This window comes from Salinisphaera sp. Q1T1-3 (assembly GCF_003602005.1).
In the GTDB taxonomy this organism is placed as follows: domain Bacteria; phylum Pseudomonadota; class Gammaproteobacteria; order Nevskiales; family Salinisphaeraceae; genus Salinisphaera.
Genome location: NZ_QZWD01000006.1, coordinates 57672 through 115342 on the forward strand (window position 1 = coordinate 57672; position 57671 = coordinate 115342).

Below are 57671 nucleotides of genomic sequence, written 5' to 3' on the forward strand. Positions count from 1 at the left end.
GACGCGTTGACCGTCCCACAGGGCCGGCCTACTATCGTTTGGACTTAAACAAATGAATACCGAATGATCATATGTTCACTCGGTGTTCGCGATCAGAACGGCCTTCAGCGCTCGTGCGTGAACAAATGTCCGGGCCAGCCGTTGCCAATGCCAAGGAGCCGCGCCATGTCCGATGTGATCGATCGTCCCGCAGCCGATACCCCCGCCGGTGATATTCCCAAGACCATGCAGGCCGTCGTCTGCTATGCGCCGGGCGACTATCGTCTCGAGGAAGTCGAAGTCCCGACCCCGGGGCCGGGCGAGATTCTGTGCCGCGTGGAGTTGGTCGGCATCTGCATGTCGGATGTGAAGACTTATCACGGCGCGCCGTCCTTCTGGGGTGACGATACCCAGCCGCGTTACGTGAAGCCGCCGATGATTCCCGGCCACGAGTTCATCTGTCGTGTGGTCGCGCTCGGTGAAGGCGCCGGTGAGGCCAAGAATGTGGCGGTCGGCGACCGGGTCATCTCCGAGCAGATCGTGCCCTGCTGGGATTGCCGTTTCTGCAACCGCGGCCAGTACTGGATGTGCGACAAGCACGACCTGTACGGCTTCCAGTCGAACGTCAACGGCGCGTTTGCCCAGTACATGATCTTCACCAAGGAAGGCATCGTGCATCAGGTGCCCGACCACGTGCCGGCCGAGGAGGCGGTGCTGGTCGAGCCGCTGGCCTGTTCGCTGCACGCCGCCGACCGCGCCCAGGTCACGCCCGACGACGTGGTCGTGGTCGCCGGTGCCGGCACGCTGGGGCTTGGCATCATCGGCCAGATCGCGATGCAGAGCCCGAAGAAACTGATCGTGCTCGACATGAAGCCGGACCGCGTGAAGTTCGCCAAGCAGATGGGGGCCCACGAGGTCTGGAACCCGGCCGAGGTGGATGTCTATGAAAAGATCCGCGAGATCACTGACGGCTACGGCTGCGACATCTACGTGGAAGCGACCGGCCATCACGCGGCGGTCAATCAGGGCATCCACATGCTGCGCAAGCTCGGTCGTTTCGTGGAGTTCTCGGTCTTCGGCAGCGAGGTCACCCTGGACTGGTCGATCATCAGCGACCGCAAGGAACTGGACGTGCTGGGCTCGCATCTGGGGCCCTATACCTATCCGCGTGCCATTGAATTCGTCGCCAGCCGCAAGATCGACATGCGCGGCGTGGTCACTCACACCTATCCGATGTCCAAGTTCCATGAAGCACTGGAAGTGATGGAACGGGGCGAGGCGTCCATGAAGGTCGCGATCGACCCGCACAGCTGATGTGGCCGGGCCGGGCGACGAGGGCGCCCGGCCGAACGAATCACCAGACTAGCCAGGGCGTGCTTTCCGGGGTCGAAGCCGGAACGCGCCCCGCCGGGTTCTCGAACCCGGTGCCTTTTTCGAAAGGTTCCGCGACAAGGGCCGGGAGAAACACGCATGACATCGGCAACCCGCAACACTGGATCCCCGGGCATGTCATCGACCACCAAGACCGGCATCTGGGTCGGCGTCGTGGTCGTGCTGCTCGTGGCAATGGGCCTGGATACCAAGGTCGTGCCCGACGGCGCCGATATCGGGGCCGGGGCAGAACAGTTCTCGCCCGAACAATACGGCAAGAGCGAATTCCCGAGAATCCAGGGCAAGATCAGCGGCCGTGCCGCACCGGCGGCCGAGCTGGTCAGTGCCCTGTCCGACGATAAGGATGCCGCGACTGAAAAGTACGGCGTGGCCGGAGCGATCGGACCGGTGCTGTCGGTCAAGTTCCAGGGCCAGGTCGCCTCGTGCGATTCGGGGATCTGCACCGTGGATGTGCCGGATGTCCCGGATTCGCAGACGATCCGGGTCCAGGTCGGCCCGGCGATCAATGGCACCGCGCTGCGTGACGGCGTGGGGGATATCAGCTTCGGCGACTTCAAGAACCAGATCGAGTATCAGAACGCGGCGTCGGGCATCAACAACGCCATGAAGCAGGAAGTGCTCGCCGACGTGAACCGTGATGCGCTCGAAGGCAAGACGGTGGATGTCACCGGTGTCTTCCAGCTGATCATCGACAACAACTGGCTGGTGACGCCGGTCAAGTTCAGCGTGTCGTCATGAGCGATCTCGCCCGGGAACAGAACCAGCCCGTGCCGGTGCTCTCCGCGCGCGATATCGTCAAGAACTACGGCGGCGTGCGAGCGCTCAAGGGCGTGGATTTCGATATCTACCCCGGTACCGTCACCACGCTGTTCGGCGAGAACGGTGCCGGCAAGTCGACGTTGATGAAGATCCTGTCGGGCGTGGAGCGTCCGACCGACGGCCAGCTCATTCTCGACGGCGAGTCGGTTACATTCACCTCGACGGTCGATGCGCGAGACCGCGGTATTTCAATCATCCATCAGGAGTTGTCGCTGTCGCCCAACATGAGCGTGCGCGACAACATCTTCATGGGCCGCGAGATCGTGCGGGCCGGGCGCGTCGATTACGCCGAGGAAGCCCGCCAGGCCGCAGCGCTCATGGCCGAGCTCGAGGAAGACATCGATCCGCTGACGCCGGTCGGTGAACTGCGGGTCGGCCAGCAGCAGATCGTCGAGATCGCTCGGGCGCTGTCGGTCAACTCGCGGATTCTGATCATGGACGAGCCGACCTCGGCGCTGTCGGCGTCCGAGATCGAGGTGCTGTTCAAGGTCATCCATGACCTCACCGATCGCGGCGTGGCCATCGTCTATATCTCGCATCATCTCGAGGAAGCGCTCGAGATCACGGACTATGCGGTGGTGCTGCGTGACGGGGCGATGACCGCCAAGGAGACACGAGATCAGATCGACCTGCCGTGGATCGTCCGTCACATGGTCGGCGATCACTTCGATCTGGGCTCGCCACCGGAAGGCTATACCTTCGGCGAGACCGCGTTGTCGGTCCAGTCGTTGACCGTGCCCGATGCCAGCGCGACCGGCCGGGCCGCGGTCGATGATCTGTCGCTGGAGGTCGCCGCCGGGGAGATCGTGTGTATCTACGGACTCATGGGGGCCGGGCGGACGGAGCTGCTCGAGGCACTGGCCGGCGGCTCGGCCATCGAGCGTGGCCGGATCCTGCTCGACGGGCGGGATATCTCGCGCGACTCGATCGCCCAGCGGATTGCCGCCGGGCTGTGTCTCGTGCCCGAGGACCGACAGCGCGATGGGCTCGTCCAGAGCATGACGGTCGGGCGCAATATGTCGCTGGCCAGTATTTCCGAGTTCGTGCGCAACCTGTTTCTGTCCTCTCGCGACGAGCGTTCGATCGTGGACGATTCGATCCGCGACGTGCACGTCAAGACCGATGGCCCGGACGCCATGATCGGCTCGTTGTCCGGCGGCAACCAGCAGAAGGTCGTCATCGGCAAGATGATGTCGACGCACCCGAAGGTGATTCTGCTGGACGAGCCGTCGCGCGGCATCGACATCGGCGCCAAGGCCGAAGTCTTCAAACTGCTCTCCGAGCGGGCCAAGCAGGGTGTGGCCGTCGTCTATTCGACCTCGGAAGTCAGCGAATGTCTGTCGATCGCGCATCGCATCATCGTGATGGGGCGCGGGCGCATCGTGGCCGAATTCGGGCCCGACGTCTCCAAGGAACAGATCATGGCGGCCTCCGGCGAATCCGCCGACTGACGGCGACGTCCGGCCCCAAGTAACCGACCAGGAATTACCAACAATGAGCGAAACCAGCGCAAGCACGAGGCAGGCGGGCTCGTCCCGCGGCGGTCTGTTGTCCGGCGGGATCGATCCGCTGGCGCTACTGCTGGAAGGCCGGGCGTTCTTCGGCCTCGTGGCTATCATCATCGTGTTCTCCGTGTTGTCGCCGAACTATCTGACGGTCGACAACGTGCTGACCATGACCTCGCATGTGGCGATCTTCGGTCTGCTCGGCATGGGCATGCTGCTGGTCATCCTGACCGGCGGCATCGATCTGTCGGTGGGCTCGACGCTCGGTCTGTGTGGCGTCATGACCGGCTATTTCATTCACGGCATCGATCTCGGGCCGCTGGGCTACACGCTCTATCCCTCGATCTGGGTGGTCTTTCTGCTCGTCTGCGGCGTCGGCGCCCTGGTGGGTCTGATCAACGGCGTGCTCGTGGCCTATTTCCGCGTGCCGTCGTTCGTGGCCACGCTCGGTGCCCTGTATGCCGTGCGCGGCGTGGCCCTGCTGATCACCAACGGGCTGACCTACAACAACCTCAGCGGCAAGCCCGAACTCGGCAATACCGGGCTGGACTGGCTCGGCTTCAATCAGATTCTGGATGTGCCGGTCGGCATCATCATCATGGCCGTCGTGGCCGTGATCCTGGCCGTCACGCTCAATCGCACCGCCTTCGGCCGCTGGCTGTACGCCACCGGTGGCAATGCCCGTGCCGCGCGTCTGTCGGGCGTGCCGACCAAGCGGGTCACCGTGCTGGTCTTCGTGCTGTCGGGCGTCTGTGCAGCGATTGCCGGCATGGTCCTGACCTCGCAGCTGACCTCGGCCGGGCCCACGGCCGGTACGACCTACGAGCTGACCGCGATCGCCACCGTGGTGATCGGCGGCGCGGCGCTGGCCGGCGGTGTCGGCACCGTGCGCGGCACCCTGCTGGGCGCCTTCGTGATCGGTTTCCTGTCCGACGGTCTGGTCATCGTCGGCGTGTCGAACTACTGGCAGATGGTGTTCACGGGTGTGGTGATCGTGCTCGCCGTGCTGTTGAACTCGATCGATTACAAGAGTCGTCGCGGCCAGAAAAACAAGTCCGGCGGCGATAACAACAAGCCGGCCGCATCGACGGCAACCACTGAAAAGTCCTCGTCGGTCGGAGCGTCGACGAGCGCCGGGGCGTAATCCGAACGCGCCGGGCAATACACGCTCTGCAAGAAAAACGCGACTCACGCGACAAGGAGATAAGCATGCTACGCAAGAAACTGGCTACCGCGGCCGCCGCTGCCGTGCTCGGGATGACGGCCTTCGCCGGTATCTCGACTGCATCGGCTGCCGACAACGGCAAGTTGATGACGATCATCGTCAACAACCCGTCGAACCCGTACTGGCAGACCGAAGGCAACGTGGCCGCCAAGCAGGCCAAGAAGCTGGGCTACAAGGCCAACGTGGTCGCCCACAACGGGGACACCAACACCGAACGCAACCAGATCGATACGGCCATCACCAACCACTCGGCGGCCATCATTCTCGATCCGGCCAACGCCGACGGCTCGATCGGTTCGGTCAAGAAGGCGGTTCAGGCTGATATTCCGGTCATCATCGTCAACGCGGAGATCAACCAGCAGGGGCTGGCCAAGGCACAGCTGGTTTCGAACAACGCCCAGGGCGCGGCCCTCGGTGCCCAGCAGTGGATCAAGGCGATGGGCACGACCGATGCCAAGTACGCCGAACTCAAGGGCCCGCCGTCCGACAATAACGCCGCCACGCGTGCCAATGGCTACAAGACGGTGCTGTCGCAGTATCCGGGCCTGAAGCAGGTCGCCTCGCAGGTTGCCAGCTGGGACCGCACGGAAGGCCACAACAAGATGCAGGGCATGCTGCAGGCCAACCCGGGCATCCAGGGCGTGATCTCGGGTAACGACGACATGGCGCTCGGTGCCATCTCGGCGCTCAAGGAAGCCGGCAAGCTCGACCAGATCACGGTCGGCGGCTTCGACGGCTCGCCCGCGGCCATCGACGCCATCAAGAAGGGCGATCTGGCCTACACCGTGCTGCAGCCGGTCGCGGTCTTCGCCAAGAAGGCGGTCCAGGAAGCCGATCACTACATCAAGAACGGCAACACCGGCGTCAAGAACGAAAAGCAGCTGTTCGACTGCATCCTGATCACCAAGGACAACGTCGATCAGTATGTGGCGCCGTTCACGCTGTCCAGCATGACCGACAAGTCGTAAGCGCGACGCATTCGCCACGGACCACGCGGGCCCAGACGGCCCGCGTTTTTTCTGGAGACACCCATGAGTTACCTCGTCAACAACCCCGCCGATTTCGTCGATGAATCGATCGACGGTTTCGTCGCTGCCAACCACGATCTCGTCCGCCGGGTGCCGGGCGGCGTCGTTCGCGCGACGCGCACGCGCCCCGGCGAAGTGGCGGTGGTCATCGGCGGCGGCTCGGGGCACTATCCCGCCTTTGCCGGCCTGGTCGGTCAGGGGCTCGCCCACGGTGCGGCCATGGGCAACGTGTTCGCTTCGCCGTCTGCCCAGCAGATCTATTCCGTGGCCAAGGCCGCGGCCTCGGATGCCGGCGTCATCCTGTCGTTCGGCAACTACGCCGGCGACGTCCTGAACTTCGGCATCGCCGCGGAGCGCCTCAATGCCGAAGGCATCACCTGTCGTTGTCTGGCGGTGACCGACGATATCTGCAGCGGCCCGGCCGAGGATCCGGCGCAGCGTCGTGGCATCGCCGGTGACCTGATGGTCTTCCGGGCGCTTTCGATCGCGGCCGAGCGCGGCGATTCCTTCGACGAGGTCTATGCCTTTGGCGAGCGCGCCAACGATCTGACGCGTTCCTTCGGGGTCGCGTTCTCGGGCTGCACGCTGCCCGGTGCGTCGGAGCCGTTGTTCACGGTCCCGGCCGGGCGCATGGGGGTCGGCATGGGCATCCACGGCGAGCAGGGCATCGAGGAAGTCGACCTGCCGCGTGCCGACGAGCTGGGGATGATGCTTGTCGATCGTCTGCTCGGCGAACGACCCGGCGAGCCGGGCAAGGCTGCCTCGCCGCGCGTCGGTGTGATGCTCAACGGGCTTGGCGCGGTCAAGTACGAGGAACTGTTCGTTCTCTACAAGAGTGTCTCCAAGCGGCTCGAAGCCGCGGGCCTGACCATCGTCAACCCCGAGGTCGGCGAGCTGGTGACCAGTTTCGAGATGGCCGGCGTGTCGCTGACGCTGTTCTGGCTGGACGCCGAGATGGAAGCGGTGTGGACCGCCGCGGCGATCACCCCGGCCTACACGCGTAGCGAGGCGATCGCGACCGGTACGCCGCGCGACGATTCCGATATCGAGGCCGCGGTCGACGACAGCGCGCCCGAGGCCAGCGCCGAGTCCAAGGCTGACGCACAAGGCATGCTGGCCGTCATCGAAGCCATTCACGCCAAGATCGATGTCGAGGCCGACGGGCTCGGCAAGCTGGATGCGATCTCCGGGGACGGTGATCACGGCATCGGCATGCAGACCGGCGCATCGGCGGCTTTGGCCGCGGCGCGCCGCGCGGTTGAAAAAGGCTGCGGCGCCGGCAGTGTCCTGTCGCGAGCCGGTGATGCCTGGGCCAACGAAGCCGGGGGGACCTCGGGCGCCTTGTGGGGCCTCGGCCTGCGGCGCGTCGGTGAGTGCATCGGCGATGCCGAACATGCCAAGGCACCTGTGGTGGCCGACGGTGTGGCCGAAGCCACGGACGCGATCACGCGCCTCGGCGGCGCCAGCCTGGGTGACAAGACTCTGTTCGATGCCATGAAGCCGTTTGCCGATGCCCTGAGCGCGGAAGTCGAGACCGGCAAGCCGCTGCGCGAGGCCTGGCGGCAGGCCGCCGAAGTCTCCGAGCAGTCGGCCGAGGCGACGGCCAAGCTCGAACCGAAGCTGGGCCGGGCCAAAAATCACAGCGACAAGAGCGTCGGCCATCCCGACCCTGGTGCGATTTCGTTCGCCATGATCGTGAACGCGATCGCCGATACCCTGGATTCTCTGCATGAGGACGCATCATGAGCGATAAACTCCGAATCATCATCGGCTCCGACGACGCCGGTTATCAGTACAAGGAAGCCCTCAAGGCCGACATGCAAGCCAGCGAGTACGTGGCTTCCGTTGAAGACATGGGCGTGGACGAAGCTGCCAAGACGCCGTATCCGACCGTGGCCATCGCCGCGGCACAGAAGATCGCTGCCGGTGAAGCCGACCGGGCACTGTTGATCTGCGGCACCGGCCTCGGCGTGGCCATTTCGGCCAACAAGGTCGAAGGCATCCGCGCGGTCACCGCCCACGACGGTTATTCCGTCGAGCGCGGCGTGTTGTCCAACAATGCCCAGGTGCTGTGCTTCGGCCAGCGCGTCGTGGGCCTGGAACTGGCCCGCAAGCTGGCCCGGGAATGGCTGACCTATCGTTTCGACGAGAACTCCTCGTCGGCCTCGAAGGTCGCGGTGATCGAGCAGTACGAGAAGACCGGCGACCACAGCCCGGTCTGATCGCCGCGTTCGCACGACCCGGTCCGGCTGTGTTTCGGCCGGGTCGATGCGCATAATAGGCGCCCGTTTTCATCGTTGGAGACCCGGGTGCTCATCGGCGTATCGTTCAAGCTCTATCTCGACCGGCCCCAGACCCGCGACTGGTGCGCGGCGGCGGCCGAAATCGCGAAACGCCACCCGGCCGTAACAGACGGCGACGTCGATCTCGTCATCTTCCCCACGCTACCGGCGATGAATCCGGCGATGACGGCCTGTGCGGGCACACGTTGCGCCTTTGGCGCCCAGGACCTGTTTTGGGCCGATCGCGGGGCTTACACCGGGGCGGTCTCCGGGGCCGATCTGGCCGACATGGGCCTGGCCTACGCCGAGATCGGCCATGCCGAGCGACGTCGCTTCTTCGGCGAAAACGATGCCGTGATCGCCGCCAAAGTGGCGGCCGCCGTACGCAATGGGCTGACCCCATGGCTGTGCATCGGCGAACCGGAGGCAGGCGATGTCGAGGCCGCCGCGGCCTTCTGTATCAAGCAGCTCGCGGCGTCGTTGTCCGAACTGGCAACCCCGACGCCGCTGGTCGTGGCCTACGAGCCGGTTTGGGCGATCGGCCAGTCCGAGGCGGCCAGTGCCGCGCACGTGGCCGGTGTGGCCCGGGCGCTCAAGGACTGGCTGGCCAGCGCCGGTTATCGCGAGGCGCCGGTGGTTTACGGCGGCAGTGCGGCGCCGGGCACACTCACCGATATCGGCCCGGCGATCGATGGCCTGTTCCTCGGCCGGTTCGCCCATGACGTCGCGGCCTTCGAGCAGATCATCGACGAAGCCGCCGGGCAGCGCTGATCGGGCGGCCCGTGGCACGTTCCCGAAATCGTCGCGGCCGTGGGTTGGGCCGCAAATCACGTCCGGCGGCGTTGCGAGCCTTGCCGGACACGCTGCGGTCTCTCGACGAAAAGGCGCTCGAACGACACATCAACACGCCCTAGCCGAGAAACTCGCGAATCGCGGCCGCGATCTCGTCGGCGTGTGTTTCCAGGGCAAAGTGGCCGGTATCGAAGAACCGGACCTCGGCTTCGGGGACATCCCGCTTGAATGCATCGGCGCCGGGCGGCCGGAAGAATGGATCGTTCTGTCCCCAGACCGCGAGCACACGCGGCTGGTACGTTCTGAAATAATCCTGGAAGGCTGGATACAGCGCGATGTTGTGGCGATAGTCGCCGAACAGATCGAGCTGGACATCGGCCATGCCGTCGCGTTCCAGATAATGCATGTCCAGCGTGTAACCGTCCGGCGAGACGCGCTCGGGCGCGGGCACGCCGTGGGTGTATTGCCAGATCGTGGTGGCCTCGGTCAGCAGTGTGCGCAAGGCCTCGCGGTTGGTCTGCGATGGGTCCTGCCAATAGGCACGCACCGGATGCCAGCTATCACCCAGGCCGTCCTCGTAGGCATTGCCGTTCTGGCTGATGATGGCCGTGACGCGTTCGGGATGATCGAGTGCCAGTCGAAACCCGGTCGGGGCGCCGAAATCGAAGACATAGACGGCGAACCGGTCGAAGCCGACCTGCTCGGTGAAGGCCGCCATCGAGGCCGCCAATGCGGCGAAGCGGTTTTCTTTCGGGAAATCCGATCGACCGAAGCCCGGCAGATCGGGGGCGATCAGATGATAGCGATCGGCCAGCTTCGGAATCAGGTCCCGAAACATATGGCTCGATGTCGGAAAGCCGTGCAGTAACAAAAGCTTCGGGGCGCCGGGTGTGCCGGCTTCACGATAAAAGATGTCAATGCCGTCGATATGGCGGGTGCGATGTCGAATATCGGTCATGGTGATCTCGCGGGGGCGGTTGATGGGGCTTTGCATGTTCGGATCGTTCGAGCCTTTAGAGGTGGCGCGATGCCGGGGCAGGCAGCTCGGAACGCGCGGCGATCTCCGGTGTTCCGGGCGTCTGTCATGCCGGGGCGAGGAGGCGCTGTCCCGAAATCCGTAAACCAGGCATCGCGTTTCCTTGCCGGCGCGATGGGCGCGCCGTCATGGGTGATGGCGACTGACGATACGGTCTTTCGGTTTATCGGATAACCGGGCAATATCGGGAAATACCATCCCGATTATCGGAAAGGCATGGATCGGCTGAGGGCGATGTCGCTGCTGATCGCGGTTGCCGAAGCGGGCAATCTCTCGGCCGCGGCAAGACGACTTGGCATGCCCTTGTCGACCGTGCATCGCCAGATCGGCGATCTGGAGACTCATCTGGGCAGTCGCCTGCTCAATCGCACGACGCGGCATACCGAGCTGACCGAGGCGGGGGCGGCCTATGTCGCGGCGTGTCGGCGCATCCTGGAACAGGTCGATGATGCCGAACGGGCTGTGCGCGGCGAATATGCAGCGCCGCGCGGGTCGCTGGTCATGACCGCGCCGATCGTCTTCGGGCGCGTGCATGTCGTACCGCTGATCACCGATTTCATGAGGGTCTACCCGGAGATCGATATCCGGTTGATGCTGGTCGACCGTCTCGTGCACTTGATGGACGAACACGTCGATATCGCGCTCCGAATCGGCGCGCTGGCCGATAGTGCCATGGTTGCCGTGCCCGTCGGGCGAATCGGCCGCGTCTGCTGTGCCAGCCCGACCTATCTGGCGGCCTCCGGTCGCCCCGGCCATCCACGCGACCTTGCGGAGCATCAGTGCATCGCGATGGGGGCCCCGAATGAGCGCCACGCGTGGGGGTTCAACGACGCGGGGCAGGGCGTGACCGAGGCCATCGCGCCCCGCCTGACAATCACGACCGCTGAAGGCGTGATCGCCGCCGCCGAACAGGGCAGTGGTATCGCCCGGGTGCTGTCTTATCAGATCGCCGACGCCGTCGCGGCCCGGCGGCTGGAAACGGTCCTCGAATCCTTCGAGCCGCCGACCTGGCCTGCCAGCCTGATACACACGGGCCAGACGCCGATACCCCAGAAAACCCGTGCATTGATCGATTTTCTCAAGCCGCGGCTGCGTGAGCGATTGCGTGCCAGTCCAACGTGATGACGGGGCCGATCGGCCAAGGACAGCAAGACGGCCTACGAATGGGGTTGCTTGAGCCGATCAATGACCAAACGCAGTGCCGAGCTGACGCGGCGCCGATCCGGGTAGAACAGGTGGTACCCCTCGAACGGCGGACACCAGTCGGTCAACACGCGCCAGAGCGCGCCGCTTTCGATAGCGTCGATCACTTCCGGTTCGGTGACAAAGGCAATACCGTGCCCGGCCCGGGCGGCTTCGATGCAGATATCGCCCTCGCTGAATATGAACGGGCCGGAAACCGGTTTGACGATTTCCTCGCCGGCGTTTTCAAACTCCCAGGCATAGGTCGTCGCGTGCGGATGAAACCGCAACGCCAGGCAATCATGCGCGTCCAGATCAGACGGGTGCTCGGGGAGGCCGCGAGCTCGAAAATAATCGGGCGTTGCGACGGCGGCCATCCGTAGCGGTGGTCCAACGGGTACGGCAATCATATCCGGACCGACGAATTCGCCGAGCCGGATACCGGCATCGAAACGCTCCTCGGCCAGATTCGAGAGCCTGGCATCCACATTCAGCTCGATCTGTATGTCGGGATAATCGCGCACGACCTGGGATAACACAGGCATCAATACGGTACGCGCGGCCGCTTTACTGGCGGTCAGTCGGACACGGCCGCGCGGTGCATCGCCGAGCGCTCGGAGCTCTTCGATACGGGACTCGATCCGGGCGAGGCCCGGCTGAAGGGTTGCCAACAGCTTGTCGCCCGCGTCGGTGAGGCTGACCCGCCTGGAAGTTCGGTTGAGCAGTTTGAGTCCGACTGACGTCTCCAGTCGCCGGATCGTATGGCTGACGGCCGACTGCGAAATGCCGAGCCGGACGGCCGTCCGCGTGAAGTTCATCTCCTCGGCGACTGCGGCAAACACAGCCAGGTCGCCCCAATCATCGCGTTGCATCGTCGATCTCCGTCTCGCGCCGCGTGAAGCCCAGGGCCTGTTGATGTTTCGTGAGAGTCCGCGTCAAGCGCTGTTCTGCGGCAAGACGAGGCGTAGCAGGCATAGCGTGTCATTCTGCCGTAGCGAGCGACAACGCCGGATTGCGGAAAAATGACCGCCGTCCTGTCGGGTTGCGCCCAAAAACCGGCCATGCGGCGTTGCACGGCTTGACCTTGGCATGACCAAGGTCGGCGCCATGCGCCTTGCCTGGCCGGTTTTTGGGCGGCAACGCGGTCACGTGCGAAGTGTTATTAATCCGGCACCAAAACAGCTGACGACGTCAGCTGTTTTCAACGCCATCGAAAAATAAATGCCGGCACCTGTCCGTCTCTTTATTTTCAATGGCTTCACGGCCGTTGGCCGTGGCGCGCGTGCTTTCGCACACGCGCGTTATCAACCCGAAAAATCATCTATTTTTATGCCGGGTTAATAACAGACCCTAGCTGACGACAAGACGCCGTTCGCCAATCCAGGCATGATTTTCATTCATGGATGTCATCAGAATAGGCGGCTTGCTCGAGTTTTTCGTGTCTCTAGAATGCGCGTATTGAATCAATCGGTGCGACCTGACGACGCGCCACGGCGCGGAGCCGGCCTGCGACGGCGGGTTAGACCGGTCGATGGGTCGTCCAAGCGTGCCGTGTTCGCCCACAAAGGTTTTCCAGAAGGTGCGAATCGGCGATCGCGGCGCCCCGATCCAGACCGGCCATGCTGCCGGGCGACTCGCGGCGATGGCTCTTGGGCGGCCCACGCGTCGCGCCGGCGCCCGGGAATCGACAACACGATGGCAATACCGTGCTCCCGCACACCAGCGCAGAACCACAGCGTGGTGTAGGCGCTGCCTCATCCTGGCGTGAAACACAGGGCTTGGCGCGGACTCGGACGACGTATCACCCGACCTCGAGACGACAAGGCAAAACCGCATGACATCATCACGATCGACGGCCTGGGGCGCCGTGTTTTCCATGACGCTCTGTGTCGCGATGCTGATCGCGTCCGAGTTCATGCCGGTCAGCCTTCTGACACCGATCGCTCACGGGCTCGATGCCACCGAAGGTCAGGCGGGGCAGGCCATTTCGATCAGCGGCTTCTTCGCGGTCGCGGCGAGCCTGCTGATCACCACCGTGGTGGGCCGACTCAACCGGAAATGGGTGCTCGTCGCGCTGACCGGCTGCATGCTGGTCTCGCTGGTTCTGATCGCCATCGCGCCTGATTTCATCGTGTTGATGATCGCGCGGGCGTTGCTCGGCATCTGTATTGGCGGCTTCTGGGCTCTCGCCACGGCCGTCATCATGCGGCTCGCGCCGCCGGACAAGGTTTCGAGCGCGCTGGCAACCATGTATACCGGCCAGGCTGTTGCGGCTGCCTTTGCTGCGCCCATTGGCAGCTATCTCGGCGGGCTGATCGGTTGGCGCGGTGTGTTCTGGGCCCTGGTGCCGCTGGTGGCCATCAATCTGGTCTGGCAGCTAATCAGCCTGCCGTCGCTACCCTCGCACAGTCGCCAGACCATGTCGGCCCTGCTCGGTGTCCTCAAACGTCCGTATTTCACGCGGGGTATCGCGGCCGTGATCTTCACTTTCGCGGGCGCGTTTTCGATGTTCACCTATCTGCGCCCGTTCCTGGAACATGTCACGGATGTGGACGTGACGGTATTGTCGGTGCTGTTTCTGGTGCTGGGCTGCGCCGGTTTCATCGGCACCTGGTTCGGCGGGCGACTGGCCAACGGTCATGTCATCCGGCTATTGCAGCTCTTGCCGACCGTCATGGGCCTGGTGACGCTCGCACTGCTGGGTTTCGGCCAGAGTGTGCTGGTCGCCGCTCTGCTGCTGGCGGTCTGGGGGGCCATGAATACTGCCATGTCGGTCGGCTGGATGGCCTGGATCTCGCAGAACATGGATGACGTGCCGGAGTCGGCCGGCAGCCTTATCGTGGCTGCCATTCAGAGCGCGATCCTTATCGGTGCCGCGCTCGGCGGCACGCTGCTCGACCATTTCGGCATCACGGCAACGTTTGTGGGCAGCGCCGTTCTATCGGCTCTCGCCTTGCTGTTGATCGGTTCCGGCCAGAAGATGCTGAAACCCGAAAGCCGAGGCCGCTGATCCCTGAAATCGCGCGACAGCGGTTTGACCGCTGGTTCGTCGGGGTGTCCCCGTCGGCGATGCCGTGCTGTGCTATGGCTCGATTGCCTATGGCAAGACAGCATCCAGCGCCGCTTGCACCGGCATGCCGGCCCGGGCGCCGGCTGCGCCTACTGACAGCCCGCCGGCCGTCACCGCCCGGCGTACGGCCTCGGCCACGGGCCGCTCTTCGGCCCGAGCCGCGGCGAACACGCCGGCAAAGGTATCGCCGGCACCGGTGGTGTCGACCACGGCCACGGATGTTGCCGGGACGCGGCCTGTCTCGCCGCTCGTCGTATGCCAGAGCGCACCGTTGCCGCCCAGGGTGACGACCACGCCCACGTCGTAGCGTTGCGACAGTCTGGCGGCCAGTGCCGCGGCAGCATCGATATCATCCGGCTCGTCGGTGTCGCCGATCATCGCGGCTTCGCCGGCATTGACCATCAGCCAGTCGAGCGCCTCGGTGGCATAGGTGGCGAGCGGAACGGCCGGGGCGGCATTGAGGATGGTCTCGGCACCGGCGGCGCGGCCGGCCGTCAGCGTGGCGTTGACGAAGGTGGCCGGCGTTTCAAGCTGCGTGAGCACGACACGCGCGTCGGTGAACAGGGTCGTATCGTCGATGGTCTCGAGCGTGGCATTGGCGCCGGGCACGACGACGATGCAGTTCTCGCCGGCGTCGTCGACGTTGATCAGAGCGATGCCGCTGGCCCCGGAGACAGTGGCAAGGCCGCGTGTGTCGATATGCTCGCGGTCGAGCGTCTCGCGGATGCGGGTGCCGAAGTCGTCGCTGCCAACGGCGCCGATGAAGCGAACGTCGCCGCCGACGCGGGCGGCAGCCACGGCCTGATTGGCTCCCTTGCCACCGTCGTGGACGGCGTAATCCGACGCCGTCAGCGTTTCCCCGGGCGCTGGATGATGAGACACGCGGGCGACAAGATCGATATTGGCGCTGCCGGCGACGATGATCATGCGATTCGCCCGAGCGGCGATGGATGACAGAAGAAAGAAGAGCAAACGAACATCAACGAGCGGCCTTTCTGAACGAAGCGGATGAGCTGACTTTCGGGTATTCGATCACAGACGGTCGCCTCGCGCAGCCGGATCGCTGCCGTTCGCACCGGTGATCGCTGCGACGATCCGCTCGCGAGTGATATCGGCGGTCCGCCAGTGGCCCACGGTCCGGCCGCGTCGCATGATCCATACGGTGTCGGCCACACGCATGACCTGTTCCAGATCGTGGCTGATGATCAGCTGGGCAATGTTGTCGGCCCTCAGCCGCGCGATGAGCTGCTCGACGGCGTCCCGTTCGCGCACGCCGAGTGCGGCGGTCGGTTCGTCCATGATCACGAGCGTCGAGCCCCAGCTGGCTGCCCGGCCGATGGCGATCGATTGCCGCTGGCCGCCGGACAACCGCCGCACGCGAGACCGAACCGGGGGCATGTTGACCAGCAGCCGTTCCAGATGGGCCTGGCTCTGGGCGATCATCCGACGCCGGTCGAGCAATCGCAGTGGCCCGAGGCCACGCTTGAGCTCCCGGTTTAAAAACATGTTCTGCCAGACCGTCAGGTCCTCGACGAGTGCAAGATCCTGATAGACCGTTTCGATGCCGCGGCTGCGGGCCTCGGTGGGCGAGGACAGACGCATCGGCTGTCCGTTGAAGTGCACGTCGCCGTCGTCGAAGGGCTGGACGCCGGTCAGGCAACGGATGAGGGTCGATTTACCGGCCCCGTTGTCCCCGACGAGTGCGGTCACCTGGCCGCGCATGCAGCTCAGATCGGCACCCGACAATGCCTGCACGGCGCCAAACGATTTCGTCAGCCCCCGGACTTCGAGGACCGGGCCGGGATACGTGGCCGCACTCATTGCTGGAACCGACTGAGCACCGCGGCGGCGATCACCACGATGCCGACGGCGATCGGCTGGTAGAACGACGACACCTGCAACAGGGTGAAACCGTTGAGCAGGGTGGTCAGCACGAGCGCGCCGGCGACCGTACCGAGCATGGAGGCACGGCCCCCGAACAGGCTCGAGCCGCCGAGCACCACGGCGGCGATGGAACTGAGGAGCTCGTCCGTGGCGATCGCCGGATCGGCGCCCCCGGTGCGGGCGACCAGCAAGACCGCGGCGACGCCGACAAGCGCTCCGTTGATGGCATAGACCGCGATGCGCATGGCGCCCACAGCGATCCCCATGTTGCGCGCCGCATCGCGATTGCCGCCCGTGGCCAGCACGTGCGTGCCGAACGCGGTGTAGCGAAAAATGATGTGGGCGGCCAGAACCACGACGAGCGCGATCAGATAGAAATAGCGGACCGGCCCGAGCGAGCCGAGCGCCAGCGTCTGCAGAAAGGGGCTGAACACCGAGAATGACTGGCCGTTCGAGGCGATCAGGGCGACGCCGCTCATTACGCCCAGCATGCCTAGCGTAGCGATGAAGTCGTTGACCTTCAGTCGTGCGATGATCAGCCCGTTGATCACGCCGACCGCCGCACCCGCGGCGATCGCTGCGCCGATTGCCGCTGCCGTACCCCAGCCGGCGTTGTAGGTCAGCCCGAACACGACCGCCGACCACGGCAGGTTCGCGGCAATCGACAGATCGATTCCGGCGGCCACGATCGTGAACTGCTGGGCGCTGGCCAGCACGATCAGGATCGAGGCCGAGACGAGCAGTGCCGTGATGTTTCCCCAGGTCAGGAAATAGGGCGAGAGCAGGGAGAAAGCGGCCCCGATCAGCACGAGGCCGATCAAGGCCGCGTTGTCACCCCAGAACGTCGGGTCACGCAGACGATCGCCGAAGCGGTTGGCAAGAGCGGTCGAGGCCATGGATTACGGGGTGCCGAACGGGTCTTTGAAATCGAAGAACGGTTTCGGGAAAGCCTTGAGCGCGGCCGCCGCGTTGTCCGAGGTGATCAGTTTGATCGGCGAGGTGATATCGTCCGGCACCGGCTTGCCCTGCACCAGCTTCAGACAGGCCTGAACGGCCATCTGGCCTTCGGCATAGGGATACTGCGAGATCGTGGCGTCCAGCGTGCCGTTCTTGACCGCCTTGATGGCCTCGGTCACGCCGTCGACGCTCACGACCGTGACCTTGCCTTTCTTGCCGGCGTTGAGCACGGCGCGGGCGGCCCCGAGCCCCATCAAGTCGTTCGCCGCGAAGATGCCGGTAATGTCCGGGTGGGCACGCAGCATGGCCTCGGTCTTCGTCAGCGCCTTGTTGCGTTGATAATCGGCCGGCGTGGCCTGGACGATATCGAGCTTGCCCTTGACCGTATTACGAAAGGCGGTCTCACGGTTGATGCCGTTCTGTTCGCCGGGAATGCCTTCCAGAATCGCGACCTGGCCCTTGCCATCGAGCGCATCGAGCATGTGACGGGCGGCGATCCGGCCGGCCTCGCGGTTATCGGAGCCGATGAACGCGGCGAGCTTGAGCCCGGATTGCTTGACGGCCTTTTCGTCCAGCGCGGTATCCAGATTGATGATTGGCGTCCCGCGACGGGAAATGGGCAGAAGCGGTGTGATGACGTTCGTGCCGTTGACCGGGACCACGCCGTAGCAATTGAACGGCTGGTTGGCCATGGTCGAGATCTTGTTGTTCTGACCGACCGTGTCCGTTTCGTTGCTGCCGGCCTGAACGGTCACCGGCACGCCGAGTTTCTTGCCCTCGGCAATGGCACCGTCGCGCAGCGCCTGCCAGTACGGGTTGGAGAAATCGCGTACGACGATGGCGATGTTGGCCTTGTCTGGTGCCGCGCTGGCCGCGCCGGCGGCCAGTACGCCGACCAGGCTCGTTGCCATCGCAAGTGAGCGAAGCAGTGTGGATGGTTTCACGGTGTCTCCTCGTTGGCGCTTGTTTTATTAACCCGGCCTAAAAATAGATGATTTTTCGGGTTGATAACGCGCGTGTGCGAAAGCACGCGCGCCACGGCCAACGGCCGTGAAGCCATTGAAAATAAAAAGACGGACAAGTGCCGGCTTTTATTTTTCGATGGCGTTGAAAACAGCTGACGTCGTCAGCTGTTTTGGTGCCGGATTAATATTTATCGCGCGTCATCGCACGGCCAGCTGGAACCGGCCGCTGCGGCGTGCGTGACGTCATTCGAGCATGCGCCGCGCGCCGGGTCTGTTAGCTATTGGATTGAGCCAGGTCGTGGGCGAGCGATCTGCGACCCGGGACCGCAGGGCAGCCTCGATGCACGTCAGATACAGATTCGCATCGGCAGGCCGATCGCATCGCAGGGCGGCGGGTCCGTCGGCAGCGTGACATGGCGGCCCGCGGCGATGCGTTCGGCACAATGGAGCGCGGCATAGGCATCGGCGATATCGTCATCGGCGACACGTGTGGCCGCATGCGCCTGACGGGCCTGCTCAAACGCCTGGCGGCCGTAGTCGCGAAAGATCAGTCGTAGCCGATCATGGGCGCCCAGGCCGGATTTCTTCCGATGGGCCATGGGTTGCAGATCGTCCGGGGTGCCGCTTTGCCAGCAGGCGAATGCCAGCTCCGGATGAATCTCGTGGACGATCTCGCGCAGCGCGGGTCGCTCGGTGAGCGCCTGTTCGACTTCCCGGATCTTGGGAAACAGGTTGAACGCCTGGGCCGAAACCCGGCCGGCCCCGCGAGCGGCGTTCAGATCGCTGGCGTGATGCTGGGCCGCGCGTGGGGACATGCCCTCGGTATCGGCGTGCACGGCGTCACGGGTCGCGGTCCAGAAGATGCTCGATCCCCGCGTGCCGCCGAGGCTTTGTCGGGCGCGAACATCGCATTCACGGCGGCCGTGGCTGGCCAGCCCGATCGGCATGTCGATGGCCACGACCGGGATGTCGTGTTCGGCGCCGAGTTCATCCAGCAGCGCGAGTAGATCACGCCGTACGACGACGGTGTCGCGTCTCGCGGCCACCCAACCGGCCGGGCAGCCGTCGATACCGATGCAAGTGTTGTCGAGCATCGGGCCAGCCTAAGGAACCTCTGATCTATTCATCCACGGTCGCGTTTGAGTCGCAAAAGGCCACGATACAAGGCGCATGGCGCCGCGTCATAGCCACTCTATGATCCAGCCATGCAACGCCGTAGCGCGGCCTTTTGGGACAAACCGCTTGGCGGCCGGGCTTTTGCGCGCGCCTGAGCGGCGTTGCCGCTCGCTCATTTGCATTCAGCAAACGGCGCTCGCGGCGTCTTGTCAGACGCGCGCAAAAGACACCGGCGCGACCGTAGATGAATAGATCAGAGGTTCCCTAAACGATGACAGGGCCGACCGATGCCCCGCGTTCGGGCTGGATGGATCTTCAGGCCAGACGGCACGGGCCCCATGTCTCGGCCGCCGACGTGTCACCCGCTCACGCCGCGTCTTGGCTGCCGGCCTGGGTCGAGGCATCGTCGCGACAGGCCGCGGGGCCCAGTTGTCGCGAGATCGTGCCCAGGTCGAAGGCAGCGACGTTGCCGTCGTCGTTGACCGTGAACAAGGCACCGTCGGGAAAATGCGGCATGGCCGTCTGGGTGAGGCCGATGCCATCGGTGTTGCGCACGGCCGGGCTTTCGAAGGCGCCGCGATAGGTCAGATCGTTGCGGTCGAACACATAGAACCGATTGCGTGCATCGCCCTGATCGGTGGTGATCCAGTAGCCCGCCTCGTGGCCGCAGTTCACGCGGGCGATGCCTTCCGGGTCCTGCTGGAAACGGCCTTGCCCGATGGTCTGTCCGGTGAATTTCCCGGCCAGGTCGAATATCTTGATATCGCGTTGCGATGCGCCCTCGTCGGAGACGAGCAGGCGGTCGTGGGCGGGATCGCCGGCGATCGATTCGACCTTGCGCAGGACGCCGTCGCCCCGGGTCGGTCCGGCGGCATGCTGCCAGTGCGCGGCGATCGTATCGCCGTCGCGGGCGATACGGTAGGTCTGCAGACGATGATCGAGCGCGGCATCGGCCGGGCGGCTATCGTCGGCGTTGATGTAATCGTCCGTGATCACGACCTGGCGCTGGCCGTCGGCGTTGGCTGGCCCGATCCAGATGCCGTAGGGGCGTACGAGATGATCGGCGCCGAACTGGCCGATGGGCTGGAGCGAGGGCAGGGCCAGTACGCTCACGCGGGCATGGTCGCGTTCGACCACGAAGGCCATGTCGTCGGCCACGGCGATACCATTGGGTCGTGCCAGGTCCACGCCGTCGCCGCGACCGACGCTGGCGATCGGGGCACCATTGTCGGCGTCGTAGACACGGACTTCGTTGGTCGATTTGGCCGTGGCCAGCAGCCAGTGGCGCCCGTGGCCGTCGTGCCAGGCGGCCACGGAATCGATGTTGGCCGGTTCGTCGCGCAGCGTCATGTAACGCGGCACCAGCTGGGTGGGCGTTGTTTCATCGGCGGCGTCGGCCGTTGCTTGTGCTGTGGCCGGGCCGGCGCCGAGCAGCGCAAGCCCTGTGAGCAGGCCGGATAGCATGGTCGTGTGGCGCATTGGAATTCTCCCTGTCGCGAATGGCATGAAATGGATCAGAAACGGGCCTTGAAGCCGAACTGATAGCTGCGCCCGTAGGATTCGTGCTGTGCGTTGTAGCCCGGCGAGTCGAAGTAGGCGTAGAGCGGCTCGTCGTTGAGATTGACGGCGTTGAAATAGACCGAGAGATGGTTGGTTAGCGCATACCGGGATGACAGATCGATCTGGACATGGTCGTCCTGGTATCGATCGAAGCGCGGATCGTCGTAGTCGCCGGCCTCGTCGAAGAAGGCGCTGCGATACTTGGCGGCGACTCGGACATCGAAACCGGACTTCTCGTAGCCGAGCGAGACGTTGGCGCTGTGGTCGGACTGGCCGGGCAGCGGAATGGTCTTGTCGCGCCCGGGCAGGTGGGCCGCGCTGTCTGTGTAGGTGTAGTTGGCATCGAACAACAGGCCGTCGAACGGGCTCGGCAGAAAGGCGAGCGACTGGGTGTATTCCAGCTCCACGCCCACGACGTGGGCGCTATCGCCGTTGACGGTCTGACGGACTTCATCGTAATCGGCGAACGGGGCGCTGCCAGCGGTGTCGGCGGTCACGAAGAAGTTGTCGATATCCTTGTAGAACACGCCGGCCGACAACACGCTCACTCGACCCGGATAGTAGGTCGCGCGCAGATCGAAATTGTTTGAAGTCAGCGGTTCGAGATCCGGGTTGCCGATCTCGGCGTTGCGCTCGAGGCTGTCGTCGGCCTCGCGGGTGATCTCCAGGCTTTGCGTCGGCGCGGCCTCCTCGAGGCTCGGCCGGGCGATCGTACGCGTGGCCGCCGCCAGAATCTCGAGACGATCGGTGACGTGGTATTTCAGATGCAGGCCGGGAAAGACATTCACGTAATCCTTGTCGCGCGAGAGCGTCGACAGGGCGGGCTGGCCGCCGTCGGTTTCGTCCTCGGTCACGCGGGTGCCGTCAGCCGAGAAATCGGTGTACTCGACGCGCACGCCGGCCAGTACATCGAGCTGGCCGAACGTAGTCTGGCCCAGGAAATAGCCGGCATGGATGTCCTCGTGGATATCGTAATCCTCGGCCCGGCTGTCGACATCGGACTCGACCTCGTCGACGCTGAAGGCATCCTTGTTGTCATGATAGAACTCACGAAAATCGCCGGTATCGACCTGTGGGCCGAAGTCACCGCGCTTGGGCCAGTGCACGTGGGTGTCGTCCAGTCCGGCCAGTGAGACATCGTCGAACGCCTCGTAGGCGGTGGCCTCGACGTCATTGGTGGCATGGCGAAGGCGAGTCTTCCAGCCGGCCTTCCAGTGGCCGGCATGTCCGAACAGACGCAGGTTGCGACGGGCGTTGAAGGCCAGGGCGATCTCTTCGGTGGTGTTGTCCACGGCCTCCTCGGCCAGATCATCGAGCACATAGCGGGAGGCGTCGTCGGCCGCCGCATTGCCGAAGAACCGCGGCTGCTCGGCGTCGCCGTGCCGGTCGTAGCCGATATCGAGCCCGTCGGCGACGAACGTGCCGTCGATCTCCGGGTCGCCGGAATCCTCGCCGGTGCGTGTATAGGCGGCGTTGTAGTCGAGATGCCAGGGGCCGAGATCGTTATCGCCGCCGAGGGTGGTAGTGAAGATGTTGAGCCGCTTGTTGCTGTACTCGACCTCGCGTTCGATGTTGGCATCGCGAAACCGGCCAGCATCGCCGGACAGCGCGACGGTCTCGCCCTCGTCGAAGTTGTAGATGTTGACGCGCTTGTTCTCGTGCTCGGCCATGCGGCTGTAGAGGGAGCGCCAGTAGTACTGGCTGGCGTCAGTGGGGTGGAAATCGACGTTGAGCGCGGCCGATGTCCGATCGCGCGAAATCAGATAATCGCGCTGTTCGCCGGATTCCAGCGCGCGCACCGTGTCGCCGCGCGGCGTTTCGGTTTCGAACCAGCCGTCGCCGGTCTCTATGCCATCGGAGGCGAAATCCCGATCGTCCTCGACCACCGCCAGGACCACGCCGAGATTGTCACGGTCGCCGCCGATGGAAAACAGATCGCTGTAGGTCGCCGACAAATCCGGTGCGCCCTTGTCGCGTCGTGCGCTGTAGTTCGCGCCGAGCTTGAGCTTGAGCTGGCGATGGCCGACGTCGAAGGCGCTCAGCGTGTTCACGTCGATGTCCCCGCCGACCGCATCGGCATCCATATCCGGCGTGACGGCCTTGTGAATATCCACCGAGCCGATCAGGTCGGACGGAATCACGTCGAGATTGACGGCGCGCGAGCCGGCCTCGGTGCCAGGGATATGGACGCCGTTGATCCGGGTCGAATTGTATTGCGGGGCGATACCGCGGATGACCGCGAACCGGCCCTCGCCCTGGTCGCGCTCGACGTTGACGCCGGGCGCCCGGGCCACGGCCTCCGCGGCGTTGATATCGGGAAAATCGCCGACGGCGTCGTCGGAGAGCATGTTGACCAGTGTATCGGCCGAGCGGCGGGCGTTGAGCGCGGCCGCGCGATTGGCGGTCTGACCGATCACGAGCAGATCCGACAGATGAGTCGTCGGGGCTTCGGCCTCGGCCGTTCCCGTGGCCGGGGCGGCAGCCGCAGGGCCGGCCGCGGCGGTCGCCGTGGCGCCCCCGGCCGGAGCTGCTGCGGCGACCGGTTGCTCGTCGATGGGCGCGGCCGCGCCGATACGGATGGTAGTCGAACTGGTATGGCGGGCATCGACATCGACGTCGGCCTCGCGTGTCATGCCACCCAGATAACTGACGGTCAGATGATAGTGCCCGGCCGGCAGATCATCGATATAGAAATAGCCCCCGGAGCGCGTGGTGATCTCGCGATCGAGGCTGTCGAGCCGAATGCTGGCGTTGTCGAAGCCGTGCTTGCCGCTGACGTCGGTGACACGTCCGGTGATGGCACCGCGTTGCACATCCTCGGCTTCGCCCGGTGCGGGCAGGGCCGCGGCAAGACAGAACAGGCCGGCCGCCACACGACGATCGGCCAGACAGAGATGGCGCATGATTTCCCCCGAATTGCAGCAACAGGCGCGCGCCCGGCGCACGCCTCGCGCGGTCGGTTCGTCGTCCGACCGGCGGCGGTAAAAGAGGGCAATCTAGGCGAGTTTCTTTGAAGCGCTATGACCCGCGGATGACGAATGCGTTAAGACGACGGATGCGAGAGGCCTCATGTCTGTCGTCTGCAGACATGCGAGGCAGGCCGGGATCTCTATTTGAGAGGATCGCCGAGACGATGGGCGCAGGACGATGGCAGCGCCGTTGAAAGCCGTGGCCTGTTGAGGCGCAGTCCAGTCGCTGCGCCGCCGTTCAGGCATTCGCCAGGCAAGGCGCGAGAAGCGATATCGGCTCGGATGCGCCCAACGATCGACGAGCACCACCGCACGGCGAATTTCAGGACGCAGCCTGTCGGCAAGTGAGCCATCGCCCGGTCATGCGATGTTGTCGTTCACTCACGCATGTCGCACAGCGACACCCGTGCTCGGCACGCCTTGGCTTGGCGTCGCCTGGCCGGTTTTCGCGGCCCAACCCTTCGGGACAAGCGCCCCGAAATCAAAAACATGGCGGCAATACAGCGTTGTAGCCTGCTGGTGCAGAATGACTGCACGGCGCGCACTACGCCTTGTCTTGCCGCCCATCGTCAATTTCAGGGCGCGCTTGGCGCGGACTCGCACGAAACATCAACAGGCCCTAGAAAAGCGATTGCTGCGGGTCGGGCGGGCGCGTGCCGAAGCGGCGCAGCTGGGCACAGGCCTGGGCCAGATAACTGGCGATACTCGACAGCGCGCTGATGTCGGCAAAGGACATCCCGGCGATCAGGGTGCCGGCATCGTCACGACGTTTTTCCGAGCAGTGTTGCAACAACGTCATCAGCTGCTCGGGATCGAGCGGCGACTGGGTTTCGGGATCCTTCCAGCGCATCAACTCGTCGGGTCGGTCGAGCTGGGCGGCGAAGGCCAAGTCATGCAGCAGCGCGGCGGCCACAGCCAGGTCCGCGCCGTGGCCGGTGGCGGCCTGGCGACGGGCGAACTCCTGACAGGCCTCGGCGTCCACGCCGGCCATGCCGGCCAGCACATCACGCATCGGCGTGTCGTCGGCGTAGGTCATTGTGATCGGAGCGGTGAAACAGCAGCGCGCATCATCCGGACAACCGTGGCGCCGCGCAAGCCGCTACATCGAACTCGCCAGGGCCTTGTCGGCGGCGTGCTGCTCGCGGGCCAGATCCACCAGCCGCCCGACCAGCTCGCTGTATTCAATGCCTGAGGCCTGCCAGAGTTTCGGATACATCGATATTCGCGTGAAGCCCGGCAACGTATTGATTTCATTCACGACGACGTCGCCGCTTTCGGTGACGAACACGTCCACGCGCGCCAGGCCGCGACAGTCCAGCGTGCGATAGGTGGCCAGGGCGATCTGCTGAACGGTCTCAAGCGTGGCGGCGTCGAGCTCGGCCGGGATCACCGTGCGGGCCGTATCGTCGACGTATTTGGTGTCGTAGGCATAGAACCCGTCGCCGTCGACGACCACTTCGCCAGCGGTGCTGGCCCGTGCCTGGGCGTTGCCGAGCACGGCACACTCGATTTCCCGGCCGGCCACGGCGGCTTCCACCAGCACCTTGTGATCGAAGCGCAGGGCGGTCGTCAGCGCCGCATCGAAACTGTCGCGGTCCGTGGCACGGGAGACGCCGACCGAAGAGCCCAGATTGGCCGGTTTGACGAACAGCGGGCTGCCCAGCGCGCCGGCCAGCCGGTCGTAGTCGGCATCGGCGGCGTTGGCCCGTGTGATCAGGGCGAAGGGGGCGATGTCGATCCCGGCATCGCGCAGCAGCCGCTTGGTCACGTCCTTGTCCATGGCCGCGGCCGAACCGAGCACGCCGGCCCCCACACAGGCGATGTTGGCCGCTGCGAGCAGCCCCTGGAGGGTGCCGTCCTCGCCTGTGGGGCCGTGGACGATCGGGAAGGCCACATCCACATCCATCGCGACCGTGCCTGTTTCGGCGTAGACGATCTGCCCGGCGGTGCGCCCGGGCACGACCGCCAGCGGGGCGTCCTCGGCCTTGAGTGCAATGCGTTTGGGGTCGTCGGCATGGTGGAGGAAATCGTCCGGGTCGGCGGCATGCCAGACGCCGGCCTTGTCGATGCCGATCACCGCGACCGCGAAACGGTCGCGATCGAGTGCGGCCACGATATTGCGGGCCGAGGCCAGCGAGACCTCGTGTTCTGCCGATGCGCCGCCGCAGATCACGGCGACCCGGATTGTCTGGCTCATAGCCGCTCATCCTTGATTCGTCGATTGAGGCCGGGCCGATGCAGGCATCGGCCAGCCGCGAGGATGCCACGGAAAACGCCTCGCCGCCGATGTCGAACCGGGGGCTGGCCGACCCCGGTGCTTGAAAAATGCCGCGCCGGACCGCATCGAAGCGTTTATCGCGACGATAGCGCGTCGCCATCATTCATTGTCATCCGATCGACGAAAAGGCCATGAGCGAAGAGCAAGAACACGTGCAGGAGACCGCCGCCGGCGCAAACGCCGAGAAACACGGCTTTCAGGCCGAGGTGAAGCAGCTTCTGCAGCTGATGATCCATTCGATGTACTCGAACAAGGAGGTCTTCTCGCGCGAGCTGATCTCCAACGCCTCCGATGCGCTGGACACGCTGCGTTTCGAGGGCCTGAAGGACGATGCCCTGTTCGAAGGCGACGCCGAACTCGCGATCTGGGTCGACCAGGACAAGGATGCGCGCACGGTGTCGATCTCCGACAACGGTGTGGGCATGACCCGCGACCAGGTCATGGAGCGTATCGGCACGATCGCCAAGTCCGGCACGCGGGCCTTCCTGGACAGTCTTTCCGGCGACGAGAAGAAGGACGCCAAGCTGATCGGTCAGTTCGGTGTCGGCTTCTATTCGGCCTTCATCGTGGCCGATCAGGTCGTGGTCGACACACGCCGCGGCGGCGAGGCGACCGGCGTACGCTGGATCTCGGACGGCGGCGGTGAGTACACGCTCGAAGAGATCGACAAGCCCAATCGCGGCACGACAGTGACGCTGCACCTGCGCGAAGGCGAGGAGGAATTCCTCGAGCCGCATCGCATGCGGCATCTGGTCAAGACCTATTCCGACCATATCGCCTTCCCGATCAAGATGCGCGAGCAGCTGTCGGATGAAGACGTCGAGGCCGGCAAGGAAGCCGATTGGGAACAGGTCAACCGTGGTGCGCCGCTGTGGGCCGAGCCCAAGGCCAATCTGTCCGATGAGGACTACGCCGAGTTCTACAAGCACAGCTGCAACGATTTCGAGGACCCGCTGACCTGGACCCACAACAAGGTCGAGGGCAGTCAGGAGTACACGAACCTGCTCTATATTCCGCAGCGCGCGCCGTTCGATCTGTTCGATCCGAACGGCAAGGCGCACGGCGTCAAGCTCTATGTCCAGCGTGTCTTCATCATGGACGACGCCGACAAGCTGATGCCGCGTTATCTGCGCTTCGTGAAGGGCGTGATCGACTCCAACGATCTGCCGCTCAACGTCTCGCGCGAGATCCTTCAGAACAACCGTCTGCTGGACAAGATCCGCGCCGGTTCGGTGAAGAAGGTACTGGGCCTGATCGAATCGATGGCCAAGGACGACGAGGCGCCCGAGAAGTTCAAGACGTTCTCCAACGAGTTCGGCACGGTGCTCAAGGAAGGCATCGTTGAAGACCACGAGAACCAGGCCAAGATCGCCAAGCTCCTGCGCTTCAAGACCACCACGGACGAGTCGGCCGATCCGGGTGTTTCGCTGGATACGTACATCGAGCGCATGCAAGAAGGTCAGGACAAGATCTACTACATCACCGCGGACACGCTGGCCGAAGCCAAGCACAGCCCGCATCTCGAGATCTTCAAGAAGAAGAACATCGAAGTGCTGCTGCTGACCGACCGGGTCGATGAGTGGGTCATGGCCCACATGACCGAGTACGAAGGCAAGGAATTCGCCTCGGTGGCCAAGGGCGCCCTGGATCTGGGCGAGGCCGAGTCCGAGGAAGAGAAAGAGCAGCAGAAGAAGCTCGAGGAAGAATCCTCGGATCTCGTCGGCCGTATCAAGGAAGCACTCGGCGAGCGGGTCAACGAAGTCCGTGTCACGCACCGGCTGACCGACTCCCCGGCCTGCCTGGTCGCCGATGAACACGGCATGTCGGCTCACCTTGAGCGGATCCTCAAGGAAGCCGGCCAGGCCATGCCGAACCAGGCGCCGCATCTCGAGATCAATCCCACGCATCCGCTGGTTGAGAAACTGGCCGCGGAGCAGGGCGAGACCGAGTTCGCCGATTTCTCGCAGATGCTCTTCGAGCAGGCCGTGCTGGCCGAAGGCGGCGAGCTGGAAGACCCGGCTACGTTCGTGCGCCGGATGAACCAGATGCTGCTGGCAGTATCGCGCGGCGCCGCTGCGTGATGTCAGGACGGCACGGCATCCCTCGGGATGCCGTGCCGGTGTCGGCCGGCGGCACGCCAAGGCGTACCGTCGTGCACGGCAGGTCGCGACCCTGTGGAGCAGGAGCCAAGACGATGAATCTCGACCGATTGAAAAAGACGGCCCCCTGGGCCCTGGCCCTGGTGATCGCCCTGGCGACGCCCAGTGCCTTTGCAGAAGACGTGACCATCGGCAATGTATCGCTGACGCTCGGCGCACCGCAGACTCAGGCCATGGGCACGGCGCGTGCGCGCTTCAATGTCTCGCCGAGCCAGCGGGACGGCCAGTATTTTCTGTACCCGAAAACCGCGGCACTCGGTGCCGATGGGCAGTCGAAGACGCCGGACGCCGTGGGCTCGCTCACGTTCGCGCACGGGAAGCTGGTCCGGGTGACCCGCAGTCTGGGCAGTTTTCGCAGCGCCGACGGCCAGGCCGCCATCCAGAATCTGATCGAGGCGTTCTCGCGGGCGCATAATGATGGCGATGCACCAAGCGTGCACACCGACACCCAGATGTCGCGCGAGGCCAGCACCACACGCGTGTATTTCCAGTATCCGGACCGGGTGATTCAGGTGCTCGTTTTCCAGCCGGCGGACCAGTCGCAGCTCGCCACGGTGGATATCAGTGAGCAACACGCGCTGGCCGGCTCGAATACCGGGCCGACCCGGGGCATGCCGAACGGCTGAAATCGCGGCTGCCAAACCGCTGATCGACAAGCCGCGGATCCGACGATTGGCGGCTTTTTTCGTGGCATGGAACTTGATTGAATTTGATTCGGGCCATTCGTCGTTGGCCACGACGCAGAGATCTTCGATCTGCGATGTCATTCGATCATGTGTTTTCCGCCCTATGGCTTCTCAAGAGCGTTGTCCCGATCCGCCCGGCGTGATCGGTGCCGCGGCCCCCATCGCGCTCACATTCGTGGTGTTGGGTCTTCAATTATTCGTCTTCGGTACGTTCGTCCCGCATGTGCCGTTGATCATCGGTATCGCCATCACCGCGACCTTTGGCTGGTACCGCGGGCATGCCTGGTCGGCGATGCAGGATGGCATGCTGCGGGTCGTCGGTGTGGGCCTGCCGGCGGTCGGTATCCTGATGCTCGTCGGCATGATCACCGGCCTGTGGATTGCTTCGGGCACGGTGCCGACGCTGATCTATTACGGGCTCGAGCTGCTCAGCCCGCAGGCGTTTCTCGCCACCGCCGCCGTGCTCTGTGCCGTGGTCTCGGTATCGCTGGGTACCTCCTGGGGCACGCTCGGTACGGTCGGCATCGCGCTGATGGGCATCGGCTACGGTTTCGGGCTGCCCGCCTACTGGACCGCCGGCGCGGTCGTTTCCGGCGCTTTTTTCGGTGACAAGGTCTCGCCGCTGTCGGATACGACCAACCTCGCGCCCGCCGTGACCGGTGTGAATCTGTTCACGCATATCCGCAATCTCACGCCGACCACGGTGCCGGCCATGGTGCTGGCACTGGTTGTCTATCTGGTTGCAGGCTTCTGGCTCGTCGGCCATCAGCCGGCCTCGTTCGAGCGGATCGAGACGATCACATCCGGGCTGGCCGATCATTTCACGATCTCTGTCTGGACGCTGCTGCCCGTGTTGCTCGTCGTCGGTCTGGCCTGTCTGCGAATGCCGGCCATCCCGGTGTTGTTCTTCGGTGTGCTCATCGGCGGCCTGACCGCCTTTGTCGCCCAGGGGGCCTCGGTACAGGCGCTTTTTCAGGAAAGCTTTGCCGGGTACAGCATCCAGACCGGTGTCGAATCGATAGACGGGCTGCTCAACAACGGCGGTCTGCAGTCGATGACCTGGGTGATCACACTGCTGTTGATCGCGCTGGCCTACGGCGGCGCGCTCGAAACGACAAACTGCCTGGGGACGCTGATCAACGCGCTGGCGACGCGGGTCCGGTCGTTCGCCGGCCTGCAGACCTCGGCGATCGGTGCGGCTGCGGCGACCAACGTGGTCGCCGGCGATCCCTATCTGTCGATCGCCCTGACCGGCCGTGCCTTTGGCCCGGCCTATCGCGGTCAGGATTATGCGATGCGCAATCTGTCGCGCGCCACGGAGGAGGGCGGCACCCTCGTATCGCCGCTGGTGCCATGGAACGCCGGCGGGGCGGTGGTGCTGACGTCGCTCGGCCTCGGCATCACCAGCGGGCACGCCATCAATCTGCTCTATATTCCGCTGGCCATCGCCTGCTGGATTTCACCGCTGATCGGTATTGCCTATGCGTGGCTCGGCTGGTTCTCGCCGCGGGCCGATGCAAAAGAGCGCGAACAGTGGCGTACCGAGGGTGAGCCGGTGCTCGCGGTCGGGGATGAGGCGACGTCGCGGTCTTGAGTCGACCGGCGGGCCGGGTACTGAATTATTCGGTGCCCGGCCCGTTGGTCTTCTCGTGCAGTTTGTCGGCGACGATATCGGGGACCAGGCCGCTAATCTGCCCGTCCAGAAACGCGATCTCGCGAACCAGCGTCGACGAGATATGGGCGTATTCAGGTGAGGGGGCCAGAAAGACGGTGTCGATGTTCGGTGCGAGATGGCGATTCATGACCGCCATCTGTTTCTCGTATTCGTAATCGCCGACCCCGCGCACACCGCGCACGAGGACGTCCACGGCCTGTTGCCGGGCAAAATCCACGACCAGTCCTTCGGCGTGCATGACACGCACATTGGGCACATCGGCCAGGACCTGGCTTGCCAGTTCGACGCGTTCGTCGTGATCGAAGATCGATTTCTTCGAGGCGTTGCTCGCCACGGCCACGATCAGCTCGTCGAACATGCGGGCGGCGCGTCGTATCACGTCGGCATGGCCGTTGGTGATCGGGTCGAACGTGCCGGTATAGGCGGCGCGGACCAAGGTTTGTCCGGTCATGTCGTGGATCCTGGTTCGTGGGCGGCCGGTGCGGCAAGACAGAAACCGACGCCGGCCGCGCTCGATTGCCGCAGCAGCGTGTAGTCCGGTGCCAATACGGCACCCAGATCAGTGGCCTGTTCGATGGGATATTCGAGATATACCCGCGCGTCCGGCCGTAGGGCGCCGTACAACCCGGTCAGCGCGGCCCGGTGCAGATTCGCCTCGAAAGGCGGATCGAGGAAGGCGATATCCACCGAGGCCGGCGCCAGCCGGTTCGTTGCCTGGCAGGCATCGCCACTGTGCACGGCATGGGCCGGGCCGGCCTCCAGGGTCTTCAGGGCGCGTGTGATCGCGCGGGCCGCCATCGGATCCGTCTCGAAGAAATCGACCGACGCGGCGCCGCGCGACAGCGCCTCGATACCGAGCGCACCGGTGCCGGCGAACAGATCGCAGCAACGGGCACCCTCGATGCGTGGGGCGAGCCAGTTGAACAGAGTCTCTCGAACCCGGTCAGGGGTGGGACGCAGGCCCGGTCGATCGGCGATCGGCAGCCGTCGGCTGCGCCAGCGGCCACCGATCACGCGCAGGGTGGGCGTTGTATTGGCGCGCGTGGGCGCGCGTGACGGCCGGCGGCGCGCCATCAGTCGGCGTGCTGGGTGCCGCCGACCGTGATCGCGTCGACCCGGATCGTGGGCTGGCCGACGCCGACCGGCACGGTCTGACCGTGCTTGCCGCACATGCCGACGCCGGTATCCAGCGCCCAGTCGTTGCCGACCATCGACACGCGGCCCATGACGTCCGGGCCGTTGCCGATCAGCGTGACGCCTTTCAACGGGGCGCCGATGACACCGTTTTCGATCCGGTAGGCCTCGTCGCAGGTGAACACGAAGTTGCCCGAAGTGATGTCCACCGAGCCACCGCCGAAATGGGCGGCATAGATGCCGTCGTCTACCGAGGCGATGATATCCGCCGGGGCGGCATCGCCGGGCTGGAGATAGGTGTTGGTCATGCGCGGCATGACGGTGTGGGCATAGGACTCGCGCCGCGCGTTGCCGGTCGGGGCTGCCCCCATCAGACGGGCGTTGTGCTTGTCCTGCATGTAGCCGACCAGCACCCCGTTCTCGATGAGCGTGTTCGCCGCTGCCGGGGTGCCTTCGTCATCGACGGCCAGCGAGCCGCGACGGCCTGCCAGGGTGCCGTCGTCGACCACGGTGCACAGATCGGAGGCGACCTTCTGGCCGAGCTTGCCGGCATAGTTCGAGGCGCCGCGGCGATTGAAATCGCCTTCCAGGCCTTGGCCGACTGCTTCGTGCAGCAACACGCCCGACCAGCCGTTGCCGAGCACGACCGGCATGCTCCCGGCCGGGGCCGGCTCGGCGTGCAGACGCACCAGCGCCCGGCGTACCGCCTCGCGTGCATATTCGGCGACCCGGTCATCGGCGCCGGTGTAGATATCGTAGGACAGTCGCCCGCCGCCGCCGGCCGATGCCGATTCCCGCTTGCCGTCGGCCTCGACCTGCACCGAGACATTGCAACGCACCATCGGGCGGACATCGCCGGCCAGCGTGCCGTCCGAGGCAGCCACCAGCATGGTGTCGGAGGCTCCGGCCAGCGAAACAGTCACCCGGACGACCCGCGGATCCGCGGCGCGGGCGATGGCATCGGCGTGATGCAGCAGAGCGACCTTGGCCTCGGCGGCCATCGTTGCCGCAGGGTCGATCGGCTGATAACGGACCGGGCCCGGGGCCTCGCCGCGCGGCGCGAGCGCGTTCAGACGCGCCGTGCGGCCGTCCCGGGCGATGGCGGCGGCCGCTTTCGAGGCCTGGGTCAGGGCCGGCAGGGCCAGCTCGTCGGCATAGGCGAAGCCGGTCTGTTCGCCGGCCAGGGCGCGGACACCCACGCCCTGCGCGGTCGAGGCGCCGGCGCTGCGCACGACGCTGTCCTCCAGCAGCCAGGACTCGCTTTTCTGGATCTGGAAATACAGATCCGCGTAATCCACGCCCGGCATCATGAGCCCCGAAAGCGTGGCCTCGAGCTGGTGCGCGTCGATGTTGGCATGGCCCAGCAACGTGTCGCGGGCAAGATCGAGAGTGTTTTGCATGCGATTAGGTTAACAGTCGTCGTCGACGATGCACGCCGGAGCGGCCATACCGGTCAGGGCCGGCGTCACGGCACCAGAATGGTCGAGCCGACGGTGCGGCGATCGGCCAGTGCCTGGTGCGCCGCGCCGGCCTCGGTGAGCGCGTAGCGCTGGCCGATATGAACCTTCACGTCGCCGGAAATCAGCACATTGAACAGATCGGCACACATCATTTCGAAGCGCTCCGGTGTGTCGGCGTATCCCGCCAACCCGGGCCGGGTGACGAACAACGAACCGCCGCGATTCAGCTCGGCCAGAGCCACGCCCTCGACCGGGCCGGAGGCATTGCCGAACGAGACCATCAGCCCGCGTTTCTTCAGGCATTTCAGCGAATCGGTCCAGGTGTCGCGGCCGACAGAGTCGTAGACGACCGGTACACCGGCGCCGTCTGTGAGTTCGAGCACGCGCTCGACGACCGATTCGCGGGTGTAGTCGATCGCCATCCAGGCGCCGTTGTTCTTCGCGAGATCGGCCTTTTCGGGCGAGGACACCGTGCCGATGACATGAGCACCGAGCGCTCGGGCCCACTGGCAGGCAATGGTGCCCACGCCGCCGGCCGCTGCATGGAACAGGATCGTGTCGTCCTCGGCCACCGCATAGGTCTGGCGCAGCAGATACTGCACCGTCAGCCCCTTGAGCAGGCCGGCCGCTGCGGTTTCGAAATCGATCTCGTCCGGTAGCGCGACGACGGCCGTGGCCGGCTGGATCGTGGCATCGGCATAGGCGCCCTGGGCGCCGAGCACATAGGCCACGCGATCGCCTTCGGCGAATTCGGTCACGCCGTCGCCCACGGCCTCGACGATGCCGGCCCCCTCGGTGCCGAGCGGGCTCGGCAGATCGATCGGATACAGCCCGTTGCGGAAATAGATATCGATGAAATTGAGGCCGATCGCCTTGTTGGCGATCCGGACCTCGCCCGGGCCCGGGGCCGGCAGGTCGACTTCGGCGAGCTCGAGCACCTCGGGTGCGCCGGTACGCTGAAACTGGATCTGACGTGTGGCCATGATGATCTCCTGACGGTCCGTGAGAATCGGGCGTGGCTCAAGCGAGCCGGCGATGCCCGAGGCAGGGAAAGCCCTCGCGCAGGCGTTTGGCCCGGGCGTGGTCGATATCCGCGATGACGACTTCGTTGGCATCCGAGCGGGCCTCGGATGTGACGTGCCCCCAGGCATCGCAGATCAGAGAATGCCCGTAGGTCCGGCGACCGCTGGCGTGGTGCCCGGCCTGGTTCGGCGCAATCACCGTGGCCAGGTTTTCCACCGCGCGTGCTCTCGTGAGCAGATGCCAGTGCGCCGTACCGGTCGTGTAGGTGAACGCCGAAGGCGCCACGATCACGTCCGCGCCGGCCGCGGACAGGCGCCGATAGAGCTCGGGGAAACGCAGGTCGTAGCAGATCGATAGCCCGAGCCGGCCGATCGGGGTGTCGACCACCACCGGCTCGGCGGCCCCTGGCATGAAGGTCGCCGATTCGCGATAGGCCTCGGCCGAGTCGGGCAGGCCGACATCGAACAGGTGCATCTTGTTGTAGCGGCCGACGCGCGTGCCGCTGTCGTCGTAGACACACAGGGCCGCGAACACACGATCGGGCTCGGGGCTTTTCAGCGGCACGGTGCCCGCGGCCACCCAGAGTCCGTAGCGGCGCGCAGCCTCGGCGATGGCATCCTGAATCGGTGTGTGGCCGTTGCCGGCGCCGTCATCCTCGACCGCGCCGAGCTTGTCGGTTTCGCGCGCGCCCATGAGGGCGAAGTTCTCCGGGAGCACGGCGAGCCGGGCACCGCGCCGTGCGGCTTCGCGCAGCAGATCATCGGCCCGCGCGAGATTCGGTGGCACTTCACCGAGCGAGTTCATCTGGATGGCGGCAACACGCGTGACTTCGGAGTCGGTCATGATATTCGGCAGACGTCGTCGGGCATGACATCGGAGCGCGGCGGCAGCGACGCGGTGCCCGCTGTGTTCTGTGTGCGATCGGACAGACTGGCGAGCATACCGCGATCAGGACCCGTCGGGCTTGTCCGATGTCGAGTCGTCGGCCTGATCGGGCTTCGCCCCGGCGTTCGGCTCACCCGGGCCGGTCTCGGCCTGCGGGTCGACGATCTTCGGATCGTCCCAGTTGCCCTTGAGACGGTAGCTGATGGTCGAGAAATGCTCGATCGGCTTTTTCAACAGTTCCTGCACCGCGAAGACCGCTGCCCCGACGATCGGCCCGCCCAGCACCGTACTGGCCAGTGTCACGCCGCTGCCGAGCTTGGGCTGGATGCGCACCCGTTCGTCGTAATCGCGCGTGGCCAGACCGATGCGCCCGGCGATGTCGATGTTCGACGAGGGGGTCTTGATCGTCGCGTTCTCGCTGTAGGCCTGGCCGTTGCGGATGAGGAAATCCGCGCGGACCTTGTCGAAGGCCAGGCCCTTGTCCACGACGTCGCGGAAGTTCAGATCCAGCAGACGACGCGGCAGGACATACAGATTGAACAGGCCCAGCAGCCGCCCGGCCCCCGGTTCGACCGTTGGAAACGAGCCGTCGTCGAGGGCCAGATGCATGTTGCCGTTGAGATGGAGCAGATCGAGGCCGGCGGCGTTGGGCTCGATGGACAGATCGGCATCGACGCGAGCGTTTTTTGCGCGCACGGCCGAGGGGTAGCCGAAGGTACGCAACAGGCGCGACAGGCCGTGCCCCTTCAGATGTGCCTTCGCGGCGGCCGAGGTCAGGCCGCGATCACGCTGCCAGTCGGCACTCATCCGGCCCGTGAGGGCGCCGTCGGCCAGTTCGAATCGATCGAGATGCCAGCCGTTGTCGCTCAGATGCGCATCCACGTGGGTCTGGCCGAAATTGGTGCCGTCGACCTCGAAATTCTGGACATAGACCGCTAGCGCCGGCAGGTTCATGGGCGACAGGCCCGGCCAGATCAGCGACGAGGTGTCGCCGCTGGTCTTGCTTGCCGTGTCGTCCGGGGTGTCTTCGGTCTGGATCGCGATGCGCTTGAGGTTGCCCGCCAGCCGCATGGGGGCGCCGTCCTCGGCTGTCCAGGTGATCTGTCCCTGGCTGTTGGGGCCCTCGAAATCCACGCGCCAGCCGCTGGCCGACTGCATGGGTTGGGCGCGCACATGTGGTTGGGCGACATAGCGATTGTCGAGGTTCAGCCGATCGATGGTCAGATCGCCGCCGAGAAACGACAGGGCGCTCAGCCCCGGGCCGTTGTCGTCGTCTGCGTTCGGGCTCGAAGCCTTGCCTTCGTTTGATGCCGCGACCTCGGCCGAACTGCCGTAGAGCACGTGGCGGACCACGTTGAACCAGCCGATGCCGTCGACCTGATCGGCATGACCGCCGATCCAGAGACCGTCGGTCGACGGCGGGGTGAGACCGCGCTCGCCGAGCTGGACCGCGATCCGTCGCGGTGCGCCGTCGTCGCCGAGCGCCATCGTCATGTGCGTGTTCCGGTCGTAATCGGCGGTGATCGCCCGCTTTTCCGGATCCACGACCACGTGCAGGGGGGCGCTCTGACCGGCCGGCTTGGCCAGCGGCGCAGGCAGGCGCACATCGGTGGGCTGCAGGTCGCTGTCGATCGTGATCGGGCTGATCGCGCCCTGGCCGCCCAGCGAGAAGGACACGGTCAGCGGTATCGGCCCCTGGCCGTAGACGAGCCATTTCGCGGGCACGTAGTGCGCCAGTGCCGCCTGATCGGCGGGCAGCGTAGGCCGCGCATGGGCGACGATGCGTTGTCGGTTGTCGGTGCCCGGCGACAGGTCGGCGGTCAGCGGCACGCCCAGCAGGCGCGCCGATACCGCCTGTGCCGAGAGCCCGTCGCCGCTGAAACGGATCGGCCCGCGAATCGCAGTCAGCGGCCCGGGAAGATGTGCCTCGGTCAGGGTGTCGCCGAGCGCGGTTACGGTGCCGTGGACCGCCGGGTCGCCCAGCGACGACTTGAGCGGCAGTTTCAGATTCACGCTCAGATCGGCCGGGCCGGAGAGCTTGACCGCATCGACCAGCGTGCCGAACTTGTCCTTGAGCGGCGAGGCGCCGAGGAAGGCGAGTAGCCGATCGGCCGGCGCGTGCGCGACCGACCCGGTCAGGCTCAGGATCGGCTCGCGTACGTCAGGCACGTGGATATGGGCTTTGTCGATGGTCACGCCGATCATCGTCGCCCGCGGCACCGACATGTCCATCGTCGCGCCGTCGATTTGCAGCGTACCGCGGGCGTTTTTCAGGGCCGGCCAACCCGGCTTGTAGTCGACGTCCAGATCGTGGCCGCGCAGCGTGGCATGAAACCCCTGTCCCGCACGGGCATTGGCGAACGGGAATCGGTCGAGCGGGCCGCGGACCGTGACCTCGGCCTTGTCGAGCGTCCCTGCCGTGATCGCCTTCGGCAGCCAGTCGCGAAGCCGCGGGTTGGGCAGATCCTCGGCCTGGGGCAGCCGATCCAGCAGGCGCGCGATATTCGGCGCGCTCGCAGTGGCCTGGATATCGGCAACGGGCGCCCGGTCGCCGCCCGGCAGCGCCAGGGTGCCATTCGCCGAGACACGGGCCTCGCGACTGGCCAGCGTCAGCTTGTCCAGATGCACGGCCAGCGTGCCGTCGTCCCGGCGTTGCCAGTCGAGCCCGCCGCTCAGCCCGCTGATGGCCAGCTGGCCGTTGAGATAGCGCTTGGCCGACAGCGTGCCGCCGGCGTCTTCAAAGACCAGCGAATGCCGGCCGCCGGACTGGCGATAGCGGCCGTCGAGCGGGCCGAAGGCCAGCGCCGGATCGTCGACGCGTAGATCGGCAAACGATACGTCGAGCGTGGGCGCGGTATCGGGATGCCAGTTCAGCTCGGCTTTCGGGAGTGTGCCCTGGATATCGGTATCGGCCAGTTGCGGTACACGCCAGCGGGCAAGCCGCAGCACGAGTGCGCTGGGCAGATGGCGGGCATCGGCCGTCAGCGCGTGTGTTTCGGTATCGAAGGTGGCCCGGGCGGCCATGTCGGGCGGTGTCTGCAGGGCCCCGCCGATCTGGCCGAGGCGTGCGGTGATGTGCCGGAAGCCCGGATCGCTGTCGAGGTCGAATACGGCACGGAACGCCGGGATGAGCGGGGCCGCCTGATTGGCGTCGGCGCGCTGGACGGCCGCCGAGGCCAGGGTGAGTCGTGTATCGACCAGGCGCGCGCCGTCAAGCCGGCCGTCGAGCGACAGATCGGCCTTGCCGCCGGCCAGGCGTGCCGGATCGGACCGCCCGGTGCGGGCGACGGCGAGCGGGTCGAGCCCGGTCAGATGCGCCGAGAAGCGGCCGCCCGTGGGGGCGTCCAGGGCCCCTTTGAGTGATGCGTGTGCGCTGACCCGGCCGAGCCAGTCGGGCCCGTCGGCCGCGATCTGGGCCAGCAATTCGTTGCCGTCGCTGTTGGCCAGCGACAGATCGATGTGGTTCCAGGTGCCGTGGCCGCCCGGCAGGCCGGGCGCGTCGACGGCAATCCGGGCATCACGCACCGAGATGCGGGCCAGCGTCCGGCGCAGCGCGGCCAGACGCGCGGGCGTCAGGAATGTGTTGTCACCTTGCGGCCAGTCCGCCAGATGCAGCTGCCCATCGTCGCTTACGAGTCGGGCCGCCGGGTGCGAGACGATGAGGCCGTCGGGCAGGCGCTGGCCGGACAGCAGCGACGAGAGCGAGAACTCGAAGCCCAGTTTGTCGGCGGTCAGCGCGGGTTGCTGGCGGCCGTGATGCACGATGCGCACGTCGGACAGATACAGGATCGGCCCGTGCCACCCCCAGCCGAGGGACAGGCTGTCGACGTGGATGTCGGCATCGATCCGGGCACCGATGCGCTCGACCAGGGCGTTGCGATACTGGGGTGCGAAGTGATCGAGCAGGCGAACGCCGCCGACCAGCAGGCCCGCGGCCACGAGCACGCCGGCCACGATGATGACGACAGTGCGCTTGAACCAACCACGCCGCGGCCGGGGCCGCGTGTCGCTCATGCGGCGGGTCTCGCGGCGAGTGGTGGGTTGTCCGATACCGTGGGGCCGTGCATGCAGAACTCGACAGACGATCGGCGGAGCGCGACGGGCGCGATCATGCGGCGACGCGAGTACGGCCTTTCAGCTTACATGACCACGACATCGAATTGTTCGGGGCCATAGAGGCTCTCGGCCTGGAGCCGGATCCGGCACCCCAGATCGCCGCCGAGCTGGGACAGGGCCTCGGCCTGATTGTCGAGCAGCTCGTCTACGACATCGGGAGCGGCCAGCACGAGCAGTTCGGTCGGTGAATCGAGCCCGCTGCGCTGGCGCATGCGCCGGCCGATCTCGCGAAACAGTTCGAAGACCACGGTGGCCGGGGTCTTGACGTAACCCCGGCCGCTACAGGTCTCGCAGGGGGCGCACAGCATGTGCTCGAGCGACTCGCGGGTGCGCTTGCGCGTGACTTCGACCAGCCCGAGCGCAGAGACGTGGCCGACCGTGGTCTTGGCCGGATCCGCGGCCAGTGCCCCGGCCAGCTGTGTCAGCACCTGCTGCTTGTGGCCGGCATCGACCATGTCGATGAAGTCGATCACGATGATGCCGCCGAGATTGCGCAGGCGCAGCTGTCGGGCGATCGTCTGGGCCGCTTCGAGATTGGTGCGCAGCACGGTCTGTTCCAGACTGCGCGTGCCCACGAACCCGCCGGTGTTCACGTCGACGGTGATCATCGCCTCGGTCTGCTCGATGATCAGAAAGCCGCCCGATTTCAGTGGCACCTTCGGCTGAAGGGCGCGTTCGATCGCCTCCTCGATGCCGTACTGGGCGAACAGCGGCGTGGCTTCATCGTGCAGCTGGACCCGGTCGGCGAATTCCGGTGCGAAGCGTCGGGCGAAGGTCTGCATGTCGGCCCAGGCGCGTGCGTCGTCGATCAGGACCACGCTCACCTCGGGCGTGAGCAGATCCCGCAGCATGCGGATCGGAAGCGGCAGGTTGCCGTAGACCAGCGTCTCCACCGGGACTTGCTTGGCCTGTTCGGTGATATCGGACCAGATCGTGGCCAGAAACCGCATGTCGGCGGCCAATGCGGCGATATTGCAGTCGTCGGCGACCGTTCGCACGATGAAGCCGCCGGTCAGCCCCAGATGTTCGCGCAGTGTCACCACGCCGTCGTGCAGACGGGCACGCTCGGTATCGGACTCGATCCGGGCCGAAACGCCGATGCGCGGCGTATAGGGCATATAAACCAGAAACCGCGAGGGAATCGCCAGATCCGTGGTCAGTCGGGCGCCCTTGCTGCCCATGGCATCGCGCGTGACCTGCACGAGCAGTCGCTGACCGGCGGCGAGCTGGTTCTCGATGCGTGGCGTCGGGGTGTCGGCCGACAGATGCGTGGGGCGCACGATGTCGGACAGCTGCAGGAATGCGGCCCGCTCCAGCCCGATGTCGATGAAGGCAGCCTGCATGCCGGCCAGCACCCGCTGGACGACGCCCAGATAGATGTTGCCGACCGTGCTCGCGGTCGCATCGCGCTGCACGTGAATATCCTGGAGCACGCCGTTCTCGATCTGGGCGGCGCGCGTCTCGCCGTGGCCGGCGTTGACCAGAATCTCGATGCGCGGCGTGCCGGGATCGTCAACGGGGGCAGCGCTACTCACAGGCGCCAAGTCCTTGTGCACTCGGCCGAAAACAGCGGGCAATAATCATGAGCCAATTGTTGTCGAGGCACGCGCCGGTTCGCAACTCAACAAACATCGTAGGGCGTCTCGTCAGCAGATCGGCAGTTGTCCCAGCGGCCCAGGCGGCGGCCGGAGAGGCCGTCGCGAATGCGGCGTGGCATGCGCCACGTGCGCGGGCGACAACGGCGGATGGCTGCCGCTGGGCCGCGGGCGCATCGGGTTATCCCGCCGGCGACGCCATGCCGCGTGGCGGTCGGCGCCTTGCCTGGCCTCATCGGTGAGGCAATACGGCTGTCTATTGCGCGACGACAGGCCCGAGCCATTATCGAGGTTTCGCCCGAGCGCTGTGTTGCCGGCCCTGTCTCGTGTTCGGCCCACCGCGAGCCATCGCATCGCGATCCGGCCACGTCCAAGGCGCCCGATGCCGCCGAGGTCCATCGTCGATGGCTGGCGCGCCGGGCGCGTGCGAGACCGCAACGGGTATCACCGCATCAGGCGCGATGATAAGGGTGACCGATCAGGATGCTGTGGGCGCGGAAGAGTTGTTCGGCCAGGATCACGCGGACCAGCGGATGGGGCAGCGTCAGAGCGGACAGTGCGCGTCGTGTGTGCGCGGCTGCCAGCGATGCCGGGCCCAGCCCGTCCGGGCCACCGACCAGAAGACAGCGATCGCGACCGTCGCCGAGCCAGCCGCGCAGATCCTCGGCCAGGGTTTTTGTCTGCCAGGGCTTGCCGTCGACGGCAAGCGCGATCACATGGTCGTCGCGTCCGATGGCCTTGAGCATGCGCTCGTCCTCGGCCGCGATCGCACGAGCCGTATCGCCGCTCTTGCGATCACCGGGCGCGATCTCGACCAGCTCCAGCCGACATTCGCGTGGCAGGCGCTGGGCATAATCGTCGTAGGCCGTGGTCACCCACTTGGGCATGCGACGGCCGACGGCGATCAGGCGGATACGCACGTCGTGCGTCGTTCAGGAGCGGGCGCTGTCGTTCTCGGGCGCCGCCAGGTCGACGTCCCAGAGTTTCTCGATCTGGTAATAGGCACGGGCGACCGGCTGCATGATGTGTACCAGCACCCCGTTGAGGTCGATGAGCACCCATTCGGCCTGTTCCATGCCTTCGACCCGCGGGGCCAGGCCCTCGGCCTTGGCATTGACGACCAGCGTCTCGCCGAGCCGTTTGACGTGCCGGTTGGAGCGCCCGGTGCAGATCACCATCCAGTCGGCGATCGTGGTCAGGCCGGACACATCCAGCACCTTGACGGACTCGCCCTTGAGCTCATCGACGGCGGCTACGGCCATGCGCAGCAACGGCTGATCGTCGGGAATGCTTGCCAGCAGCGACGCGTCGGTGTGTTGTTCGTCGGCAGTCATCATTCGGCGGATTGCGCAGGCGCGCGGTAGATATCGGTATCCATAATGTCTTCGAGGATCACCTCGGGCAAGAGATAGCGGGGGCTGGCGCCGGTCGCGATCAGCGCGCGGATACGGCTGGCCGAGATCGCCAGTGGCGGCGGGGCGTAGCTGTAGATCGCCCCGGCAAGATGTTCGTGCAGTGCGCGGATATCATCGACGCCGCGTTCGGCAAGCAGCTCGCGGGCTTCCGGTGCCAGTTCGGCATGCAGCCCCGGTCGCTCGATGAGCACGATATGCGCGTGTTCGAAAAGCGCCTCCCAGCGATGCCAGGACGGCAGCTTGGCGAACACGTCGCGCCCCATGATCAGACACAGCGGCCGATCCGGAAAATCGGTGCGCAGCGAGGCCAGGGTATCCACGGTGTAGGAATGGCCACGGCGCAGCAGTTCGCGATCGTCGAGCGCGAGCAGCGGTTCATCGGCGGTCGCGACCCGAATCCACTTGGCCCGCTGGCCGGGTGTGGCACCGGGTTGTTCGCGATGCGGCGGCCGGCCGTTGGGAATCAGGCGCACCTGGGCGAGCTTGAGCTCGGTGGCCAGTTCCATGGCCAGCCGCAGGTGGCCGTTGTGTACCGGGTCGAACGTGCCGCCCAGAATACCAATGGGCGCGCCGGGGGCGCCGGTCGGAGCTTGTTTAGCGGACATGGCCATCGCCGAAGACAACGTATTTCTGGGAAGTCAGCCCTTCCAGGCCGACCGGGCCGCGCGCATGCAGCTTGTCGGTGGAGATGCCGATCTCGGCGCCGAGGCCGTATTCGAAGCCGTCGGCGAAGCGGGTCGAGGCATTGACCATGACCGAGGCCGAATCCACGGCGCGGATGAACGCGCGGGCTCGGGTGACGTTTTCCGTGACGATCGCATCAGTATGGTGCGAGCCCCAGGTTTCGATATGGTCGATGGCGGCGTCCATGTCGGCAACGATGCGCACGGCCAGGGTAGGGGCGAGATATTCCGCTGCCCAGTCTTCATCCCCGGCCGGGGCGATCTCCGGGCCCAGCAGCTTGCGGGTGGCCGCACAGCCGCGCAGCGTCACACCGGCCTGCATCAGGTCCGCGGCCAGCGGCACCAGCACGCGTTCGGCCGCGGCTTCGGCCACGAGCAGCGTTTCCATCGTGTTGCAGGTGCCGTAGCGCTGGGTCTTGGCGTTGACCGCGATGGCCACGGCCTTGTCGCGATCGGCATCGTCGTCGACGTAGACATGACAGACGCCGTCCAGATGCTTGATGACCGGCATGCGCGCATTCTCGGCCACGAACTCGATCAGCGACTTGCCGCCACGCGGGACGATCACGTCGATGTATTCGGGCATGGCGAGCATGGCGGCCACGGCTGCGCGATCGCTGGTCTCGACGATCTGGACCGCATCGCCCGGCAGGCCGGCGTCGGTCAGTCCGCGCGCCACCGCGGCCGCGATCGCCTGATTGGAATGCAGCGATTCCGAGCCGCCGCGCAGGATCGCGGCGTTGCCGGACTTCAGGCAGAGTGCGGCAGCATCGGCGGTCACGTTCGGGCGCGATTCGTAGATGATGCCGATTACCCCGAGCGGCACGCGCATGCGGCCGACCTGGATGCCCGAGGGACGGAAGTTCAGATCGGTGAGGCTGCCGATCGGATCCGGCAGCGCGGCTACCTGACGCAGACCCTCAGCCATGCGTTCGATACGCGCCGCACTCAGTTCCAGACGCTCGATCGCGGCCGCATCCAGACGGGCGCGCGCTTCTTTCACGTCCCGGGCGTTGGCGGCGAGGATCGTGTCGCTGCGCTGGATGAGCGCCTCGGCGATGGCGAACAGGGCAGCGTTCTTCTCGCCCGGTTCGGCCGCGGCCATGCGTCGGGCGGCACGTCGCGCGCGCACGCCCATATCCTGCATCCGGTGGTCTGTCCGTTCCGCGTCGCTGCCGCGGGGTGTTTCGCGAAGGTTCGCGCTCATGGCGATGATCTGTCAGTCAATGGATCGGCGGAAGTCGCTGCCGTGGGCTGTTTGCCCGACAGCGCAATGGTCAATGTTAACAGTTCGTCCCAGGCCCGGCCCGATGCGGCGCCCTTGTTGATCGCATCCAGCCGCGCGGCCTGGACCAGCAGGCGCGCCAGATGGGCCGGATCGGCCTGGCGCGCCACGCGCGTGAGCTGACGTTTCTTGGGCGCCGGCAGAAAGATCTTGCCGAAGAACGCATCCAGCCGGTTGGCCCGCGCAGCCAGCGCGGCCTGGTAGAGCGTGCGCAGGTCGTTGACCAGGGCCCAGGTGATCGGCACCGCATCCACGCCTTCGGCCCGCAGGCGCGACAGACTCTTGAGCGCACCGGCCGTGTCACCGTCCAGGGCCTTGGCCGGCAGGTCGAAGATATCGAAACGGGCATGGTCGGCCGCGGCCTCGGCCGCCGCGGCCCGATCGACGGTCGTGTCCGGATACAGCAGGGCCAGACGATCAATCTCCTGGGCGGCGGCCAGCAGGTTGCCTTCGTTCTGTGTGGCGAGTAGCTGAATAGCGTCGTCCTGCAGGCGCAGGTCGCGCGTCTTGGCACGCGCACCGATCCAGGCGGCCATGCGCGAGGCCGGCATCGGCCAGGCGAAGCTGACCACGCCCGCCTTGGCGACGGCCTTGTACCACGCACTCTTGCGCGCCGAGGCCGCCAGCCCCGGGGCGACGATCAGCAGCAGCGTGTCGGGCGTATCGCGGGCCACGAAATCGCTGATCGCGGCGCTGCCAGCCTTGCCGCCCGGGCCCTTGTCGGGCAGATGCAGCTCGACGATGCGGCGTTCGGCGAACAACGACTGGGTCGCGCCGGCCTCGGCCAGCTGGGACCAGTCGAAGCCGGGTTCGGCGTGCAGGATGTCGCGCTCGTCGAAACCCTCGTCGCGGGCACGTCGCCGGATTGCATCCGCGGCCTCGACGACGTGCAGTGGCTCTGCGCCAGCCACCAGATAACAGCGCGCCAGCGGGTGACGTGCGAACTCGCGCTCGAAGTCGTCGGCGCGAATGTCCATCAGTCGAAGTTGCGTCCGTAGAAGATATCGGTGATCTCGCCGGCGATCCGGGCCGTGAGCCGTTCGGCTTCGGCATCGGTCAGATCGGCGGCGTTCTCGGCGAACAGATATTCATCGAGATCGAACTCGGTCAGGCGCATCTTCGTGTGGAAGATACGCTCCGAGAGGACGTTCACATCCACCATCTGATAACGATCGCGAATGTCGGCCGGGATGTAATCCTGGATCGAGGCGATCTTGTGATCGATGAAATGCTTGTTGCCGTCCACGTCGCGCGTGAAGCCACGCACGCGATAATCCAGCGTCACGACATCGGATTCGAAGCTGCGGATCAGATGATCGAGTGCCTTGAGCGGCGAGATCAGCCCGCAGGTCGAGACATCGATATCGGCACGGAACGTGGAGATGCCGTCGTCCGGATGAAATTCAGGATAGGTGTGCACCGTGATGTGGCTCTTGTCGAGATGGCCCACCACGGCATCCGGCAACGGGGTTTCGTAGGCCGATTCCTCGGCGATCAGAATGGTGACCGAGGCACCTTCCGGCTCGTAGTCCTGACGGGCCACGTTGAGGATCTGGGCACCGATGATGTCGGAGACCTCGGTCAGAATCTGCGTCAGCCGATCGGCGTTGAAGACCTCGTCGAGATACGAGATATAGGCCCGGCGCTGCTCATGCGTACGGGCATAGCAGATGTCGTAGATATTGAACGACAGCGATTTCGTCAGGTTGTTGAACCCGTGCAGCCGAAGCTTGTCCATGGCGAAATCCGCAGGTGGCGAGGTAGCGAGTCCGCAAGTATCCGCGAGAACCGCGGGCGGTCAAGCCGCGGCTTCGATCGCGTAGCTGTGCGTCATGTTGACCGCGGCTGAAAGCATGATCGAGGCCGAGCAGTATTTCTCTGCCGAGAGCTGCACGGCACGGGCGACGTGCTTCTCGTTCAGATCGCGGCCTGTGACGATGAAATGCACGTGGATGTCGGTGAAGACTCTGGGCTCGGTTTCGGCTCGCGTGCCGTCGACCTCGATCCGGCAGTCCGTGACCTGCTGGCGCGATTTTTTCAGGATATGCATCACATCCATGGCACTGCAGCCGCCGACCGACAAGAGCATCATCTCCATGGGCCGGAAGCCGGCGTTCTCGCCGCCCAGATCGGGGGGGCCGTCGATGGTCACGCGATGGCCGGAATCGGCCGCACCGGCAAAACTGAGCCCGTCGTTCCAGTCGAGTGTCGCTTTCATGCCGAGATGGGGTTGTGAAATCCGATCAGCCTACCTTGGGGGCGATATTGCGGTAAAAAAAGCGAGGCGCGGGGCGCGGGCATCAGCGGGCCTGAGCGACGACCCGTCATGCCAATAAAAAAGGCGCGATCCGCTGGATCGCGCCTTGAAGGCTGCCCGGCATGACGCCGGGCGAGCCGCCCTAGTTGTCGTTGCCGGTCAGGACACCGGTCACTCCGTCGAGGATACCGCCGAGCACGCCGAGCAACGTGTCGGTCAGATTATCCAGTGCGCTCACCAGGTCAGTGGCCAGAGCGTTGCCCTGGGCGCTGTCGGCCAGGGCCGACAGATCCAGATCGCCGAGTACGGCCTGCAACGACGACAGGCTGTTGTTGACCTCGTTATCGCTGTTATTGCCGGTCAGGCTGATCTGCGAGAGCGCGCCTGACAGCCGATCCAGTGCCTGGGTCACATCGTTTGGCAGGGCATTGCTGCCGTCGCCTGGGTCGATGGCGCCCAATGTGTTGCTGATATTGGTGAGCAGGCTTTCGAGTACATCGCCATCCAGATCGTTCGTGCCGTCAGCGACGTTGGCACGAAGCCGGGACAGGCTCTGGGTCAACAGGGCCACCGGGTTGGCTGCGTTGTCGCCGAGTGTTGACTGCAGCTGCGTACGCAGGCTCGAGAGAGTCGAGGCCAACGCGTCGCTGTCCAGCGTGTCGAGATCGGCGTTGGTGAGTGAGGCCAGCAGCGACTGCAACGCGTTGTCATCGTCCGAGTTGCCCGCATCCAGGCTCTCGATCGTGGCGCGCAGGTTGTCCAGCAGATTGTTCGTGGCTGCGCTGACCCGGCCATCGCCGCCGTCGAGATTCGAGATGGCACTCCGGAGCTGGCTCAGGCTGCCCGACAGCGCGTCATTGATCTGCCCACTGTCGTCCAGATTGGCGAGCTGGTCGATGACTTGCGTGATGGCCCGCTGTACGGCAGCGGTCGGGCCGTTGGTGCTGGCATCGCCGTCGCCCAGCCCGGCCAGCGTGCCCTGGAGGTCGCTCAGCGCACCGCGCAGCGCGTTGGTGTCGTCGTCATCGCCCGCATTGAAACCCTGGAGACCCGTGGTCAGACCCGTGACGAGACTGTCGAGCGAATAGTCGCCGCCGGCCATGGTCAGTTCGCTGAGCTGACTCTGCAGGCTCGACAGAGCGTTGTTGACGTCGCCGGACAAACCCGCGGTATCGCCCGCGCCCAGCACCTGGGCCAGCAGATCGGTGACGCGATCGACCGTGTCGTTGAGCGCATCGGATATCTCGTTGTCGTTGCCGAGGTTGGTGAGCTGCCCCGTCAGATCATCCAGGGCGTTGGACAATTGCGCGGTGGTATTCGTCTGCCCGTCGTCGTCGTTCGTCGTGCCGTTCTGGACACAAGCCGAATACACGTCGACGTTGGATAGCGCGTTGACGCCGCCGTTGAGCTGCAGCCGAATCGAATCGAAGCGCTGATCGGTATTGACGAGCACCAGCCGTCGGCTGTTGTCGCCAATCAGGCCGAGCAGGTCGAGATTGAGCACATCCGAGTCGTTCGAGTCGGCGACTTCCTGGCCGTCGTTGAACAGCGTGACCTGCAGGCTGCGGATGATATCGGCGGTCAGCACATTGTCCGGACGCGAAACCACGAAACCGACGCGGCGATTGCCGCTATACGGGCTGCCGGAATTGATGCGGATGAAGGCGCTGCCGCCGGCTGCGCCGACGGTCGTGTTCAGACGTGCCGCATTATCGAGATTGGCATCGATCGCATTGTCCGCGTCTGTGACGCCGCAGAGGACACAGACGCCGCTGCTGCCCGAATCGACCGTGAAATCGGTATCGCTGTCATCGGCATTGGCGAGCGGCATGTAGGCCGCGTTCTCGTCAAAGCTGCAGGCCGTTGCCGCGACCGGCGAATCGTTGTCGCAGACATCACCCACGCCATCGTCGTCGTCGTCGGCCTGATCGGGGTTGGGTGTCGTCGGGCAGTTGTCCTGGCCGTTCGGCACACCATCGCCGTCGGCGTCGTTGTTGTCGCCGACGCTGCCGCCGCTGCCGCCGCTGCCGTCGCTGCCGTCGCTGCCGTCGCTGCCGTCGCTGCCGTCGCTGCCGTCGCTGCCGTCGCTGCCGTCGCCGTCGCCGTCGCCGTCGCCGTCGCCGTCGCCGCTGCCGCTGCCGTTGCCGTCGCCGCTGCCGCTGCCGCTGCCGCTGCCGCTGCCGCTGCCGCTGCCGCTGCCGCTGCCGCTGCCGCTGCCGCTGCCGCTGCCGCTGCCGCTGCCGCTGCCGCTGCCGTTGCCGTTGCCGTTGCCGTTACCGTTGTTGCCATCGGCATCGTCATTGCCGTCGCAGGCATCGCCGATCCCGTCGCCGTCGCTGTCCATCTGGTCAGGGTTGGCGGTCAGCGGGCAGTTGTCGGCGTCGTTGGCGACCCCATCGCCGTCGCGGTCGTTGTCGCAGGCATCGCCGACGCCATCGCCGTCGGTATCGGTCTGGTCGGGATTGGCATTCGCCGGGCAATTGTCCTGATCATCAGGGATGCCGTCGTCATCGGTATCGGTCGGGCTGCTGCTGCTGCTGTCGTTGCCGGACGACCCGCCGAGGTCGACGTTCTTGTCATCGCTGCAGCCGGCGATGGCCAGGGCACAGGCCATCATCAGCGCCAGCAGCACGTGCTGGAAGCTACGCATCGCGGATTCTCCCCCGTTTATCGCCGTCCGGATGACGGCGTGTTTATCGGAGAATCGACGGTCGCGAGCGTGTCATTCGGTTGTCAAATATAGTTATCACGCGTATTCAAGCGTTAATAAATATTAACAGCTTTGTTTTTTGGAAATTCTTGTTTTTCAGCTTTTTGGATTTCTGGCATCGGTCCCAGAAAGACCAAGGTCTATTGCGTGCAATTTTTTCGACACGAAACTATTGCGCTATCGCGCGACCCGCCTGTGAGCGAACTGCGGCAGGAAATGCCGGGCTGGTCGATCGGGCCTTCAGGCCATGAGCCGTTGCAGTGCAGCCCCCGGGTCGGGCTGTCGCATGAACGATTCTCCGACCAGGAAAGCGCCGAAATCGATCGCGGTCAGGCGTGCGATATCGTCGGGCGTGAAGATTCCGGATTCGCTGACCAGCAGTCGGCCATCGGGAATCCGGGTCCGCAGTGTGCGGCTCACATCGAGTGTGGTCTCGAACGTCTTGAGATCGCGGTTGTTGATGCCGAGTATGGTGCGCGACGGTAGTGCCAGGACACGGTCGAGCTCGGCCGCGGTATGGACCTCGGCCAGGACGTCCATGCCCAGCTCGACGGCACGGGCGGCGAGTGTCTGCATCAGGTCGTCCGACAGGGCGGCGACGATCAAAAGGATACAATCGGCGCCGAGGGCCCGGGATTGATCGATCTGGATCGGATCGATCATGAAATCCTTGCGCAGGACCGGCAGATCGCAGGCGTTACGTGCCAGCGCCAGAAACGTATCGTCGCCCTGAAAATAATCGCGATCGGTCAGCACCGACAGACAGGCCGCGCCGCCGGCCTCGTAGCGTTCGGCCAGCCAGGCGACGTCGAAATCCTCGCGGATGAGCCCGCGGCTGGGCGATGCCTTCTTGATCTCGGCGATCACCGCTTTCGGGTGCCGCGCGCTCAGGGCGGCCGCGAAGCCGCGCGGCGCGTCGGCCGACTCGATGGCGGCCGCGAGGCGTCCGGTATCCAGCTGTCGCCGATACGCGGCCAGTTCCTCGCGCTTGGTCGCCAGAATGCGATCGAGAACCGTATCGGTGGTCTGAATGCTCATTGTTTTCTCTCTTGCCCGACGCGGGCGGCGCGATGACGAGATCAGCGTTGGGCCCGGCGATGCGTGAAATCGGCGATATCGACGAGCCGCCGGGCGGCAACGCCCGATTCGATCGTCTGTTTCGCGCGGGCCACGCCGGTCGCCAGATCCGGGCATACCCCGCCAACGTAGAGCGCGGCCCCCGCGTTGAAGGCCACGATATCGGCGGCCGGCGACGTCCGACCCGACAATACATCCCGCACGGTCACCAGGCTCTGCTGGGCATCGGCCACGCGCAGTGTGTCGAGTGTGGCTCGCTCCAGTCCGACATCCTCGGGCGCGATCTTGTAGGTACGCACCGTGCCGTCCTTGAGCTCGGCGACGCGCGTCGGCGCGTTGATCGACAGCTCGTCGAGCCCATCTTCGCCGTGGACGACCATGACATGGCGAGAGCCGAGCCGGTGCAGTACATGCGCAAGCGGTTCACACAGATGGCCGTTAAACACACCCATGAGCTGATTGCGCGCACCCGCCGGGTTGGTCAAGGGCCCCAGCAGGTTGAACAACGTGCGGATACCCAGCGCCTTGCGTACCGGTACGGCGTGCTTCATCGCGCCGTGATGGGCCGGGGCGAACATGAAGCCGGCGCCGAGCTCGCGGATACAGGCCCCCACGTCGGCCGGCGAGGTTTCCAGCGCGATGCCGGCCCGCTCCAGTAGATCTGCGCTGCCGGACTTGCTGGAGACCGAGCGGTTGCCGTGCTTGGCCACATGGCCGCCGGCCGCGGCGGCCACGATGGCGGCCGCGGTCGAGACATTGAAGATGCCGGCGCCGTCGCCGCCCGTGCCGCAGGTATCGACGAGGCTGTCGGCCAGGGCGTCATCGACCGGGACCGGGGTGGCCAGCTCGCGCATCACCGCGGCAGCCGCGGCGATCTCCTCGATGGTTTCGCCCTTGATGCGCAGACCCATGAGGAAGGCGCCGATCTGTGAGTCCTCGGCGCCGCCCGTCATCAGCGAGCGCATCGCCGCGGCCATGCGCTCGCCGTCGAGATCGCGCCCGCGGGCGATGTCGTCGAGCAGGGCGGCGTCGATCATGGGGTGGGCCCGGCCGGCAGTTCGCCGCAGCGTTTCAAAAATGTGCGCAGCATCTCGTGGCCGTGATCCGACAGGATCGATTCCGGATGGAACTGCACGCCCTCGGCGCCGGTGGGGGTATGGATCAGCCCCATGATCTCGTCCATCGAGCCGTCATCATGCTCGGTCCAGGCGGTGATCTCGAAATCGTCCGGCAGCCCGTCGCGGCCCACGATCAGCGAGTGATATCGCGTGGCCGTCAACGGATCGGCCAGATTCTCGAACACACCGCGACCGGTGTGATGGATCGCCGAAGTCTTGCCGTGCATGACCTGACGCGCCCGCACGACCTCGGCGCCGAATGCCTGGCCGAGCGCCTGATGACCCAGGCACACGCCGAAGATCGGCAGCCGGCCGGCCAGTCGTGCCATCAGCTCGACAGACACCCCGGCCTCGGTGGGCGTGCACGGCCCGGGCGAGACGACCACGCCGGCCGGGGCCAGGGCCTCGATCTCGTCGACCGTGATCTCGTCGTTGCGTACGACGTGCACTTCGGCCTCGAGCTCGCCCAGATACTGCACCAGGTTGTAGGTGAACGAGTCGTAGTTGTCGAGCATCAGGATCATGACGCCTCCCCGGCACCCTGTGTGGTGCGTCGCGTTGCCAGGCCCTGTTCGGCCAGCGCGGCCGCGCGCATCACCGCACGGGCCTTGTTCATCGTCTCTTCCCACTCGGCAGCGGGCTCGGAATCGGCCACGATGCCACCGCCGGCCTGGACGTGGATCTCGCCGTCCTTGATCACGGCCGTACGGATGGCGATGGCCAGATCCATGCTGCCGTTGCCGGCCATATAGCCGACCGCGCCGCCATAGACGCCGCGCTTGACCGGCTCGATCTCGTCGATGATCTCCATGGCCCGGATCTTCGGCGCGCCCGAGAGCGTGCCGGCCGGAAACGCGGCTCGCAGGGCATCCATCGGGGTCAGATCGGCCCGTAGTCGTCCGGTGACGTTGGAGACGATATGCATGACATGGGAATAACGCTCGATGGCCATGCGTTCGGTCAGCTGGACGCTGCCCGGCTCGCATACGCGGCCCACGTCGTTGCGGCCCAGATCGATGAGCATCAGGTGCTCGGCGATCTCCTTCGGATCGGCCAGCAGATCGTCGGCCAGGGCTTCGTCCTCGGCGGCATCCATACCGCGCTTGCGGGTGCCGGCGATCGGCCGGACCGTGACTTCGCCGTCCATGGCGCGTACCAGAATTTCCGGCGAGGCGCCGACGACGTGATGATCGGCGAAGTTGAAGAAGAACATGTAGGGCGAGGGATTCAGGCTCCGCAGTGCCCGGTACAGCGACATCGGCTCGGCGTTGAACGGCGCCGAGAGCCGCTGGCTGGGCACGACCTGCATCACGTCCCCGGCCTGCGTGTAATCGCGGATTCGGGCGACAGCGTCCTTGTACCCGGCCTCGGTCAGGCCGGAGACGAAGCCGCTGTCGTCCAGCGCCGGCGTGTCGGCATCCGTGCGGGTCGCGGCCTGGGGCAGCGGGGCATCGAGCGCATCCAGTATCGCATCCAGCCGCTTGGCGACCCGCGCACGGTCGGCGTCGTCGCCGGTGATGTGGTGCGCCACGACGTAGAGCTTGCCCGACAGGTTGTCGAAGATCACCAGCTCTTCGGCCACCAACAGCAGGATATCCGGCAGCCCGAGCGGATCGGCCTTGTCAGCGCCGCCCGCGGCCAGGCGCGGCTCGATATAACGAATCGTATCGTAGCCGAAATAACCGACGAGGCCGCCGGTCAGGCGTGGCAGCTCGGGTAGCCGCGGCAGTGGGCGCGCGTCGTTGAACGCCTGGATCCAGGCCAACGGATCGGCTGTCTCGACGGTCTCGGGCGGCGCGCCGTCGCGCTCGTGGACCAGGGTCTGGCCCGTCACCCGGATCCGTTCGGTGGCCGGCAGGCCGATCAGCGAATATCGCCCCCAGCGCTCGCCGCCCTGGACGGACTCGAGCAGGAAGGAATACGGCGCATCGGCGACCTTGAGATAGGTCGAAAGCGGGGTGTCGAGATCGGCCAGCGCCTCGACCACCATGGGCGTACGCGAGACGAGCCGGGAATCAGCGGACTGGGACATAACGCATCGTTCGATTTTCAAGCAACAAGGATAAAGGCGCTCACGTGCGCCGACCGGGCGAGTTCAGCCTCGCCAGCCTGCCTTGCGCCATCGCCAGGCCGCGTCGAATGCGCGGGACACGGCGTGCTTGGAACGATTCGTCGTCATGCGGAAATCCTGCCGTATCTCGCCCGGCTTGCCAAGCCGGACGGCTGCGCGAAGAACGGGGTGATGCATCACCGGGCGTCGGCGCGGTTTCAACCCGCCGCGAGGGCCTGTTTCATGGCCGAGATGGTCTGGCCGTAGTCGTCGGTACCGAAGATCGCCGAGCCGGCGACGAAGGTATCGGCGCCGGCGCTGGCGATATCGGCGATGTTGTCGATCTTCACGCCCCCGTCGACCTCGATACGAATTTCTCGATCAGTGCCGGCGACCACGGTGTCGATGATGTCGCGGGCTTCGGCGATCTTGCCCAGCGACTCGGGGATGAACGACTGGCCGCCGAAACCGGGGTTCACCGACATGATCTGAATGATATCGATCTTGTCGAGAACGTATTTCAGCCATTCCAGCGAGGTTGCCGGGTTGAACACGAGCCCGGTCTTGCAGCCCAGATCCCGCGCCAGGGCCAGACTGCGATCGACGTGGCGCGTGGCCTCCGGGTGGAAGGTGATCGAGGCGGCGCCGGCGTCGGCGAAGCCGCGGATGAGCTCGTCGACCGGCTCACACATCAGGTGCACATCCAGCGGCACATCGGGATGGGTGTCGGCCAGGCGCTTGGCCAGTGCCTTGCAGACCGGCGGGCCGAAGGTCAGGTTCGGCACGTAGTGATTGTCCATGACGTCGAAATGGATCCACTCCGCCCCGGCGGCGATGACGGCATCGCACTCGTCGCCCAGCGCGGCCATGTCGGCCGACAGGATCGAAGGGGCGACGATCGGAGCGAACGGGGAGCGGGCCATGACGCAGTCCAGCGGGGAGAAATATGGACGCTACGCTCGACCAAACCTGCGGACGAGTCAAGCACGCCGCTGCCGAGACGCGCGCCCGGTCTGCCCGAGCCGGCGATGCGGTCCACGTCGGGCGCGATGGGGGCTACCCGTGCGCGGACTCGCACGAAACATCAACAGGCCCTAGAATTTCGCCCTTTGTCGATCCGCTGACAGGACCGCCCGCCATGGCCGATACGCTCTTTCAATCCGAGATCCAGTCGCTGCCGCTCGTGATGCGCGGCAAAGTGCGCGATGTCTATGCGGTGGGTGTCGATCATCTGTTGATCGTCACCACGGATCGGCTGTCGGCCTTCGATGTGATCCTGCCCGACCCCATTCCCGGCAAGGGCCGGGTGCTGACCGAAGTCTCGAACTTCTGGTTCGAGTTCTTTGCCGGCACGGTCGCCGATCAGCGCGCCGATATCCCGCTCTGGCAGGTCTTGAGTGATACCGAACTCGCCCAGGTCGAGGGCCGGGCCGTGGTGGTCAAGCGTCTCGATGCGTTGCCGGTCGAGGCGGTGGTGCGCGGCTATGTTGTCGGCTCCGGCTGGAAGGACTATCAGGCCACGGGGGCGATTTCCGGCATCGAGCTGCCGGCCGGGCTGCGCCAGGCCGAGAAGCTGGCCGAACCGATCTTCACCCCGGCGACCAAGGCCGCGGCGGGCGATCACGACGAGACCATCGCCTTTGCCCGCATGGCCGAGATCGTGGGCGAGGCCCGTGCCGCCGAAATCCGTGATGTCTCGATCGATCTGTACACGCGGGCGGCGGCCTACGCCGCCGAGCGCGGCATCCTGATCGCCGATACCAAGTTCGAGTTCGGTCTCGATCACAACGACCGACTGGTGCTGATCGACGAAGCGCTCACCCCGGACTCGTCGCGGTTCTGGCCGGCGGACAGCTACGAGATCGGCACCAGCCCGGCCAGTTTCGACAAGCAGTACGTGCGCGACTATCTGGAAACGCTGGATTGGGACAAGACCGCCCCCGGCCCGCGCCTGCCGGACGACGTCATCGCCAATACGGCGGCCAAATACGCCGAGGCACGCGATCGGCTGATTCGGGACTGACGCGTCGTGCACGTGCGCGCCATGGCGCCGGCCGACGCGCCCGTCGTGGCGCGGATCCAGCGCGATGCCTGGCGCGCGGCCTATGCGGGTATCGTACCGGCCGATTATCTCGCAGCCATGGATCTCGTCGCGCTGACGCGGACCTGGGCAGCGCGGATCACGCACGATATGCCGGCGTTGATCGGATACGTGGCCTGTGACACCCGCCACCGGGTGATCGGCTATGTGGTCGCGGGGCCGCATCGCGATCCGGCGGGCGATGACGCCGCCGAGATACGGGCGATCTACGTGGCGCCGGACCGTCACGGCGAAGGCGTCGGGCGATCCCTGATGCAGGCCGCCGCTGTCGGTCTGCGGGCCGCGGGCTTCGGTGCGGTTCGGCTTTGGGTGTTCGTCGACAACACGCCGGCTCGGGCGTTCTATGAAACGCTTGGGGGCACGGCCGGTCAGCGCCACACCTTCAAGCTCGGCGGCGCGCTGCTCGAGGAAATCGATTATCGCTGGCCGAAGCTCGCCCGGCTGTGTGTCTGACAGCGGGATCGCCTTGCCGAAACCGCTCCGGTCGTTGTCAGGCGTGATGTGTCGGGCTGCGATATCGATCGGGCCCGGGGCCGCGTCGGGGCCAGTTCGCACCGACGTGACGCCCGGGCGCGGCGCGCTCAGCCGGCCTTCTGGCCAGACGAGGTTTTCTCCAGCGCGCTGTCGAGAATCGAGATGACCTCGTTGTAGTTGGTCGCCTGGTTCTTCAACGCCAGATAGACGGCATAGCCATAGGGCTTGATGTGCTTCGGCCCGCCGCGCGTGCTCGGATCGGCGCCGTGCTCGAGCAGATAACGCACCATCTTCGGATCATTGCGCTGGATTGCGAACAACAGCGGTGTCAGATGATCGGAATCGGCGCGGGGATCGGCCGCATCGATGTCGCCACCGGTCTTGAGATAGGTATCCGCGCAGGCATAGGCGTCGTGCAGGGCGGCTTCGTTGGACAGAATCGCCACGAGGCCACCCTGGGCGGCCAGGGCTTTCGTATCCGCGGCACGCACGTTGCCCTGCGCGGCCTTGTTGTCGCAGTACTGCGCTGTCGGCGACTGCGGGCGGCTCGGCTGGCTCGATGGCTGGCGTTTCTCGTTTTCTTTCGGCGCGGCGCGGTTGGGTTGCGTCGATTCCGGTGCGGGCGTTTCGCTCGGCGCGTTGGACGTCGGTGCGGGGGCTTCGGCCGATGTCGGCGACGCCGACCGGGTCTGCCAGTAAACGAGGCCGATCACGATCGCCAGAATGATGACGACGACGGCCGCAATGCCACCTTTTTTCACCTGATTGCTCCTCCGGTCTGTACGTGCCGCGGGGCCGGGCGGCCGCCGTATTCTGTCTTACGTGTCGTTGCGATGCCCGAACAGCTTGTCGAGCTTGTCCTCGAAGGCGTGATAGCCGAGATGCTCATAGAGCTCGTTGCGGGGCTGCATCCGATCGACGGCGGCCTGCTGTGTGCCGTCGTGCCGAATGGTGGCGTAAACATCGAGTGCGGCGCGGGCCATGGCACGCGAGGCCGATAGCGGATAGAGCACCATCGCCACGCCTTCGTCGGCGAGCTGACCCGTGGTGTAGAGATCGGTCGCCCCGAATTCGGTGATGTTGGCCAGCACCGGCACGCCGAGTTCAGTGAAACGTCGATACATCGACAGATCGGTCATCGCCTCGGCAAAGATATAGTCGGCCCCGGCCTCGACACAGGCGGCCGCCCGCTCGACGGCCGCATCCAGCCCTTCGACCGCCAACGCATCGGTGCGTGCCATGATCTTCATTTCCTGGCGTGCGTCGACGGCGGCCGTCACCCGATCGACCATCTCGGCCTGGGAGACGATGGCCTTGCCGGCGCGGTGCCCGCAGCGCTTGGCTGCGACCTGGTCCTCGATATGCACGGCCGCCGCGCCGGCGCGTTCCATCAGCTGGACCGAGCGCGCGATATTGAAAGCGCTGCCCCAGCCGGTATCGATATCGACCAGCAGTGGCGTATCGGTGGCATACGTGATGCGCGCCACATCGTCGAGGACGTCATTCATCGTCGTCATGCCGAGATCCGGCAGTCCGTACGACCAGTTCGCCACACCGCCGCCCGATAGATAGATCGCACGAAAACCGCTGTGTTCGGCCAGCATGGCCGAATAGGCATTGATGGCGCCGACGATTTGAAGCGGTTGCTCTTCAGCCAGGGCGCTGGCGAAACGCTGCGGGGCGGATAACGGCATGGAACGACTCCGGTTGAAACGATAAGCGCAGACGA

The 57671-nt window shown here is 65.5% G+C and carries 48 protein-coding genes; 15 read left to right on the forward strand and 33 right to left on the reverse strand.

All coding sequences use genetic code 11. From position 1 onward, the window contains the following. The first annotated feature begins 165 nt into the window (after window positions 1–165). The 8 genes from D3260_RS07400 to D3260_RS07435 all read left to right on the forward strand — a co-directional run bounded on the left by D3260_RS07400 (window position 166) and on the right by D3260_RS07435 (window position 9001). Window positions 166–1293 carry an alcohol dehydrogenase catalytic domain-containing protein gene (locus tag D3260_RS07400; protein WP_120097949.1) on the forward strand — a complete coding sequence of 376 codons (1128 nt, stop codon included), beginning with the start codon at window positions 166–168 and terminating at the stop codon, window positions 1291–1293. A 192-nt stretch (window positions 1294–1485) separates the two neighbouring features. After that, window positions 1486–2109 carry a DUF2291 family protein gene (locus tag D3260_RS07405; protein ID WP_120097950.1) on the forward strand — a complete coding sequence of 208 codons (624 nt, stop codon included), beginning with the start codon at window positions 1486–1488 and terminating at the stop codon, window positions 2107–2109. Beyond that, window positions 2106–3641: a sugar ABC transporter ATP-binding protein gene (locus D3260_RS07410; RefSeq protein WP_120097951.1), complete on the forward strand. Its 1536-nt coding sequence runs from the start codon at window positions 2106–2108 to the stop codon at window positions 3639–3641. The genes D3260_RS07405 and D3260_RS07410 overlap by 4 nt, the downstream gene beginning before the upstream one ends. A 43-nt stretch (window positions 3642–3684) precedes the next feature. Then, complete coding sequence (locus D3260_RS07415) at window positions 3685–4839, forward strand: ABC transporter permease (protein ID WP_120097952.1); 1155 nt, start codon at window positions 3685–3687, stop codon at window positions 4837–4839. A gap of 65 nt (window positions 4840–4904) precedes the next feature. Then, a complete protein-coding gene (locus D3260_RS07420; protein ID WP_120097953.1) occupies window positions 4905–5888 on the forward strand; it encodes a D-ribose ABC transporter substrate-binding protein in 984 nt (327 codons plus the stop codon). Window positions 5889–5951: 63 nt separating this feature from the next. After that, a complete protein-coding gene (locus D3260_RS07425; RefSeq protein ID WP_120097954.1) occupies window positions 5952–7694 on the forward strand; it encodes a dihydroxyacetone kinase family protein in 1743 nt (580 codons plus the stop codon). After that, window positions 7691–8170: a ribose-5-phosphate isomerase gene (locus tag D3260_RS07430; protein WP_120097955.1), complete on the forward strand. Its 480-nt coding sequence runs from the start codon at window positions 7691–7693 to the stop codon at window positions 8168–8170. The genes D3260_RS07425 and D3260_RS07430 overlap by 4 nt, the downstream gene beginning before the upstream one ends. Window positions 8171–8257: 87 nt before the next feature. Further along, window positions 8258–9001, forward strand: coding sequence for a triose-phosphate isomerase family protein (locus tag D3260_RS07435; protein ID WP_199671405.1), 744 nt, complete (start codon window positions 8258–8260; stop codon window positions 8999–9001). Between the two features lie 139 nt (window positions 9002–9140). On the opposite strand, the gene D3260_RS07440 is transcribed toward D3260_RS07435, so the two are convergent. Continuing rightward, the gene (locus tag D3260_RS07440; protein WP_120098070.1) at window positions 9141–9980 is read right to left on the reverse strand and encodes an alpha/beta fold hydrolase; all 840 of its coding nucleotides are present in this window, start codon (window positions 9978–9980) and stop codon (window positions 9141–9143) included. 294 nt (window positions 9981–10274) lie between these two features. Here D3260_RS07440 and D3260_RS07445 point away from each other — a divergent pair, with 294 nt between their 5' ends. Next, window positions 10275–11180: a LysR family transcriptional regulator gene (locus tag D3260_RS07445; protein WP_120097957.1), complete on the forward strand. Its 906-nt coding sequence runs from the start codon at window positions 10275–10277 to the stop codon at window positions 11178–11180. A 35-nt stretch (window positions 11181–11215) separates the two neighbouring features. Here the strand turns inward: D3260_RS07445 and D3260_RS07450 are convergent, their stop codons facing one another. Continuing rightward, window positions 11216–12112 (reverse strand): LysR family transcriptional regulator, encoded by an 897-nt coding sequence (locus D3260_RS07450; RefSeq protein ID WP_120097958.1) that lies wholly within the window; start codon window positions 12110–12112, stop codon window positions 11216–11218. A 962-nt stretch (window positions 12113–13074) separates the two neighbouring features. On the opposite strand from D3260_RS07450, the gene D3260_RS07455 reads away from it, so the two are divergent. Then, window positions 13075–14250, forward strand: coding sequence for an MFS transporter (locus tag D3260_RS07455; RefSeq protein ID WP_120097959.1), 1176 nt, complete (start codon window positions 13075–13077; stop codon window positions 14248–14250). An 87-nt stretch (window positions 14251–14337) separates the two neighbouring features. Here D3260_RS07455 and D3260_RS07460 read toward each other — a convergent pair whose 3' ends face one another. The 9 genes from D3260_RS07460 to ddlA all read right to left on the reverse strand — a co-directional run bounded on the left by D3260_RS07460 (window position 14338) and on the right by ddlA (window position 25958). Continuing rightward, entirely contained in the window at window positions 14338–15237 is a 900-nt protein-coding gene (locus D3260_RS07460) for a ribokinase (protein WP_120097960.1), read from the reverse strand. Between the two features lie 105 nt (window positions 15238–15342). After that, window positions 15343–16131 (reverse strand): ATP-binding cassette domain-containing protein, encoded by a 789-nt coding sequence (locus tag D3260_RS07465; RefSeq protein ID WP_120097961.1) that lies wholly within the window; start codon window positions 16129–16131, stop codon window positions 15343–15345. After that, window positions 16128–17090 carry an ABC transporter permease gene (locus tag D3260_RS07470; RefSeq protein ID WP_120097962.1) on the reverse strand — a complete coding sequence of 321 codons (963 nt, stop codon included), beginning with the start codon at window positions 17088–17090 and terminating at the stop codon, window positions 16128–16130. The genes D3260_RS07465 and D3260_RS07470 overlap by 4 nt, the downstream gene beginning before the upstream one ends. A 3-nt stretch (window positions 17091–17093) precedes the next feature. After that, on the reverse strand, window positions 17094–18095 hold the full coding sequence (locus D3260_RS07475) for a substrate-binding domain-containing protein (RefSeq protein WP_199671407.1): 1002 nt from the start codon (window positions 18093–18095) through the stop codon (window positions 17094–17096). A gap of 368 nt (window positions 18096–18463) precedes the next feature. After that, complete coding sequence (locus tag D3260_RS07480; RefSeq protein WP_120097964.1) at window positions 18464–19210, reverse strand: DUF429 domain-containing protein; 747 nt, start codon at window positions 19208–19210, stop codon at window positions 18464–18466. Window positions 19211–19598: 388 nt separating this feature from the next. Continuing rightward, a complete protein-coding gene (locus tag D3260_RS07485; RefSeq protein ID WP_120097965.1) occupies window positions 19599–20711 on the reverse strand; it encodes a phytase in 1113 nt (370 codons plus the stop codon). 35 nt (window positions 20712–20746) lie between these two features. After that, entirely contained in the window at window positions 20747–23695 is a 2949-nt protein-coding gene (locus D3260_RS07490) for a TonB-dependent receptor (RefSeq protein ID WP_120097966.1), read from the reverse strand. A gap of 685 nt (window positions 23696–24380) precedes the next feature. Continuing rightward, window positions 24381–24797, reverse strand: coding sequence for a hypothetical protein (locus tag D3260_RS07495; protein WP_120097967.1), 417 nt, complete (start codon window positions 24795–24797; stop codon window positions 24381–24383). Between the two features lie 63 nt (window positions 24798–24860). Then, the gene (ddlA, locus tag D3260_RS07500; protein WP_120097968.1) at window positions 24861–25958 is read right to left on the reverse strand and encodes a D-alanine--D-alanine ligase; all 1098 of its coding nucleotides are present in this window, start codon (window positions 25956–25958) and stop codon (window positions 24861–24863) included. Between the two features lie 212 nt (window positions 25959–26170). Here ddlA and htpG point away from each other — a divergent pair, with 212 nt between their 5' ends. The 3 genes from htpG to nhaC all read left to right on the forward strand — a co-directional run bounded on the left by htpG (window position 26171) and on the right by nhaC (window position 30478). Then, on the forward strand, window positions 26171–28120 hold the full coding sequence (htpG, locus tag D3260_RS07505) for a molecular chaperone HtpG (protein WP_120097969.1): 1950 nt from the start codon (window positions 26171–26173) through the stop codon (window positions 28118–28120). Window positions 28121–28233: 113 nt separating this feature from the next. Continuing rightward, window positions 28234–28824 carry a hypothetical protein gene (locus tag D3260_RS07510; RefSeq protein WP_120097970.1) on the forward strand — a complete coding sequence of 197 codons (591 nt, stop codon included), beginning with the start codon at window positions 28234–28236 and terminating at the stop codon, window positions 28822–28824. A 163-nt stretch (window positions 28825–28987) separates the two neighbouring features. After that, complete coding sequence (nhaC, locus tag D3260_RS07515; protein ID WP_120097971.1) at window positions 28988–30478, forward strand: Na+/H+ antiporter NhaC; 1491 nt, start codon at window positions 28988–28990, stop codon at window positions 30476–30478. A gap of 25 nt (window positions 30479–30503) precedes the next feature. Here the strand turns inward: nhaC and coaD are convergent, their stop codons facing one another. From coaD to rpe, 20 genes are all read right to left on the reverse strand, one after another. Continuing rightward, on the reverse strand, window positions 30504–31010 hold the full coding sequence (gene coaD / locus D3260_RS07520; RefSeq protein WP_120097972.1) for a pantetheine-phosphate adenylyltransferase: 507 nt from the start codon (window positions 31008–31010) through the stop codon (window positions 30504–30506). Next, window positions 31007–31633 carry a 16S rRNA (guanine(966)-N(2))-methyltransferase RsmD gene (gene rsmD, locus D3260_RS07525; protein WP_120097973.1) on the reverse strand — a complete coding sequence of 209 codons (627 nt, stop codon included), beginning with the start codon at window positions 31631–31633 and terminating at the stop codon, window positions 31007–31009. Before rsmD ends, coaD begins: the two co-directional genes overlap by 4 nt. After that, the gene (tldD, locus tag D3260_RS07530; RefSeq protein ID WP_120097974.1) at window positions 31633–33093 is read right to left on the reverse strand and encodes a metalloprotease TldD; all 1461 of its coding nucleotides are present in this window, start codon (window positions 33091–33093) and stop codon (window positions 31633–31635) included. The genes rsmD and tldD overlap by 1 nt, the downstream gene beginning before the upstream one ends. Before the next feature lie 65 nt (window positions 33094–33158). Next, on the reverse strand, window positions 33159–34136 hold the full coding sequence (locus tag D3260_RS07535; protein WP_120097975.1) for a quinone oxidoreductase: 978 nt from the start codon (window positions 34134–34136) through the stop codon (window positions 33159–33161). Between the two features lie 37 nt (window positions 34137–34173). After that, window positions 34174–35019, reverse strand: a complete 846-nt coding sequence (locus D3260_RS07540) for a carbon-nitrogen hydrolase family protein (protein WP_120097976.1) — start codon at window positions 35017–35019, stop codon at window positions 34174–34176. A gap of 105 nt (window positions 35020–35124) precedes the next feature. Beyond that, the gene (locus tag D3260_RS07545) at window positions 35125–39075 is read right to left on the reverse strand and encodes a YhdP family protein (RefSeq protein ID WP_120097977.1); all 3951 of its coding nucleotides are present in this window, start codon (window positions 39073–39075) and stop codon (window positions 35125–35127) included. Between the two features lie 125 nt (window positions 39076–39200). Further along, the gene (locus D3260_RS07550) at window positions 39201–40712 is read right to left on the reverse strand and encodes an Rne/Rng family ribonuclease (protein WP_120097978.1); all 1512 of its coding nucleotides are present in this window, start codon (window positions 40710–40712) and stop codon (window positions 39201–39203) included. Between the two features lie 512 nt (window positions 40713–41224). Then, window positions 41225–41692 (reverse strand): 23S rRNA (pseudouridine(1915)-N(3))-methyltransferase RlmH, encoded by a 468-nt coding sequence (rlmH, locus tag D3260_RS07555; protein ID WP_120097979.1) that lies wholly within the window; start codon window positions 41690–41692, stop codon window positions 41225–41227. Between the two features lie 12 nt (window positions 41693–41704). After that, a complete protein-coding gene (gene rsfS / locus D3260_RS07560) occupies window positions 41705–42109 on the reverse strand; it encodes a ribosome silencing factor (protein WP_233544001.1) in 405 nt (134 codons plus the stop codon). After that, the gene (gene nadD / locus D3260_RS07565; RefSeq protein ID WP_120098072.1) at window positions 42106–42792 is read right to left on the reverse strand and encodes a nicotinate-nucleotide adenylyltransferase; all 687 of its coding nucleotides are present in this window, start codon (window positions 42790–42792) and stop codon (window positions 42106–42108) included. The genes rsfS and nadD overlap by 4 nt, the downstream gene beginning before the upstream one ends. Continuing rightward, window positions 42782–44077, reverse strand: coding sequence for a glutamate-5-semialdehyde dehydrogenase (locus D3260_RS07570; RefSeq protein WP_120097980.1), 1296 nt, complete (start codon window positions 44075–44077; stop codon window positions 42782–42784). Before D3260_RS07570 ends, nadD begins: the two co-directional genes overlap by 11 nt. Next, window positions 44074–45132: a DNA polymerase III subunit delta gene (gene holA, locus D3260_RS07575; protein ID WP_120097981.1), complete on the reverse strand. Its 1059-nt coding sequence runs from the start codon at window positions 45130–45132 to the stop codon at window positions 44074–44076. Before holA ends, D3260_RS07570 begins: the two co-directional genes overlap by 4 nt. Further along, window positions 45132–45893, reverse strand: a complete 762-nt coding sequence (gene speD, locus D3260_RS07580; RefSeq protein ID WP_120097982.1) for an adenosylmethionine decarboxylase — start codon at window positions 45891–45893, stop codon at window positions 45132–45134. Before speD ends, holA begins: the two co-directional genes overlap by 1 nt. A 60-nt stretch (window positions 45894–45953) precedes the next feature. After that, window positions 45954–46373, reverse strand: coding sequence for an OsmC family protein (locus D3260_RS07585; RefSeq protein ID WP_120097983.1), 420 nt, complete (start codon window positions 46371–46373; stop codon window positions 45954–45956). A 181-nt stretch (window positions 46374–46554) separates the two neighbouring features. Beyond that, window positions 46555–49062, reverse strand: coding sequence for a thrombospondin type 3 repeat-containing protein (locus D3260_RS18070; protein WP_120097984.1), 2508 nt, complete (start codon window positions 49060–49062; stop codon window positions 46555–46557). A 300-nt stretch (window positions 49063–49362) separates the two neighbouring features. Beyond that, the gene (gene trpC, locus D3260_RS07595; protein ID WP_120097985.1) at window positions 49363–50160 is read right to left on the reverse strand and encodes an indole-3-glycerol phosphate synthase TrpC; all 798 of its coding nucleotides are present in this window, start codon (window positions 50158–50160) and stop codon (window positions 49363–49365) included. 41 nt (window positions 50161–50201) lie between these two features. Next, window positions 50202–51236, reverse strand: a complete 1035-nt coding sequence (gene trpD / locus D3260_RS07600) for an anthranilate phosphoribosyltransferase (RefSeq protein WP_120097986.1) — start codon at window positions 51234–51236, stop codon at window positions 50202–50204. After that, window positions 51233–51841: an aminodeoxychorismate/anthranilate synthase component II gene (locus D3260_RS07605; protein WP_120097987.1), complete on the reverse strand. Its 609-nt coding sequence runs from the start codon at window positions 51839–51841 to the stop codon at window positions 51233–51235. The genes trpD and D3260_RS07605 overlap by 4 nt, the downstream gene beginning before the upstream one ends. After that, a complete protein-coding gene (gene trpE / locus D3260_RS07610; RefSeq protein ID WP_120097988.1) occupies window positions 51838–53349 on the reverse strand; it encodes an anthranilate synthase component I in 1512 nt (503 codons plus the stop codon). Before trpE ends, D3260_RS07605 begins: the two co-directional genes overlap by 4 nt. Before the next feature lie 236 nt (window positions 53350–53585). Next, on the reverse strand, window positions 53586–54290 hold the full coding sequence (gene rpe / locus D3260_RS07615; protein WP_120097989.1) for a ribulose-phosphate 3-epimerase: 705 nt from the start codon (window positions 54288–54290) through the stop codon (window positions 53586–53588). Between the two features lie 215 nt (window positions 54291–54505). Between rpe and D3260_RS07620 the strand changes: the two genes are divergently transcribed. Continuing rightward, window positions 54506–55390, forward strand: coding sequence for a phosphoribosylaminoimidazolesuccinocarboxamide synthase (locus D3260_RS07620; protein ID WP_120097990.1), 885 nt, complete (start codon window positions 54506–54508; stop codon window positions 55388–55390). Between the two features lie 6 nt (window positions 55391–55396). Further along, window positions 55397–55921, forward strand: a complete 525-nt coding sequence (locus D3260_RS07625; protein ID WP_147418128.1) for a GNAT family N-acetyltransferase — start codon at window positions 55397–55399, stop codon at window positions 55919–55921. Window positions 55922–56049: 128 nt separating this feature from the next. Here the strand turns inward: D3260_RS07625 and D3260_RS07630 are convergent, their stop codons facing one another. Further along, window positions 56050–56703, reverse strand: a complete 654-nt coding sequence (locus D3260_RS07630; protein ID WP_199671408.1) for an ankyrin repeat domain-containing protein — start codon at window positions 56701–56703, stop codon at window positions 56050–56052. Between the two features lie 57 nt (window positions 56704–56760). Beyond that, window positions 56761–57636 carry a methylisocitrate lyase gene (gene prpB, locus D3260_RS07635; protein ID WP_120097993.1) on the reverse strand — a complete coding sequence of 292 codons (876 nt, stop codon included), beginning with the start codon at window positions 57634–57636 and terminating at the stop codon, window positions 56761–56763. Between the last annotated feature and the right edge of the window lie 35 nt (window positions 57637–57671).

What these genes read in the sequence shown, in the direction of transcription:
- D3260_RS07415 (WP_120097952.1), top strand. Translation starts at nt 3,685, where the DNA reads ATGAGCGAAACCAGCGCAAGCACGAGGCAGGCGGGCTCGTCCCGCGGC.
- coaD (WP_120097972.1), bottom strand. Translation starts at nt 31,010, where the DNA reads ATGACCGGACAAACCTTGGTCCGCGCCGCCTATACCGGCACGTTCGAC.
- D3260_RS07485 (WP_120097965.1), bottom strand. Translation starts at nt 20,711, where the DNA reads ATGCGCCACACGACCATGCTATCCGGCCTGCTCACAGGGCTTGCGCTG.
- htpG (WP_120097969.1), top strand. Translation starts at nt 26,171, where the DNA reads ATGAGCGAAGAGCAAGAACACGTGCAGGAGACCGCCGCCGGCGCAAAC.
- D3260_RS07445 (WP_120097957.1), top strand. Translation starts at nt 10,275, where the DNA reads ATGGATCGGCTGAGGGCGATGTCGCTGCTGATCGCGGTTGCCGAAGCG.
- trpD (WP_120097986.1), bottom strand. Translation starts at nt 51,236, where the DNA reads ATGATCGACGCCGCCCTGCTCGACGACATCGCCCGCGGGCGCGATCTC.
- tldD (WP_120097974.1), bottom strand. Translation starts at nt 33,093, where the DNA reads ATGCAAAACACTCTCGATCTTGCCCGCGACACGTTGCTGGGCCATGCC.
- D3260_RS07470 (WP_120097962.1), bottom strand. Translation starts at nt 17,090, where the DNA reads ATGGCCTCGACCGCTCTTGCCAACCGCTTCGGCGATCGTCTGCGTGAC.
- D3260_RS07430 (WP_120097955.1), top strand. Translation starts at nt 7,691, where the DNA reads ATGAGCGATAAACTCCGAATCATCATCGGCTCCGACGACGCCGGTTAT.
- D3260_RS07495 (WP_120097967.1), bottom strand. Translation starts at nt 24,797, where the DNA reads ATGACCTACGCCGACGACACGCCGATGCGTGATGTGCTGGCCGGCATG.
- D3260_RS07400 (WP_120097949.1), top strand. Translation starts at nt 166, where the DNA reads ATGTCCGATGTGATCGATCGTCCCGCAGCCGATACCCCCGCCGGTGAT.
- rsfS (WP_233544001.1), bottom strand. Translation starts at nt 42,109, where the DNA reads ATGATGACTGCCGACGAACAACACACCGACGCGTCGCTGCTGGCAAGC.
- D3260_RS07510 (WP_120097970.1), top strand. Translation starts at nt 28,234, where the DNA reads ATGAATCTCGACCGATTGAAAAAGACGGCCCCCTGGGCCCTGGCCCTG.
- D3260_RS07405 (WP_120097950.1), top strand. Translation starts at nt 1,486, where the DNA reads ATGTCATCGACCACCAAGACCGGCATCTGGGTCGGCGTCGTGGTCGTG.
- nadD (WP_120098072.1), bottom strand. Translation starts at nt 42,792, where the DNA reads ATGTCCGCTAAACAAGCTCCGACCGGCGCCCCCGGCGCGCCCATTGGT.
- D3260_RS07410 (WP_120097951.1), top strand. Translation starts at nt 2,106, where the DNA reads ATGAGCGATCTCGCCCGGGAACAGAACCAGCCCGTGCCGGTGCTCTCC.
- D3260_RS07440 (WP_120098070.1), bottom strand. Translation starts at nt 9,980, where the DNA reads ATGACCGATATTCGACATCGCACCCGCCATATCGACGGCATTGACATC.
- speD (WP_120097982.1), bottom strand. Translation starts at nt 45,893, where the DNA reads ATGGACAAGCTTCGGCTGCACGGGTTCAACAACCTGACGAAATCGCTG.
- D3260_RS07465 (WP_120097961.1), bottom strand. Translation starts at nt 16,131, where the DNA reads ATGAGTGCGGCCACGTATCCCGGCCCGGTCCTCGAAGTCCGGGGGCTG.
- D3260_RS07460 (WP_120097960.1), bottom strand. Translation starts at nt 15,237, where the DNA reads ATGATCATCGTCGCCGGCAGCGCCAATATCGATCTTGTCGCCCGCGTG.
- D3260_RS07545 (WP_120097977.1), bottom strand. Translation starts at nt 39,075, where the DNA reads ATGAGCGACACGCGGCCCCGGCCGCGGCGTGGTTGGTTCAAGCGCACT.
- rpe (WP_120097989.1), bottom strand. Translation starts at nt 54,290, where the DNA reads ATGGCCCGCTCCCCGTTCGCTCCGATCGTCGCCCCTTCGATCCTGTCG.
- rsmD (WP_120097973.1), bottom strand. Translation starts at nt 31,633, where the DNA reads ATGGCGCGCCGCCGGCCGTCACGCGCGCCCACGCGCGCCAATACAACG.
- D3260_RS07425 (WP_120097954.1), top strand. Translation starts at nt 5,952, where the DNA reads ATGAGTTACCTCGTCAACAACCCCGCCGATTTCGTCGATGAATCGATC.
- ddlA (WP_120097968.1), bottom strand. Translation starts at nt 25,958, where the DNA reads ATGAGCCAGACAATCCGGGTCGCCGTGATCTGCGGCGGCGCATCGGCA.
- D3260_RS07455 (WP_120097959.1), top strand. Translation starts at nt 13,075, where the DNA reads ATGACATCATCACGATCGACGGCCTGGGGCGCCGTGTTTTCCATGACG.
- prpB (WP_120097993.1), bottom strand. Translation starts at nt 57,636, where the DNA reads ATGCCGTTATCCGCCCCGCAGCGTTTCGCCAGCGCCCTGGCTGAAGAG.
- trpC (WP_120097985.1), bottom strand. Translation starts at nt 50,160, where the DNA reads ATGAGCATTCAGACCACCGATACGGTTCTCGATCGCATTCTGGCGACC.
- D3260_RS07535 (WP_120097975.1), bottom strand. Translation starts at nt 34,136, where the DNA reads ATGGCCACACGTCAGATCCAGTTTCAGCGTACCGGCGCACCCGAGGTG.
- D3260_RS07620 (WP_120097990.1), top strand. Translation starts at nt 54,506, where the DNA reads ATGGCCGATACGCTCTTTCAATCCGAGATCCAGTCGCTGCCGCTCGTG.
- D3260_RS07540 (WP_120097976.1), bottom strand. Translation starts at nt 35,019, where the DNA reads ATGACCGACTCCGAAGTCACGCGTGTTGCCGCCATCCAGATGAACTCG.
- D3260_RS07420 (WP_120097953.1), top strand. Translation starts at nt 4,905, where the DNA reads ATGCTACGCAAGAAACTGGCTACCGCGGCCGCCGCTGCCGTGCTCGGG.
- nhaC (WP_120097971.1), top strand. Translation starts at nt 28,988, where the DNA reads ATGGCTTCTCAAGAGCGTTGTCCCGATCCGCCCGGCGTGATCGGTGCC.
- D3260_RS07605 (WP_120097987.1), bottom strand. Translation starts at nt 51,841, where the DNA reads ATGATCCTGATGCTCGACAACTACGACTCGTTCACCTACAACCTGGTG.
- D3260_RS18070 (WP_120097984.1), bottom strand. Translation starts at nt 49,062, where the DNA reads ATGCGTAGCTTCCAGCACGTGCTGCTGGCGCTGATGATGGCCTGTGCC.
- holA (WP_120097981.1), bottom strand. Translation starts at nt 45,132, where the DNA reads ATGGACATTCGCGCCGACGACTTCGAGCGCGAGTTCGCACGTCACCCG.
- D3260_RS07570 (WP_120097980.1), bottom strand. Translation starts at nt 44,077, where the DNA reads ATGAGCGCGAACCTTCGCGAAACACCCCGCGGCAGCGACGCGGAACGG.
- trpE (WP_120097988.1), bottom strand. Translation starts at nt 53,349, where the DNA reads ATGTCCCAGTCCGCTGATTCCCGGCTCGTCTCGCGTACGCCCATGGTG.
- D3260_RS07585 (WP_120097983.1), bottom strand. Translation starts at nt 46,373, where the DNA reads ATGAAAGCGACACTCGACTGGAACGACGGGCTCAGTTTTGCCGGTGCG.
- D3260_RS07490 (WP_120097966.1), bottom strand. Translation starts at nt 23,695, where the DNA reads ATGCGCCATCTCTGTCTGGCCGATCGTCGTGTGGCGGCCGGCCTGTTC.
- D3260_RS07480 (WP_120097964.1), bottom strand. Translation starts at nt 19,210, where the DNA reads ATGCTCGACAACACTTGCATCGGTATCGACGGCTGCCCGGCCGGTTGG.
- D3260_RS07450 (WP_120097958.1), bottom strand. Translation starts at nt 12,112, where the DNA reads ATGCAACGCGATGATTGGGGCGACCTGGCTGTGTTTGCCGCAGTCGCC.